General features: G+C 72.1%; 53 protein-coding genes (2 of these 53 only partly in view). 23 read left to right on the forward strand and 30 right to left on the reverse strand.

Features of this window, described 5'->3' with window-relative positions:
- The 3 genes in view from E0H26_RS19175 to E0H26_RS19185 are tightly spaced (at most 39 nt apart) and all read left to right on the forward strand, a layout consistent with a single transcriptional unit that may run on beyond the window.
- Nucleotides 1-479 carry the 3' portion of a hypothetical protein gene (locus tag E0H26_RS19175; RefSeq protein WP_131305463.1) on the forward strand. It extends 238 nt beyond the left edge of the window, so 479 of the gene's 717 nt are visible here — the last part of the coding sequence; its start codon lies beyond the left edge, outside the window; its stop codon occupies nt 477-479.
- A gap of 39 nt (nt 480-518) precedes the next feature.
- A complete protein-coding gene (locus E0H26_RS19180; RefSeq protein WP_131305465.1) occupies nt 519-851 on the forward strand; it encodes a hypothetical protein in 333 nt (110 codons plus the stop codon).
- Nucleotides 848-1636 (forward strand): hypothetical protein, encoded by a 789-nt coding sequence (locus E0H26_RS19185; RefSeq protein ID WP_131305467.1) that lies wholly within the window; start codon nt 848-850, stop codon nt 1634-1636. Before E0H26_RS19180 ends, E0H26_RS19185 begins: the two co-directional genes overlap by 4 nt.
- A 66-nt stretch (nt 1637-1702) precedes the next feature.
- On the opposite strand, the gene E0H26_RS19190 is transcribed toward E0H26_RS19185, so the two are convergent.
- The 4 genes from E0H26_RS19190 to E0H26_RS19205 form a co-directional block, all read right to left on the reverse strand.
- Complete coding sequence (locus tag E0H26_RS19190) at nt 1703-4186, reverse strand: glycoside hydrolase family 2 protein (RefSeq protein WP_131305469.1); 2484 nt, start codon at nt 4184-4186, stop codon at nt 1703-1705.
- A complete protein-coding gene (locus E0H26_RS19195; protein ID WP_165521913.1) occupies nt 4183-5028 on the reverse strand; it encodes a carbohydrate ABC transporter permease in 846 nt (281 codons plus the stop codon). Before E0H26_RS19195 ends, E0H26_RS19190 begins: the two co-directional genes overlap by 4 nt.
- A gap of 62 nt (nt 5029-5090) precedes the next feature.
- Nucleotides 5091-6080, reverse strand: coding sequence for a carbohydrate ABC transporter permease (locus tag E0H26_RS19200; protein WP_131305470.1), 990 nt, complete (start codon nt 6078-6080; stop codon nt 5091-5093).
- 75 nt (nt 6081-6155) lie between these two features.
- Complete coding sequence (locus E0H26_RS19205; protein ID WP_131305472.1) at nt 6156-7433, reverse strand: ABC transporter substrate-binding protein; 1278 nt, start codon at nt 7431-7433, stop codon at nt 6156-6158.
- Between the two features lie 359 nt (nt 7434-7792).
- On the opposite strand from E0H26_RS19205, the gene E0H26_RS19210 reads away from it, so the two are divergent.
- Nucleotides 7793-8815 (forward strand): LacI family DNA-binding transcriptional regulator, encoded by a 1023-nt coding sequence (locus E0H26_RS19210; RefSeq protein ID WP_131305474.1) that lies wholly within the window; start codon nt 7793-7795, stop codon nt 8813-8815.
- A 13-nt stretch (nt 8816-8828) separates the two neighbouring features.
- Here the strand turns inward: E0H26_RS19210 and E0H26_RS19215 are convergent, their stop codons facing one another.
- On the reverse strand, nt 8829-11075 hold the full coding sequence (locus E0H26_RS19215; RefSeq protein WP_131305477.1) for a bifunctional diguanylate cyclase/phosphodiesterase: 2247 nt from the start codon (nt 11073-11075) through the stop codon (nt 8829-8831).
- Nucleotides 11076-11294: 219 nt separating this feature from the next.
- On the opposite strand from E0H26_RS19215, the gene E0H26_RS19220 reads away from it, so the two are divergent.
- Nucleotides 11295-11672 (forward strand): PH domain-containing protein, encoded by a 378-nt coding sequence (locus E0H26_RS19220; protein WP_131305479.1) that lies wholly within the window; start codon nt 11295-11297, stop codon nt 11670-11672.
- Here the strand turns inward: E0H26_RS19220 and E0H26_RS19225 are convergent.
- The gene (locus E0H26_RS19225) at nt 11666-12592 is read right to left on the reverse strand and encodes a 2-hydroxyacid dehydrogenase (RefSeq protein ID WP_131305480.1); all 927 of its coding nucleotides are present in this window, start codon (nt 12590-12592) and stop codon (nt 11666-11668) included. The genes E0H26_RS19220 and E0H26_RS19225 overlap by 7 nt on opposite strands.
- A gap of 97 nt (nt 12593-12689) precedes the next feature.
- Here E0H26_RS19225 and E0H26_RS19230 point away from each other — a divergent pair, with 97 nt between their 5' ends.
- Nucleotides 12690-13856 (forward strand): PQQ-dependent sugar dehydrogenase, encoded by a 1167-nt coding sequence (locus E0H26_RS19230; RefSeq protein WP_131305483.1) that lies wholly within the window; start codon nt 12690-12692, stop codon nt 13854-13856.
- Between the two features lie 66 nt (nt 13857-13922).
- Entirely contained in the window at nt 13923-15506 is a 1584-nt protein-coding gene (locus E0H26_RS19235) for a metallophosphoesterase (RefSeq protein WP_131305485.1), read from the forward strand.
- A gap of 303 nt (nt 15507-15809) precedes the next feature.
- Here E0H26_RS19235 and E0H26_RS19245 read toward each other — a convergent pair whose 3' ends face one another.
- The 16 genes from E0H26_RS19245 to E0H26_RS19320 form a co-directional block, all read right to left on the reverse strand.
- On the reverse strand, nt 15810-18167 hold the full coding sequence (locus E0H26_RS19245) for a transketolase-like TK C-terminal-containing protein (RefSeq protein WP_131305487.1): 2358 nt from the start codon (nt 18165-18167) through the stop codon (nt 15810-15812).
- Nucleotides 18168-18433: 266 nt separating this feature from the next.
- Nucleotides 18434-19927 (reverse strand): Asp-tRNA(Asn)/Glu-tRNA(Gln) amidotransferase subunit GatB, encoded by a 1494-nt coding sequence (gatB, locus tag E0H26_RS19250; RefSeq protein WP_131305488.1) that lies wholly within the window; start codon nt 19925-19927, stop codon nt 18434-18436.
- 98 nt (nt 19928-20025) lie between these two features.
- Entirely contained in the window at nt 20026-21180 is a 1155-nt protein-coding gene (locus tag E0H26_RS19255; RefSeq protein ID WP_131305490.1) for a putative Ig domain-containing protein, read from the reverse strand.
- 188 nt (nt 21181-21368) lie between these two features.
- Nucleotides 21369-22844 (reverse strand): Asp-tRNA(Asn)/Glu-tRNA(Gln) amidotransferase subunit GatA, encoded by a 1476-nt coding sequence (gatA, locus tag E0H26_RS19260; RefSeq protein ID WP_131305492.1) that lies wholly within the window; start codon nt 22842-22844, stop codon nt 21369-21371.
- Nucleotides 22845-22896: 52 nt separating this feature from the next.
- Nucleotides 22897-23202 carry an Asp-tRNA(Asn)/Glu-tRNA(Gln) amidotransferase subunit GatC gene (gatC, locus tag E0H26_RS19265; RefSeq protein ID WP_131305494.1) on the reverse strand — a complete coding sequence of 102 codons (306 nt, stop codon included), beginning with the start codon at nt 23200-23202 and terminating at the stop codon, nt 22897-22899.
- 198 nt (nt 23203-23400) lie between these two features.
- Complete coding sequence (locus tag E0H26_RS19270) at nt 23401-26076, reverse strand: EAL domain-containing protein (protein WP_131305496.1); 2676 nt, start codon at nt 26074-26076, stop codon at nt 23401-23403.
- A gap of 158 nt (nt 26077-26234) precedes the next feature.
- On the reverse strand, nt 26235-28370 hold the full coding sequence (gene ligA, locus E0H26_RS19275) for an NAD-dependent DNA ligase LigA (RefSeq protein ID WP_131305498.1): 2136 nt from the start codon (nt 28368-28370) through the stop codon (nt 26235-26237).
- A 104-nt stretch (nt 28371-28474) separates the two neighbouring features.
- Nucleotides 28475-29476: an ADP-ribosylglycohydrolase family protein gene (locus E0H26_RS19280; protein ID WP_131305500.1), complete on the reverse strand. Its 1002-nt coding sequence runs from the start codon at nt 29474-29476 to the stop codon at nt 28475-28477.
- Between the two features lie 115 nt (nt 29477-29591).
- Nucleotides 29592-29960, reverse strand: a complete 369-nt coding sequence (locus E0H26_RS19285) for a VOC family protein (RefSeq protein ID WP_206025230.1) — start codon at nt 29958-29960, stop codon at nt 29592-29594.
- Between the two features lie 36 nt (nt 29961-29996).
- Nucleotides 29997-30998, reverse strand: coding sequence for a uroporphyrinogen decarboxylase/cobalamine-independent methonine synthase family protein (locus E0H26_RS19290; RefSeq protein WP_131305504.1), 1002 nt, complete (start codon nt 30996-30998; stop codon nt 29997-29999).
- A 64-nt stretch (nt 30999-31062) separates the two neighbouring features.
- Nucleotides 31063-32136 carry a tRNA 2-thiouridine(34) synthase MnmA gene (gene mnmA / locus E0H26_RS19295; protein ID WP_131305506.1) on the reverse strand — a complete coding sequence of 358 codons (1074 nt, stop codon included), beginning with the start codon at nt 32134-32136 and terminating at the stop codon, nt 31063-31065.
- Nucleotides 32137-32416: 280 nt separating this feature from the next.
- Nucleotides 32417-33589: a cysteine desulfurase family protein gene (locus tag E0H26_RS19300; RefSeq protein ID WP_131305508.1), complete on the reverse strand. Its 1173-nt coding sequence runs from the start codon at nt 33587-33589 to the stop codon at nt 32417-32419.
- Nucleotides 33590-33874: 285 nt separating this feature from the next.
- Nucleotides 33875-34834 carry an electron transfer flavoprotein subunit alpha/FixB family protein gene (locus tag E0H26_RS19305; RefSeq protein WP_131305510.1) on the reverse strand — a complete coding sequence of 320 codons (960 nt, stop codon included), beginning with the start codon at nt 34832-34834 and terminating at the stop codon, nt 33875-33877.
- 12 nt (nt 34835-34846) lie between these two features.
- Entirely contained in the window at nt 34847-35626 is a 780-nt protein-coding gene (locus E0H26_RS19310; RefSeq protein WP_131305654.1) for an electron transfer flavoprotein subunit beta/FixA family protein, read from the reverse strand.
- A gap of 235 nt (nt 35627-35861) precedes the next feature.
- Nucleotides 35862-36278, reverse strand: a complete 417-nt coding sequence (locus E0H26_RS19315) for a hypothetical protein (protein WP_206025232.1) — start codon at nt 36276-36278, stop codon at nt 35862-35864.
- On the reverse strand, nt 36275-37072 hold the full coding sequence (locus tag E0H26_RS19320; RefSeq protein ID WP_131305514.1) for a GNAT family N-acetyltransferase: 798 nt from the start codon (nt 37070-37072) through the stop codon (nt 36275-36277). Before E0H26_RS19320 ends, E0H26_RS19315 begins: the two co-directional genes overlap by 4 nt.
- Before the next feature lie 41 nt (nt 37073-37113).
- On the opposite strand from E0H26_RS19320, the gene E0H26_RS19325 reads away from it, so the two are divergent.
- From E0H26_RS19325 to E0H26_RS19335, 3 genes are read left to right on the forward strand one after another with little or no spacing between them, the layout of a single operon-like run.
- Nucleotides 37114-37503 carry a YidH family protein gene (locus tag E0H26_RS19325; protein WP_131305516.1) on the forward strand — a complete coding sequence of 130 codons (390 nt, stop codon included), beginning with the start codon at nt 37114-37116 and terminating at the stop codon, nt 37501-37503.
- Nucleotides 37500-37802: a DUF202 domain-containing protein gene (locus E0H26_RS19330; RefSeq protein WP_131305518.1), complete on the forward strand. Its 303-nt coding sequence runs from the start codon at nt 37500-37502 to the stop codon at nt 37800-37802. Before E0H26_RS19325 ends, E0H26_RS19330 begins: the two co-directional genes overlap by 4 nt.
- 31 nt (nt 37803-37833) lie before the next feature.
- Nucleotides 37834-38250: a PLD nuclease N-terminal domain-containing protein gene (locus E0H26_RS19335; protein WP_131305520.1), complete on the forward strand. Its 417-nt coding sequence runs from the start codon at nt 37834-37836 to the stop codon at nt 38248-38250.
- A 24-nt stretch (nt 38251-38274) separates the two neighbouring features.
- Here E0H26_RS19335 and E0H26_RS19340 read toward each other — a convergent pair whose 3' ends face one another.
- Together E0H26_RS19340 and E0H26_RS19345 are read right to left on the reverse strand one after the other, a co-directional pair.
- Entirely contained in the window at nt 38275-39897 is a 1623-nt protein-coding gene (locus tag E0H26_RS19340; RefSeq protein ID WP_131305522.1) for an acetolactate synthase, read from the reverse strand.
- A gap of 68 nt (nt 39898-39965) precedes the next feature.
- On the reverse strand, nt 39966-40739 hold the full coding sequence (locus tag E0H26_RS19345) for an enoyl-CoA hydratase-related protein (RefSeq protein ID WP_131305524.1): 774 nt from the start codon (nt 40737-40739) through the stop codon (nt 39966-39968).
- A 100-nt stretch (nt 40740-40839) separates the two neighbouring features.
- Here E0H26_RS19345 and E0H26_RS19350 point away from each other — a divergent pair, with 100 nt between their 5' ends.
- The 3 genes from E0H26_RS19350 (at nt 40840) to E0H26_RS19360 (ending at nt 42612) form a co-directional block, all read left to right on the forward strand.
- Nucleotides 40840-41313 carry a DUF6232 family protein gene (locus tag E0H26_RS19350; protein ID WP_131305526.1) on the forward strand — a complete coding sequence of 158 codons (474 nt, stop codon included), beginning with the start codon at nt 40840-40842 and terminating at the stop codon, nt 41311-41313.
- A gap of 99 nt (nt 41314-41412) precedes the next feature.
- Nucleotides 41413-41895, forward strand: coding sequence for a DUF6232 family protein (locus E0H26_RS19355; protein WP_131305528.1), 483 nt, complete (start codon nt 41413-41415; stop codon nt 41893-41895).
- Nucleotides 41896-41940: 45 nt separating this feature from the next.
- Nucleotides 41941-42612, forward strand: coding sequence for a hypothetical protein (locus tag E0H26_RS19360; RefSeq protein WP_131305530.1), 672 nt, complete (start codon nt 41941-41943; stop codon nt 42610-42612).
- Nucleotides 42613-42633: 21 nt separating this feature from the next.
- Here E0H26_RS19360 and E0H26_RS19365 read toward each other — a convergent pair whose 3' ends face one another.
- Nucleotides 42634-43092 (reverse strand): rhodanese-like domain-containing protein, encoded by a 459-nt coding sequence (locus E0H26_RS19365; RefSeq protein ID WP_206025234.1) that lies wholly within the window; start codon nt 43090-43092, stop codon nt 42634-42636.
- A 71-nt stretch (nt 43093-43163) separates the two neighbouring features.
- Between E0H26_RS19365 and E0H26_RS19370 the strand changes: the two genes are divergently transcribed.
- On the forward strand, nt 43164-44162 hold the full coding sequence (locus tag E0H26_RS19370) for a helix-turn-helix domain-containing protein (RefSeq protein WP_131305533.1): 999 nt from the start codon (nt 43164-43166) through the stop codon (nt 44160-44162).
- Nucleotides 44163-44167: 5 nt separating this feature from the next.
- Here E0H26_RS19370 and E0H26_RS19375 read toward each other — a convergent pair whose 3' ends face one another.
- Both E0H26_RS19375 and E0H26_RS19380 read right to left on the reverse strand, forming a co-directional pair.
- Nucleotides 44168-45067, reverse strand: a complete 900-nt coding sequence (locus E0H26_RS19375) for a ribokinase (RefSeq protein WP_131305535.1) — start codon at nt 45065-45067, stop codon at nt 44168-44170.
- A 73-nt stretch (nt 45068-45140) separates the two neighbouring features.
- Complete coding sequence (locus E0H26_RS19380; RefSeq protein ID WP_206025236.1) at nt 45141-46058, reverse strand: ABC transporter ATP-binding protein; 918 nt, start codon at nt 46056-46058, stop codon at nt 45141-45143.
- Nucleotides 46059-46110: 52 nt separating this feature from the next.
- Between E0H26_RS19380 and E0H26_RS19385 the strand changes: the two genes are divergently transcribed.
- The gene (locus tag E0H26_RS19385) at nt 46111-47115 is read left to right on the forward strand and encodes an ABC transporter ATP-binding protein (protein ID WP_131305539.1); all 1005 of its coding nucleotides are present in this window, start codon (nt 46111-46113) and stop codon (nt 47113-47115) included.
- A complete protein-coding gene (locus E0H26_RS19390; RefSeq protein ID WP_131305541.1) occupies nt 47112-48125 on the forward strand; it encodes an ABC transporter permease subunit in 1014 nt (337 codons plus the stop codon). The genes E0H26_RS19385 and E0H26_RS19390 overlap by 4 nt, the downstream gene beginning before the upstream one ends.
- Before the next feature lie 112 nt (nt 48126-48237).
- Here E0H26_RS19390 and E0H26_RS19395 read toward each other — a convergent pair whose 3' ends face one another.
- The gene (locus tag E0H26_RS19395; protein WP_131305543.1) at nt 48238-49413 is read right to left on the reverse strand and encodes an ROK family transcriptional regulator; all 1176 of its coding nucleotides are present in this window, start codon (nt 49411-49413) and stop codon (nt 48238-48240) included.
- Nucleotides 49414-49557: 144 nt separating this feature from the next.
- On the opposite strand from E0H26_RS19395, the gene E0H26_RS19400 reads away from it, so the two are divergent.
- The 4 genes from E0H26_RS19400 to E0H26_RS19415 are packed head-to-tail and all read left to right on the forward strand — an operon-like array spanning nt 49558 to nt 52729.
- Nucleotides 49558-51009 carry a glycoside hydrolase family 3 protein gene (locus E0H26_RS19400; RefSeq protein ID WP_131305545.1) on the forward strand — a complete coding sequence of 484 codons (1452 nt, stop codon included), beginning with the start codon at nt 49558-49560 and terminating at the stop codon, nt 51007-51009.
- Nucleotides 51010-51049: 40 nt separating this feature from the next.
- Complete coding sequence (locus E0H26_RS19405; RefSeq protein WP_240742265.1) at nt 51050-51577, forward strand: hypothetical protein; 528 nt, start codon at nt 51050-51052, stop codon at nt 51575-51577.
- Nucleotides 51574-52068 (forward strand): thiol-disulfide oxidoreductase DCC family protein, encoded by a 495-nt coding sequence (locus tag E0H26_RS19410; protein ID WP_131305547.1) that lies wholly within the window; start codon nt 51574-51576, stop codon nt 52066-52068. Before E0H26_RS19405 ends, E0H26_RS19410 begins: the two co-directional genes overlap by 4 nt.
- Nucleotides 52031-52729: a TetR/AcrR family transcriptional regulator gene (locus tag E0H26_RS19415; RefSeq protein WP_131305549.1), complete on the forward strand. Its 699-nt coding sequence runs from the start codon at nt 52031-52033 to the stop codon at nt 52727-52729. The genes E0H26_RS19410 and E0H26_RS19415 overlap by 38 nt, the downstream gene beginning before the upstream one ends.
- A gap of 188 nt (nt 52730-52917) precedes the next feature.
- Here E0H26_RS19415 and E0H26_RS19420 read toward each other — a convergent pair whose 3' ends face one another.
- Nucleotides 52918-53577, reverse strand: coding sequence for a GNAT family N-acetyltransferase (locus E0H26_RS19420; protein ID WP_131305551.1), 660 nt, complete (start codon nt 53575-53577; stop codon nt 52918-52920).
- Between the two features lie 174 nt (nt 53578-53751).
- Between E0H26_RS19420 and E0H26_RS19425 the strand changes: the two genes are divergently transcribed.
- On the forward strand, nt 53752-53934 hold the full coding sequence (locus E0H26_RS19425) for a hypothetical protein (protein WP_131305553.1): 183 nt from the start codon (nt 53752-53754) through the stop codon (nt 53932-53934).
- A 175-nt stretch (nt 53935-54109) separates the two neighbouring features.
- Nucleotides 54110-54628 (forward strand): hypothetical protein, encoded by a 519-nt coding sequence (locus E0H26_RS19430; protein WP_131305555.1) that lies wholly within the window; start codon nt 54110-54112, stop codon nt 54626-54628.
- Between the two features lie 4 nt (nt 54629-54632).
- Here E0H26_RS19430 and E0H26_RS19435 read toward each other — a convergent pair whose 3' ends face one another.
- Nucleotides 54633-55346, reverse strand: a complete 714-nt coding sequence (locus E0H26_RS19435; RefSeq protein WP_131305557.1) for a Clp protease N-terminal domain-containing protein — start codon at nt 55344-55346, stop codon at nt 54633-54635.
- 189 nt (nt 55347-55535) lie between these two features.
- On the opposite strand from E0H26_RS19435, the gene E0H26_RS19440 reads away from it, so the two are divergent.
- Nucleotides 55536-56536 carry the 5' portion of a glycoside hydrolase family 16 protein gene (locus E0H26_RS19440; RefSeq protein WP_131305559.1) on the forward strand. The gene runs 247 nt beyond the window's last position, so only the first 1001 of its 1248 coding nucleotides appear in the window; it begins with the start codon at nt 55536-55538; its stop codon lies off the right edge, out of view.

Here is a 56536-nt window from a genome sequence, read left to right on the forward strand (position 1 = left end):
GGCGCACGGCGTGGGCGCAGCGGGTCGAGGCCCGAGCCGACGCATCGGCGCCCGCATCGCAGACCGATCCGGCGGTCGACCGGCCCCAGTTCGCCCCGGCCCCGGATCTCGCCGGCCAGGTCGAAGTGCTGCGCCGGACGCTGGCGGATCTGCGGCAGGTCCGATCGGATCTGCGCGGCTTTCGCGACACGCTTCGGGAGCAGGCCCGGCAGGAGGTGGTCGGTCGCGCGGGCGACCGGGTCACGGTACGCCTGACGGGCGGCAAGGTGACCGGCGTCGAGGTCAGCACCCGGTGGCTGCGTGAGCGGCCCGGCAGCCGCGAGTTGGCCGAGGAGATCCTGCGGGCCTGCCGCGAGGCGTACCGCAACGCCGCCGCCCGCGCGACCGAGGCGCTGGCCGCGTTTCCGGCGATAGCCGCCGCCCATCCGGCCGCCGCCGATCCGGTGGCCCTGTTGCGTCGACTCGGTCTGCTGGCCTGAGTCGGCATCCGCCCCAGCTGCGCGTCTGCGAGGAGTCCGATGTCGACACCCACGGGAGAAGAGGTCGTCGCCGCGTTCGAGGCGATCGCGACCGATGTCTCAGGCTGGCGCCGGTCGTCCCACCTGCTCCAGACCGCCGCCACCAACGCACGTTCCTTCGGCCTGACCGGCCTGCACTTCGGCTACCTGGCCGACGGCGCCGGGGTGACCGCCAAGTACGAGGAGATTCAGGACCTGGCGGTCCGGCTGCTGTCCGAAGGTGCGTCAGCCATGGACGAGATCGCCGAGGTACTGATCTCGGTGATCGAGGACTACCAGTACACCGACGCCGAGGCGGCGAGCGGCTTCACCACACTGAGGGAACCCAATTGAGCGCGGTCGGTGCCGGCGAGCTGGAGATCCTGTTCGAGGAGCTGCTGACGGAGGTCAACCAGCTGCTGGACGAGGTCCAGCAGGACATCAACGAGTTGGCCGCCGGGCTCACCGAGGTGATGCGCTGGCTGCCCGCCGTGGTCACCACCGGCATGCGGTGGGCCTGGGACAAGTTCCTCGTCCAGTCGAACAAGATCTTCGACGAGGTGCAGAAGTTCATCGCCCAGCCCGGACTTCCACCGGCGCTGTTCCGGCTCGGCGAATACTGGGATCTCCACGTCGGTACGCCGGTCAGCGGTCTGGAACAGGCGGTCTCGGCGTACGGGATGAAGGCCGACAACCGCTGGACCGGATCGGCCGCCTCGGCGTACGCGGATTCGGCGGACGCCCAGTCCCGGGCGGTGAAGGCGATCAAACCGATGGCGGAGCGGATTCAGAACGTTCTCAGCGATCTCGCCTGGGGACTCATCTCCTTCTGGGCCGGGATCGCGGCGGCCTTCGTCACCTTCGTGGTCGGCATCGCGGCAGCCACCGGTCTGTTGGCCTCGCTGATCGGCGCGCCCGCGGCGCCGGTGGAGGCGGGTGCCACCGCCGCCGTCGTGGTCGGCCTGATCACGAGTGTGGTGCTGGTGTCGATCGCCTACGTGGAGACGCGCAGCACCAACCTGACCACCATCCAGCAGGCCCTCAACGACAACGGCGGGCTGGTCCAGCAGGGCAGCCAGTGGGGCTGGCCCCGGGTCGACCCCACGGCCTCCGAAGGCCGTTGGCGCGTCGCGGACTGACCCGGCGCAGCAGCGACCAGCACCCGTCGGCAGCGCCCGACGTGGCGGTGCCGACGGGTGCGGACGTCAGGCCGATCCCTCCCCGGACAGGTCGTTGACGCAGCGCAGGACGGGTCGGGTGGTGAGGGCGGTCGGGTCGATCGGCGTCGCCGAGCGCACCGTGAAGGTCGCCGACTCACCGGGCAGCAGGGTCACCAGTGCCTCGTCGACCTGCGCGGTGGGGTCGAGCCGGTCGGGGAAGAGGGTGAGGTCACGCAGGACGGTGCGGGCGGTCACCCGGACCTGCTGGCCGCCGTCCACCGGTTGCACCGTCGCCTCGAAGTCCGCTGCGGGCCACCGCACGTCGCGGTCCTCGGCGAAGGCCCACCACGCCCGTGCGGCCGGGTCGCCCGCGTCGGCGACCAGCAGTTCGGTGTACGCGTCGTCGGGCCGGGCCAGCTCCGCCGGCAGCGCCAGCGTCACCGTGGCGTACGCGGGCACGTCCAGTTCCAGGGTGGCCTTGGCCCTGGGCTCCCCGGCCAGGGTGGATCGGGTGACCATGACCGGGGCCTGCCACGGCTGACCGCCGTCGTTGACCGCGACCAGGGCCAGCCCGCCGTCGCGGGGCTGCACGGTGAGCAGCCGGTCGGCGTACGCCCGGCGCAGCGCGTACCACAGGGGTTTGCGGTGGCCGTCGCCGTCGATCGCCGCCCAGGAGGTGACCGGCCAGCAGTCGTTGAGCTGCCAGACGATGGTGCCCATGCACAGGCCCCGGTGGGAGCGGAAGTGCTCGACACCGAGTTGGATGGCGCGGGCCTGGTTGAGCTGGGTCAGGTAGTGCCAGTCGTCGAAGTCACGCGGCTCGGGCAGGTGTGCGTCGAGTCCCCGGCGCAGTTTCAGGTCACCGTCGGCGGCCTTCTGGTGGTGCGCCATGCCGGGCGAGTCGTGCGCGAGGGGCTCGTCGGCCAGTGCCCGGCGCAGCGTCGCGTACGCCGGTGGTGCCTGGTAGCCGAACTCGGCGACGAATCGGGGCAGGTAGTCGCGGTACTTTGTGTAGTCGTCGGTGTTCCAGACGTCCCAGATGTGCGTGGTGCCGTACGCCGGGTCGTTGGGGTGGATCTGCTCGCTGCCCGACCAGGGACTGCCGGGCCAGTAGGGGCGGGTCGGGTCCAGTTCGGCGACGATGCGGGGCAGCAGGTCCAGGTAGTAGCCGTGACCCCAGCTCCGCCCGGCGAGTTGTTCCTGCCAGCCCCAGTCGTGCCAGCCCCAGATGTTCTCGTTGTTGCCGGTCCACAACACCAGTGCCGGATGGCCGGCCAGCCGGGTCACCTGCTCGGTGGCCTCGGCGGCGACCTCGCTGGCGAACGGCTCCTCCTCGGGGTACGCGGCGCAGGCGAAGAGGAAGTCCTGCTGCACCAGCAGGCCGCGCTCGTCGGCCAGGTCGTAGAAGTCCGCCGACTCGTACCGGCCGCCGCCCCAGACCCGCAGCAGGTTGATGTTGGCGTCGGTGGCCTGGTCGAACCGGTGGGCCAGCCGCTCCCGGGTGACCCGGGTGGGGAAGACGTCGTCGGGGATCCAGTTGACACCCCGGATGAACAGCGGCACCTCGTTGACCTGCAGGGTGAACGGGGCGCCGTGGGCGTCGGGGGTGGTGTCCAGGCGTACCGAACGGAAGCCGATCCGCCGGTGCCAGTCGTCGAGGGCGGCGCCGTCCGGCCCGTGCAGGGTGACCGACAGGTCGTAGCGGGTCTGGTCGCCGTAGCCGCGCGGCCACCACAGGGCGGGCCGGTCGACGGTGAGGATCAGCGTCGCCGAGCGGGCTCCCGCCGGGATGGTCGCCTCGGCGGTCTCCCCCGCCACCTGCGCCCGCACGGTGAGCGGCGACTCGACCGCCCGTTCCACCTCGACGTGCAGTTCCACCCGGCCGGCCCCGCCGTCGACCGTGACCAGCGGACGTACCGTCGCCAGCCGGGCCACCGACCAGCCGTGCAGGCCGATCTCCTGCCAGATGCCGGCGGTGACCAGGGTGGGTCCCCAGTCCCAGCCGAAGTTGCAGGCCATCTTGCGGACGAACTGGAACGGCTCCGGGTAGGCGTTGGGCCGGTCACCGAGGCGGTCGCGGTGCGCGTGGGCGTACCGGTAGACGGAGTCGAAGCGTACGGCCAGGGTGTTGTTCTCGGCGCGCAGCAGCGACGCGACGTCGAAGCGGTAGCCGCGGTGCATGTTCTCGGTGCGGCCGACCTCGACACCGTTGAGGGTCACCGTGGCGACCGTGTCCAGCCCGGCGCAGACCAGGTCGAGGCGCTGGTGGGCGCCGGGTGGCCGGTCGAAGGTGCTCTCGTACACCCAACCGGTCTGCCCGATCCAGGTCAGCGCGGTCTCGTTGTCGTCGAGGTACGGATCGGGAATCAGCCCGGCGGCCAGCAGGTCGGTGTGCACGCAGCCGGGGACGGTGGCCGGTACCGCCCGGCCGTCGACCTCGGGTGGCACCTGCGGGCCGGCGATCGCCCGTAGGGTCCAGCCGTCGTGCAGCGCCTGCCGGAGCGGACCGCTCCCCCGCGCGTCGCTCAAGACTTCACCGCGCCTTCCATGATTCCTCGGACGATCTGCCGACCACCGATGACGAGCATGATCAATAGTGGCACCGTGGCCACGAACGCACCGGCCAGCACCCGCCGGTAGATGACGTAGTTGCCGCTGGCCAGGTCGGAGATGGCCACCATCGAGGTGGGGTAGTCGGTGCCGTTGAGGGTGATCAGCGGCCACTGGAAGTCGTTCCAGGTGGCCACGAAGGTCAGCAGGCCGAGCACGGCGAGGGCGGGACGCACCGCGGGCAGCGCGATGTTCCAGTAGATCCGCATGGTGTTGGCGCCGTCCACCCGAGCCGACTCGACCAGTTCGTCGGGCACCGTGTTGACGATGAACTGTCGCATGTAGAACACCCCGAACGCGGTGACCATGCCGGGCACGATCACCGCCAGCAGGGTGCCGTTCCAGCCCAGCTTGCCCATCACGATGTAGAGCGCGACGACGCCGAGCTGGTTGGGCACGGTCAGGGTCAGGATCACGAAGAGCATCAGCGCCCGGCTGCCCTTGAAGCGCAGCTTGGCGAAGGCGAAGCCGGCCAGCGAGCAGAAGAACAGCACCGAGGCGGTCACCACGGTGGCGACGATGACGCTGTTCACCAGGGAGGCGGCGAAGTAGACGTCCTGTAGCGAGAAGACCTCGTCCAGGTTCGGCAGGAACCGGTCGCCCGGAATCACCACCGGCGGTAGCTGCGAGGTGGCCTCGTCGCTGCTGGTGGCGATGACGAACATCCAGTACAGCGGGAACGCCGCGAACAGCGCGGTCACCGCCAGGAACAGGTAGGTGCCGATCCCGGCCGGGGTGTCCTGCGGTGCCCGGCCCAGCAGCGCGGGCCGCCTACGCCTGGCGGGCGGTACGGATGCGGCGGCGCGACGCCGCTCCAGAAGGCTCACTTGCGTCCCCCCGAGATGCGGTTGGTCAGCAGGGTGTTCAGCGCGGCGACCACCAGGATGATGAGGAACAGCGCCCAGGACATCGCGGCGGCGTAACCAAGGTTGAGGTCCTTCCAGCCCACCTTGTAGATCAGCTGCGCGACGGTCTGCCACTCCCCGCCGGCGCCGCCGGTGGCGGCCTGGGCGTTGAGGTCGAAGAGCATCGGCTCGGTGAACAGTTGGAGCCCGCCGATGGTGGAGAGCACCACCGTGAAGATGACCACCGGCCGGATCATCGGCACCGTGATCCGCCAGAGCTGGCGCCACGGCCCGGCCCCGTCGAGCGCCGAGGCCTCGTACACGTCGCGCGGGATGGACTGCATCGCGGCCAGGTAGAGCAGGGCGTTGTAGCCGATCCACTTCCAGTTGACCATCGTGGCGATGGCGATCCAGGAGTGCAGCTTGTCGGCCCGCCAGTCGATCGGGTTCTCGGTGCCGATGCCGAGCAGGCCGAGCGCCCAGTTGGCCATCCCGAGGTCACGGGCGAAGAAGACGTTGAACACCAGCGTGGAGGCGGTGATCGGGGTGATGTACGGCAGCAGCGCGCTGACCCGCCACCAGGTCTGGGCCCGCAGCCGACGGTTCAGCATCGACGCGATGATCAACGCCAGCAGCAGTTGCGGGACGGTGGAGAGCAGGAAGATGCCGAAGGTGTTGTAGAGCGCGTTGCCGAAGTCGCCGTCGGTGAACAGCCGGCGGAAGTTCTCCACCCCGGCCCAGCCGGTCCGGTCCGGCTCGTCGAGGCGCCAGTGGCGCAGTGCCACCACCCCGTTGAAGATCATCGGGAACAGCCCGAAGACGAAGAAGAGCAGGAAGAACGGCGCGATCAACAGGTACGGCACGTACCGCACGTCGAAGCGGTGCAGCCGGTCACGCCAGGTCGTCGACCGGCCGGTGGGTGGCCGACGGCGGGTGCCCGGTTCGGGGGCCGCGCGCGTGGTGGGCATGGGGACACTCCAGGTACGACGGGACGAGGACCGGTGCCGGGGTGGCGCGGGCGTACCCGCGCCACCCCGGTCGCGTCACTTGTTGGCCTTGTCGGCTTCCTTGATCGCCTCGGCCCAGGCCGCGTCCGACTTGAGCGTGCCGTTCTGCACCCGGTTGATCACGTTCTCCACCGCGACCCGGGTGGGTCCGTTCTTCCGGCCCAGGTACTGCGGCGTCAGGCCCTCGGCCATCTTCGGGAAGATCTGCCCGACCGGCGCGGAGTTGAAGAACTCGTTCTTGAAGTCGGCGATCGCCGGGTCGGCGTAGAGGCCGGGCTGCGAGGGCAGGTTGCCGACCGTCTTGAAGATCTCGATCTGCTGCTCCGGCTGGATCAGCCACTCCAGGAACTTGTACGCCTCGTCGACGTTCTTGCCCTGCTTGGGGATGGTCAGGAAGGAGCCGCCCCAGTTGCCACCGCCGCCGGGCACCGCGGCGATGTCCCACTTGCCCTTGGTGCCGGGCGCGGTGTTCTGGATGTGTCCGAGCATCCACGCCGGGCAGGCGAGCACGGCGAACGAGCCGTTGGTGAAGCCCTTGTCCCAGTCGGCCTGGAAGCTGGTGAGGTTGGCCGACAGGCCGGCATCGGCGGCCTTGACCGCGAAGTCGAAGGCGACCTTCGGGCCGCCGTCCATCCGCAGTTGCTCACCCTCGTCGTAGAAGCCGACCTGCTGCTGACCGAGGATCGGGTTGAACAGGTTGGTCGCGTTGTCGACGAACTTCTTGTTCGTCTTGGCGACGTACTGCTGGCCGACGGCGAGGAAGTCGTCCCAGGTGGGCCAGAGCGCGGAGACCTGGTCGCGCTCGGTGGGCAGGCCGGCGGCCTCGAACAGGTCGGTGCGGTAGCACATGGCCAGGCCACCGACGTCGGTGCCGAGTCCGATCTGGGTGGCGCCGTCGGCGGACAGCGACTGCTTCCACTTCCACGGCAGGTAGTTGCTCTCGTACTTGCCCGCGCCGGAGTCGAGCAGGTTGACGAACTTGTCCGCCTGGCTGCGGAACTGGACGATGAAGCCCTCGTCGATGGCGGCGATGTCGGGGGCGCCCGAACCGGCGATCAGCTTCTTCTGCAGGTCCTCGTGCTGGGCGTTGTACTCGCCCGAGTTGAGGGCGATCTTGACGTTCGTGTGCTCCGCCTCGTACTTGGCCTTGAGGTCCTGTAGGCCGAAGTCGCCCCAGAAATTGATCGTCAGCGTGACCTCACCGCCACTGCCGGAGCCACCTGTGGTGCTGCGTCCGCTGCACGCGACGACGAGTGAGCCGACCGCCAGAGAAACGGCTGCGACCCGCAGCCAACGAGGCGTAGACCGCTTCATGACCCATCCTCCAAGACATCTGGGAACGCTCCCGAGATCGAGATACGTTGACTGAACCGGATAAGTGACGTCACCGTACGGGCGCGCTCCCAGAGTGTCAACGGCCGGTTAACGACGCGACCAACCCGTAACCTGGCGACCCTCCACGCGGGACTCGAACACCTGATGAACCCGCAGCTCCGGGCGGCCCGGACGGTCTCTGCCGCCGACCCGGCCACACCAGCTACGTACACTGAACCGAACAAGTTACGACGATCAGACCCGTACCTGGCCGCTGGTGGGCGACGGGTAGCGTGTCCAGCGCCGACGGGACCCGTACGGCGAGCGGACAGCGGACTGGTTCGGGAGGAAGTACGCCGGTGAAGCGGCCCACGATCGCGGATGTCGCCCGGCGGGCGGGGGTTTCCAAGGGCGCGGTGTCCTACGCGCTTAACGGCCAGCCGGGCGTCTCCGAGGCGACCCGGCAACGCATTCTCGCCATCGCCGCCGAGATCGGGTTCAGCCCGAGCAGCGCGGCCCGGGCACTGTCCGGCGCGACCGCCCGGGCGATCGGCCTGATCCTCGCCCGACCGGCCCAGACGCTCGGCATCGAACCGTTCTTCATGGAGCTGATCAGCGGCGTCGAGGCGGAACTGTCGGCCCGGTCGTACGCGCTGACCCTCCAGGTGGTCGCGGACGCCAGCGCCGAGATCGCGGTCTACCGCCGTTGGTGGGGCGAGCGGCGGGTCGACGGGGTGCTGGTCTGCGATCTGCGCACCGACGACCGGCGGGTGCCGGTGCTGGAGGAGTTGGGCCTGCCCGCCGTGGTGATCGGCGGGCCGGCCGGCACCGGCCGCCTGGCCAGCGTCTGGTCGGACGACGCGGCAGCGCTGGTGGAGACGGTGGAGTACCTGTACGCCCTGGGGCACCGCCGGATCGCCCGCGTCGCCGGACTGCCCGACCTGCTGCACACCGCCATCCGGACACAGACCTTCACCGAGGTGTGCCAGCGCCTCGGTCTCGCCGAGTCGGTCGTCGCCTCCACCGACTACACCGGCGAGGAGGGGGCGCGGGCGACCCGACGGCTACTGAGTTCGCGGATCCGCCCCACGGCGGTGGTCTACGACAACGACGTGATGGCCATCGCCGGGCTGTCGGTGGCCCAGGAGATGGGTCTCGCCGTACCCACCGATCTGTCCATCGTGGCCTGGGACGACTCGCCGCTGTGCCGGCTGGTGCACCCGCCGCTGACCGCGGTCGGGCGGGACATCCCCGCGTACGGCGCGCACGCCGCGCGGCAGTTGTTGCAGGTGATCGAGGGGGCTCCGGCGGTCGGCATCCAGGACGAGCAGGCGCATCTGACGCCACGCGGCAGCACCGCCCCGCCGGGCACGGAGAGTTAACCGGTTAAGTGATCTAGCGGGAGGCGGAGGGGAACTCCTCGAAGTACGCCTCGACCCGTTCGGCGGTGGCAGGGCGAGCCAGCTCGTACCCCTGGCCGTAGCGGCACCCGGCCCGGTAGGCGCCCTCTACCTGGTGGGCGGATTCCAACTCCTCGGCCACCACCTCCAGGCCCAGCCGGTCGGCGACGGTGACCACCACGTCCCACAGGGGACGGTCGTGGCTCGCCCCGGTCACCTCCGGCCCGACCTTGAGCAGGTCGATCGGCAGTCGCCGAAGCTGGGCGAGGGAGGCTTGCTCGGCCCGGAAGTCGTCCAGGGCGGTGCGGATGCCCATCGACCGCAGCCCCGCCAGCCGCGCCACGACCGTCGGCAGGTCGGCAGCCACCCTCGGCTCGGCGATCTCGACCACCAGTTGGTCCGGTCCCACCCCGTACGCCTCCAGGACCGCCGCCGTCCGGGGGACGAAGTCCGGCGAGATCAGCTCGCGGGGGGTCACGTTGACCGCCATCCACAACCGCCGGCCGCCGACGGACCAGTCCGCCACCTGCCGGCAGGCCCGGTCCAACACCCAGGCACCCAGCTCGCCGACGACGTCGAGGTCCTCGGCCACCGGCAGCAACTCGGCCGGGAAGACGGTGCCGAGCACCGGGCTGCGCCAGCGCAGCAACGCCTCCGTGCCGACCGGCAGCCGGTCGCCGAGCCCGATCACCGGCTGGTACACCAGGTCCAACTCACCTCGGGCGACCGCGCCCGGGAGTTCCCGTTCCAGGTCCAGCCGGCGGACCAGTTGCTCCTCCAGGTAGGCGTCGTACCACTCGACCCGGTCCCGACCGAGCTGCGCCGCACGTCGGCGGGCCAGGTCGGCCTGACGCCACACGTCCTCCGGGCGGCCGTGGGCCAGTTCGGCCAGCCCGATACTGGCCCGCGAACGCAGCACCGCCCCGGACACCTCGTACGGCCGGTCCAACGCGGCGAGCAACCGCGCGCCCAACGCGTACGCCAGCAGGGGTCCTGCCCGGGTGACCACCGCGAAGCCGCTGCCGGCCAGGTCGACCACCTCGTCGTCGGCGGCCGCCGCGGCCCGCGCCCGGCGGACCGCCTCGGCGGACACGTCGTCGCGCACGGCCACCCCGGGCAGCTCGGTGAGGTGCAGGTCGACCACCAGCAGCGTGCCGGTGGCGGCCTCCGAACGCGCCGCCAGGGCCCGCAGCAGGGCAGCCCGTCCGGCGGGTACGGGTTCCTCGACGGTGACCGGGCCCGGGGCCGCCAGCGGAGCGACCGGGGGCGGCCCGGTTTCCGGGCGGCCCGCGCCGAGCAGTTCGCGCGCCACCAGCGGCGGCACCACGGCGAGCGCGAGCACCACTGTGGTGCGGTCGGGCAGCAACCCGGTCTGCAGCTGGTGGAGGGTGGCCAGCACCACCCCGGCCGCCGGGACCACGACCCGTGGCCAGACCAACGCGGCGCCCGGTGCCGGCTCCGCTTCCCGCACCAACTGGCGCACCCCGGCGGCGGTCAGCAACACGCCGACCACCAGCGGCGGAGCCACCAGCAGGGCCGCCCGGCCGGCGGCGGGGCCGGCCGGCAGCGCGGCGAGCAGCGTCAACCCGAGCAGGGTCAGCCCCGCCCCGGCCTGACATCGGTTGCCGCCGCCGTTCCGGTTCGCCCCGGTCAGCACGGTGAGCACGGCAACGGCCAGCACGCCGATGGCCAGCGCGGCGACCAGTCGCGTCGGGGCGGGCACGTCGGCGTACGGCAGCAGGAGCCAGGCGGTGAGGACCAGGCAGGCGCCGGCCGCGGCGCCGTCGAGCAACTGGCGACGCCACAGCGGGGTCGATGGCCCCGGCCGGCGTGGCAGGCTGAACAGGCCGCCGCCGAGCAGCGCGGCGGTGCCGGCGAGCCCGGCGGCGGCTGCCGTCGGGCGGTGGCCGACCGACGCCAACGGCAGCACCGCCGTGGTCAGACCGGCGGTCACCACCGCCGCTTGGAGCAGGGCGGCGGCCCGACGCGGCCGGGCCGCCCGGCGGCGGGCGAGCCGCCCGCCGGCAGGATCGGCGGCCGGTACGTCGGGACCAGCGGCGAGCCGGGACAGCCGGACGCCGGCGAGCGTCGAACCGGCCGCGCCGGCGAGCGCCACCACCGCCAGCGTTGGCATCGCCCCGGCGGCACCGACGACGACGAGTACGGCCACCACCGCGAGCACGCAGGCTTCCGGCAGGGTGGGGCGTCGGATGGTGGCGCGGAGCACAGACGCGACAGGCACGACGTTCGCCTTCGTGAGGGGGCACTGGGGCGGTACGGCGGCGGACAGTTGGTCGGCCGCTCATCCTCGGAAAACGAGCCGGCGCGCCAATGGTGACGCTCCCCTGACAGTGAGCCAGAACACTGTCCGTGCCCGGTCCGCCACTCGAACCGGACCCGCTGGTGGCCGGGGCACACCGCCCGGTGCCGTCCGGACCGGCGCTGGTGGGATCATCTAGGGGTGACCCGCACCGACACCACCCGATTCCGACACCATCAGGCCACCCTGGTCGGGGCGATCGTCGGCACCCTCGGCGCCCTGCCGTTGGCCAGCGCCCGCACGTACCTGCTGCCCGTGCTGCTGGTCCCGCTGGCGGTGGCCGTCTGGGCGTGGCGGGCCGGCACCGACGCGGACCCGCACGGGCTGCGACTACGGGCACTGCTCGGCGACCGCCGGATCCGCTGGGACCAGGTGGTCGAGCTGGGCAGCGATCCACGCGGCCGGGCGGTCGCGCAACTCGACGACGGCCGTCGGCTCGTGCTGCCCGCAGTACGCCGCGCGGACCTGCCGCAGCTGGTGGCAGCGGCCGGTCGGGGCGACGTCGAGGCGGCTCAGTAGCCGTCCACCACCACGTTCTCGGGCTGCTCCCCCGCCACGAACCGCCGGATCTGCCGGCCCACCAAGCGGTACGCCCGGGGCAGCAGACCGCGCACCGAACCGGCCACGTGCGGGGTGATCAGCACGTTCGGCAGCTCCCACAGCGGATGGTCGACCGGTAGCGGCTCCGGGTCGGTGACGTCCAGGGCGGCGCGGAGCCGACCGGTGGCCAACTCGGCGACCAACGCCTCGGTACGGACCACCGGCCCTCGGGCGGCGTTCACCAGCAACGCGCCGTCGCGCATCGCGGCCAGGAACGACTCGTCGACCAGGCCCCGGGTCTGCTCGGTCAACGGCACCAGCAGCACCACCACGTCGGCCCGCGGCAGCAGCTCCGGCAGCGCGTCGACCCCGTGCACGCCCTGCTCGGCTCGGGCCGTGCGGGCAACCAGGTCGAACTCCACCTCGAACGGGGCGAGCCGGTTCCGCACGGCGGTACCGATCGAACCGGCACCGACGATCAGGATCCGTTTGCCGGCCAGTTCGTCGGTCGGTGCCACCTCGTCGTACACCCACCGGCGCTGCCCCTGCGCGCGGGCCATCGCCGGGAAGCCGCGCAGCTGGGACAGGATGGCGGCGACCACCCATTCGGCGGTGGACGGATCGTGTACGCCCCGGGCGTCGCAGAGCATTACCCCCGGTGGGATCCGGCCGATCCAGGGGTCCGCGCCAGCGGAGAGCAGCTGCACCACCGCCAGGTCGGGCAGTTCGCGCAGCAGGGCGGTGGCCGCCGCCGGGGCGAGGAAGGGTGGCACCCAGAAACGGACCCCGGAGGTCGGTGAGGGCAGCCTCGCCGGGTCGTCCATCGTCTCGACGGTGACCTCCGGCGGCAGCTCGCCCAGCAGGTCGTGGCCGGCCTCGTGCGGAATCCATACCTTCACGCCCGCTGACGATAGGCCCCCGCCACGGCTACCGCCGCCGGGGGGCGGCCGGCTCGGGCGGCGGCGCCGATGTCCCCGGCGGGCTACCCTGGGCCGGGTGAGCGCCCGTCCCCCACATCCCCGTGCCCGTCAGCTCCGCACGGCCCTCGCGGCGTCCTGCGTGACGCTGCTACTCGCCGCCACCGGTTGCAGCCTCGGCGAACCGGAGCCGGATCCGGCCGGCGAGCCGCCGAACCTGCCCAAACCGTCGGCCACCGTGGGCAGCGGCGGCCAGGAGATCGTCACCACCGTGCTCGCCCAGGGGCTGCGGGTGCCGTGGGGCATCGCGTTCCTGCCCGACGGCGGCGCCCTGGTCACCGAACGCGACAGCGGCCGGATCGTCCAGGTCGGCCCGGAGTCGACCCCGGACGGCCTGCGGGTCACCGAGGTGCAGACCATCGACGGCGTGGTCGCCTCCGGCGAGGGTGGCCTGCTGGGTATCGCGGTGTCACCGCAGTTCGCGCAGGACCGGACGGTCTTCGTCTACTACACCGCCGAGCGGGACAACCGGATCGCCCGGTTGCGGCTCGGCGAGGAACCCACCCCGATCCTCACCGGCATCCCCAAGGCGGGCATCCACAACGGCGGCGGCCTCGCCTTCGGCCCCGACGGGCTGCTCTACGCCAGCACCGGCGACGCCGGGGACACCGACCAGTCGCAGGACGTCAAGCAACTCGGCGGCAAGATCCTGCGGATCACCCCGGACGGCAAGCCGGCGCCCGACAACCCCTTCCCCAACTCGCCCGTCTGGTCCCTGGGCCACCGCAACGTGCAGGGCATCGCCTGGGACGGCGACCGGATGTACGCCGTCGAATTCGGCCAGAACACCTGGGACGAGATCAACCAGATCACCAAGGGCAAGAACTACGGCTGGCCCGAGGTGGAGGGCCGAGGCGGCGACGAGAAGTACGTCGACCCCATCGTGCAGTGGCCGACCGACGAGGCGTCCTGTTCCGGGCTGGCCGCCGTCGAGCGGATGCTGGCCACCGCGTGCCTGCGCGGCCAGCGACTCTGGCTGGTCGAGCTGACCGACACCGGCACGGTGCTCGGCCAGCCCCAGGCGCTGCTGACCGAGCAGTACGGGCGGCTGCGTGCCGTGGCCGCCGCCCCGGACGGCTCGATCTGGGTGAGCACCTCCAACCACGACGGGCGGGGCCGGCCCGCACCCGAGGACGACCGACTGTTGCGACTTGTTTTCGCAGGTGGCGGAGCTGGGCGAAGCTGAGGCACCCTCGAAACAACACACCTCAGGTTTGTCAAGATCCTTCGGCGGGCAGGTCAGAATCTCAACATGGGTGATCACGAAGACGAGCAGCCGCGCCACGGCGGGGACGGCGACCAGCCGGCGGGCCGCTCGCGCCGCTTTCCCGCGCTGCGGCGGGCCGCTGCCGCCCCGCGTCGCGCCGGGCGGCACACCGGCGTGCGCCGGATCGGAGTCACCCTGGCCGTACTGGTGGTCACGCTGGCCGGGGTGCTGCTCGGCGCCCTCGCCGGTGGGCAGGTCGGCACCGACATCGGCCCGTTCCACGCCAAACTGTCCGTTTCGCCGGCCGCCAGTGGTGGTACCACGATCCAGATCCCGCCGCTCGGGGCGCTCCTGCTCAACAGCCACGACGGGCCGACCCACCTGACCGTCGAGTTGGGCGCGCTGGACCAGAGCCGGGTCGAGGCGCTGCTGGACGATCCCGCCAGCCTGAACCGGGCCACCCAGTCGGCGGTCGACGAGGTCACCGACGGCGTACTGCGGCTCGGGCTGCGTACGCTCGGCGCCACCGTACTGGCCACCCTGCTGCTGGCCCTGCTGGTCTTCCGCAACACTCGCCGGGCCGCCTGGGCCGGCGGGCTGGCGCTGCTGATCACGGCGGGCAGCCTGGGCACCGCTGCGGCGACCATGCGCCCGCAGGCGATCGAGGAGCCGACGTACGAGGGGCTGCTGGTCAACGCCCCCGCGATCGTCGGTGACGTACGCAAGATCGCCAACGACTACACCCGGTACGCCGAGCAGCTCCAGCGCCTCATCGGCAACGTCACCCAGCTCTACACCACCGTGTCGGCGCTGCCGGTGTACGAGCAGCAGCCGGGCACCACCCGTGTCCTGCACATCTCCGACATGCACCTCAACCCGGCCGCCTGGCAGCTCATCCGGACCGTGGTGGAGCAGTTCGGCATCGACGTGATCATCGACACCGGCGACATCACCGACTGGGGCAGCGAGCCGGAAGCCTCGTACGTCGGCTCGATCAGCCTGCTCCGCAAGCCGTACGTCTACATCCGGGGCAACCACGACTCGGGGCGTACGGCGGCGGCGGTGGCCCGCCAGCCGAACGCGATCGTGCTGGACAACGCGACCACCACGGTTGCCGGGCTCACCATCGCCGGCATCGGCGACCCCCGGTTCACCCCGGACAAGAGCACCTCGCCGGCCGCTGGCGGGCTCAACCCACCCACCGCCGACGAGCTGATCACCACGGGCGACACGCTCGCCGCGACGATCCGCAGCTCACCCCAGCCGGTGAACATCGCGCTGGTGCACGACCCGGCCGCCGCCGGCCCGCTCTCCGGGACCTGCCCGCTCGTGCTCTCCGGGCACACCCACCGGCGACAGATCGAAAAGCTACCGGAGGTGCCGGGCCAGCAGCCCACCACGCTGATGGTGCAGGGCTCGACCGGCGGTGCCGGCCTGCGCGGCCTGGAGGGCGAGGAGCCGACCCCGCTGGCCATGACGGTGCTCTACTTCGACCAGGAGAAGCAGCTCCAGGCGTACGACAACATCACCGTGGGCGGCACCGGACAGGCCCAGGTGAACCTCGAACGCACCGTCATCAACCAACCCCTGACCACCCCCCCAACCCCCACCCCCACCCCCACCCGCTAACCCTCCCCACCCACGCCCCACACCCACACCCCGTCCACACCCCGCCCGCGCCCGGCGCCCCGCGCCCGGCGCCCCGCGCCCCGCGCCCCGCGCCCCGCGCCCCGCGCCCCGCGCCCCGCGCCCCGCGCCCCGCGCCCCGCGCCCCGCGCCCCGCGCCAGCGATCTTGCACTTTCGGTCGCCGGATTGCCTGGTTTGAGGGGTTATGCGGCGACCAAAAGTGCAAGATCGCCGAGGTCAGAGGTGAGGGGTTAGGGGCGTGAAGGGTTAGGGGCGTGAGGGGTGAGAGGGGTGAGGGGTTGGGGTTAGCGGAGGGAGAGGGCGGCTAGGGCGGCGTTGACGATGCTGCCGGGGAGCAGGTCGTGCAGCTCGTAGAGCTCGGGGATGGTGCCGGACTGGCCGAACTCGTCGACGCCGAGCGGGACGGCGGGGGCGGCGACGGCCGAGCCGAGCCAGGCCATGGCGTGCGAGGCGGCGTCGTGCACGGTGACCACGGGCACCCGGTCGGCGAAGGCCGACCGCAGGGCGCCCGGCACACTGGGCACGGTTGCCGTGCGTACGCCCTGACGCAGGGTGCGCTGCCAGGCCCGGTAGAGCCGGTCGAGGCTGGTGACGTCCACGACGTGGGCGGCGACTCCCTCGTCGGCCAGTTCCGCCGCAGCCGACAGCACCTCGGGTAGCACCGCGCCCGAGGCGGCCAACTGCACGGTCGGCGCGTCGGCCAGGTGCGGGTACGCCTGATGGGCGTCGACCAGCCGGTACGCCCCGGCGAGCACCTGCCGACGCAGCACCGCGTCACCGAGGCGGGACCGGGCGGCCTCGAACGGCGCCTGATCCACCGGGCGGGTGCTGAGCCGGAAGTAGTACGCCCCGTCCTCGGCCGGTGCGGCGGTCGCCGCCGGCTGGGGCGGGCCGGCGATCTGCCCGAACGCGTCGCAGAGCAGCCAGTCCAGGCTGGTCGCGTACGCGGGTTCGACGAAGGTCACGCCCGGCAGTTCCAGGCCCACGCTCGCGGTGATGGTGGACTGGTGGGCGCCGCCCTCGGGCGCCAGGGTGATGCCCGACGGGGTGCCCGCGACGACGAACCGCGAGCCGGAGTAGGTGCCGTAGAGGAAGGCGTCCAGCCCGCGCAGCACGAACGGGTCGTACACGGTGCCGACCGGCAGCAGCGGCTGCCCGGACAGGTCCCAGGCCAGGCCGAGCTGGCCGAGCAGCAGGAACAGGTTCATCTCGGAGATGCCCAGCTCGATGTGCTGCCCGTCGGGGCTCTCCGTCCAGCGCAGCATCCGGTCCTCCGACCAGGATCGCTGTGCGGTCGGGGCGAACACCCCGGTCTTGTTGATGAACCCGGCCAGGTTGGTCGAGGTCGCCACGTCCGGCGCGGTGGTGACCAGGTACCTGCCCACCTGCGGGTCACGGGCCAGGTCGACCAGCACCCGGCCGAAGACCTCCTGCGTGGAGATCGGCTTGTTCGCGCGTACCTTCGTGGTCTGCGGAACCGTGACCCCGAGCGCCCGCTCGCGGGGCGCGCGGGACAGCGCCTCCCGGCGCTGCCCGGCCCGGATCCCGGCCGGCGACGCCGGGTCGAGGCGGTCCCACTCGGTGTCGCGGGTCAGGCCGTGCGCGGCGCGCAGCGCGTCGACCTGCTCGCCGGTCAGCAACGCCGAATGGTTGCGGGGATTGCCGGCGATCGGCAGACCCCAACCCTTGACCGTGTACGCGAACACCACGCTCGGTCGGTCGGTGACCGCGTCACACTGGGCGTACGCGTCGAGCAGGGCCGCCAGATCGTGCCCGCCCAGGTCGGTGACCAGCGGGCCCAACTGGTCGTCGGAGATGTCCGCGACGAACGTGGCGACCTCGGCCGGCGCGCCGTCCAGGAACTGCTTACGCAGCACCGGCCCGGTCAGCCCGAACAGTGACTGGTACTGCTCGTTGGGCATCGCGTCGATCCAGTCGCGCAGCGCCTCACCACCCGGCTGGGCGTACGCCTCGGCCAGCTTGCGGCCGTACTTGACCTCGACCACGTGCCAGCCGGCCGCCTCGAACTGGCCGCGCCACTGGTCGATCCGTACCCCGGGCACGACCCGGTCCAGCGACTGCCGGTTGAAGTCGACCACCCACATGACGTTGCCGAGCCCGGTGGTGGCCGGGTCGGCGACCGCCTCCCAGATGTTGCCCTCGTCCAGTTCGGCGTCGCCGATCAACGCGACGAACCGTGACCGTGGGCGGGCACCGAAGTGCGCGTCGACGTACCGTCGGGTCACCGCGGCGAACAGCGGGGCGGCGGCGCCCAGGCCGACCGACCCGGTGGAGAAGTCCACCCCGTCGGGGTCCTTCGTCCTGGACGGGTACGACTGGAGGCCGCCCCGGGCCCGCAGCCGGGTCAGGTAGGCGCGGTCCAGGTTGCCCAGCAGGTACTGGATGGCGTGGTACACCGGTGAGGCGTGCGGCTTCACCGCGACCCGGTCCTCGGCATCCAGGTGGGCGAACCAGAGCGCGGTCATCGCGGTGACCAGGGAGGCGCTGGAGGCCTGGTGTCCGCCGACCTTCACGCCGTCGCCGGTGACCCGGTCGTGGTTGGCCGCGTCCACGATGCGGGTGGCGAGCCAGAGCACCCGCCGCTGGATCTCGTCGAGGACGTCGATGTCGTGCTGGTTCACGGTGACTCCAGGGGTCCGGTGCGTCGTCGTTGACGACCGGTCGGGAACAGGGTTGTCGCCGGGCGCAGCATCGCATGCCCGCTGTCGCAGCAGGCAGGCACCCGGGCACCCGACGTCGGCCGCACCCGTCACACGCGGACGCCAAGCGCCGGGTGCCAGGCGCGCCAAGCGCCGGGCGCCGGGCGCGTCGGGCGGCCGGGCGCGCCGGCGTTAAGAAGGGGCCCCTGCTCTACCTGAGGCGTTAATAAGGGCCCCTTCCTTACACCTCAGGCGCCGAGGCGGGACAGGATGAGGTCGCGGACGGTCTTGGCGTCGGCCTGACCGCGGGTGGTCTTCATGACCGCACCGACCAGCGCGCCGGCCGCGGCCACCTTGCCGCTGCGGATCTTGTCGGCGATATCCGGGTTGGCGGCGATCGCCTCGTCGACGGCGGCGGTGAGCGCACCAGTGTCGGAGACGACCTCCAGCCCTCGGTTGCTCATGATCTCGGCGGGCGACCCCTCGCCGGCGACCACACCTTCCAGCACCGCACGGGCCAGCTTGTCGTTGAGCTTGCCGGCGTCGACCAGGTCCTGTAGCTCGGCGACCTGCTTCGGGGTGGCGCCGATGTCGGCCAGTTCCACACCCGTCTCGTTGGCCCGCCGGGACAGCTCGCCCAGCCACCACTTGCGAGCGGCGGCCGGCGTGGCACCGGCGGCGACCGTCTGCTCGATCAACTCGACCGCACCGGCGTTGAGCACCGACTGCATGTCCGCGTCGGACAGGCACCACGCCTGCTGGAGCCGGCGCCGGTGCAGCCGGGGCAGCTCCGGCAGGGCGGCCTTCAGCTCGGCCACCCAGGCCGGATCGGGCGCGATGGGCACCAGGTCCGGCTCGGGGAAGTAGCGGTAGTCGGTGGCGGTCTCCTTGGACCGGCCCGGGGTGGTGTCCCCGGAGTCCTCGTGGAAGTGCCGCGTCTCCTGGGTGATCCGCCCGCCCGCGTCGAGCACCGACGCCTGGCGCAGCATCTCCGAACGGACCGCCCGCTCCACCGAGCGCAGCGAGTTGACGTTCTTGGTCTCGGTCCGGGTGCCCCACTCCTCGCCCGGCAGGTTCAGCGAGGTGTTGACGTCGCAGCGCAGCGAGCCTTCCTCCATGCGTACGTCGGAGACGCCGAGCGAGCGGAGCACGTCGCGCAGCTCGGTGACGTACGCACGGGCCACCTCGGGGGCGAGCGCACCGGTGCCGGGGATCGGCTTGGTGACGATCTCGACCAGCGGAATGCCGGCCCGGTTGTAGTCGACCAGCGACTCCGTCGCACCGTGGATGCGACCGGTGGCGCCACCGACGTGCAGCGTCTTGCCGGTGTCCTCCTCCAGGTGCACCCGCTCGATGCCGATCCGCACCACCTCGCCGTTCACCTCGACGTCCAGGTAGCCGTCCGAGCAGAGCGGCTCGTCGTACTGGCTGATCTGGAAGTTCTTCGGCATGTCCGGGTAGAAGTAGTTCTTCCGGGCGAACCGGCACCACTGCGCGATGGAGCAGTTCAGCGCGAGGCCGATCCGGATGGTCGCCTCGATGGCCGCGGAGTTGGCCACCGGCAGCGAGCCGGGCAGGCCCAGGCAGACGGGGCAGACCCGGGTGTTCGGCTCGCCGCCGAAGTCGGTCGGGCAACCACAGAACATCTTCGTGTTCGTGCCCAGCTCGACGTGGGTCTCCAGGCCGATCACCGGCTCGTAGCGCGCGACGACCTCGTCGTACGCGGGCAGCGTCGTGGTCATGAGAACTCCAGCTTTGCAGGCGGTAGCCGGCCCACGGCGGCATCCGGACACAACGCCGCCAAGCCTAACCGCTCGGCCTGCCCCGTCTCGGCCGGGCGTCACTCGGGTGTGGTGAACCGCCGATGCCGGTTGTAGGTCAGCACGAGCAGGATCCCGCCGACGGAGAAGGCCAGGACGCTCAGCAGCAGCAACACCAGGGTCGAGTTCGATCCGGTGACCGGCAACCAGGCTCCGCTGGCCCTCGACGGCGACGGCGTCGGGGATGGTGCCGTGGCGGTCTCGGAAGGGGTCGGGTCGATCGGCGTCGGCGTGGCCGTCGGGTCGGTCGGTGACGGCGTCGGCGTGGTCGGGGTCGGTGACGGCGTGGGCGACTGGGGTGCGGCGGCGACGATCAGCGCCACCCGCTGGGTGGCGCTCGTCGCGGTGCCGGCCGCCCGGACCGTGAAGGCGAAGGTGCCGGCGACACCGGGCGTGCCGCTGAGCAGGCCGTCCCTGGCCAGGGTGAGCCCCTCGGGTAGCAGGCCGCTGGCCACGGCGAACTCGATGTCCGAGTCGCCTTCGGCGGTGAACCGGAACGAGTACGGCCGGTCTACCGTGCCCCGGCGCGGCTCGCCGGAGGTGATGACCGTGGCGGGCGCGGCGATGACGACCGTGACGTCCTGCTCGGCGAAGAAGCCGTTCTCGTCGGTCATCCGGATGCCGAAGGTGTAGCTGCCGGGCGTGGACGGCGTACCCGAGAAGACCCCCGCCGACGACAACGCCATTCCCACCGGCAACCCACCCGAGCGCAACGACAGCGCGTACGGCGCCGCACCACCCGAGGCGGTGAAGGTGTGCGTCGGGTACGACTGCCCGGCGTACCAGGGGGAGGTCGGCGCATCCGAGGTGACGGTGACCGTCGGGGCGACCACCACGACCGTCACGTCCTGCTCGGCGAACTCGCCGTCCGCGTCGGTCATCCGGATGCCGAACGTGTAGCTGCCGGGCGTGGACGGCGTACCCGAGAAGACCCCCGCCGACGACAACGCCATCCCCGTCGGCAACCCACCCGAGCGCAACGACAGCGCGTACGGCGCCGTACCGCCGGAGGCGGTGAAGGTGTGCGTCGGATACGGCTCGTACGCGGTGACCGGCGTGGCCGGCGAACCGGAGGTGACGGTGACGGTGACCGTGGCAGCGGCGGCCGGCTGCGCGCTGCCCAGCAGCAGCGTCACCAGCACCATCACGGCCATGACCGGGCGCAGTGTCTTCATCGCACTTCCAGGTCTGATCAGACTGCTCGCGTTCGCCAGCGGACCCCAGACTCTATCCAACCAGGACCAGTGACGATGGGTAAGTAACCGTTCGGCGACCACGTGTCGCCGAAACGACGCACGGTCGGCACGGTCGCCGGCCGGGGCGGATCCGGTGCGGAGGCGGCTGCCCGCCCCCGCACCGTGGATCACAGCGCCGGTGGGGTGAGCGTGCCGACCGCGCTCTCCAGCGCGGCGGCCACCCGGTACATCCGGTCGTCGGCCATCGTCGGGGCCATCACCTGTAGACCCACCGGCAGCCCGCCGGCCAGACCGCACGGCACCGAGATGCCGGGCCCGCCGTACAGGTTGGTCGGGATGGTGAACAGGTCGGCCAGGTACATCTGGTACGGGTCGGCGGTGCGCGCACCCAGCGGGAACGCCACGAACGGGGTGGTCGGCGAGATCAGCGCGTCGACCCGCTCGAACGCCGCGGTGAAGTCGCGGGTGATCAGCGTACGGACCTTCTGGGCCTGCCCGTAGTAGGCGTCGTAGTAGCCCGAGGAGAGCGCGTACGTGCCGATCATGATCCGCCGCTTGACCTCGGGACCGAAGCCGGCCTCCCGGGTCAGCGACATGACCTCCTCCAGCGACCGGTTGCCGTCGTCGCCGACCCGCAGCCCGAACCGGACCCCGTCGAACCGGGCCAGGTTGGAGGAGCACTCGCTCGGCGCGATCAGGTAGTACGCCGGCAACGCGTACTTGAAGTGCGGGCAGGAGATCTCCACGATCTCCGCGCCGAGCTTGGTCAGCGTGTCGACCGCCTCGTTGAAGGCGGCCATCACGCCCGGCTCGGCGCCCTCGCCAGCGAACTCGGTGACGATGCCGAGGCGTACCCCGGTCAGGTCACCGGTGGCACCGAGCCGCGCCGCGGCCACCACGTCCGGCACCGGCGCCGCGATCGAGGTCGAGTCGCGCGGGTCGTGCCCGGCGATCGCCTCGTGCAGCAGCGCGGCGTCGAGCACCGTACGCGCGCAGGGGCCGGGGGTGTCCAGCGAGGAGGAGAAGGCCACCAGGCCGTAGCGGGACGTGCCGCCGTAGGTCGGCTTGGCGCCGACGGTGCCGGTGACCGCGCCCGGCTGGCGGATCGAGCCACCGGTGTCCGAGCCGATCGCCAGGGGCGCCTCGTACGCGGCGAGGGCGGCGGCGCTGCCGCCACCGGAGCCGCCCGGAATGCGCTCGGTGTCCCACGGGTTGCGGGTCGGCCCGTACGCCGAGTACTCGGTGGAGGAGCCCATCGCGAACTCGTCCATGTTGGTCTTGCCGAGCATCACCGTGCCGGCGGCGCGCAGCCGCTGCACGATCGTCGAGTCGTACGGCGGGCGCCAGCCCTGGAGGATCTTCGACCCGACGGTGGTCGGCACGCCCTTGGTGGTCAGCACGTCCTTGACCGCGACCGGCACCCCGGCCAGCGGGCCCAGCGGGGCACCCTCGGCGCGCTGGGCGTCCACCTCGCGGGCGGCGGTCAGCGCGCCCTCGGTGTCGACGTGCAGGAAGGCGTTGACCCGCCCGTCGACGGCGGCGATCCGGTCCAGGTGCGCCTGGGTGACCTCGACGGCGGAGGTCTCTCCGGAGGCCACCAGGCCGGCGATCTCGACGGCGCTCAACTTCGTCAGGTCACTCATGCCGCCACTCCGCTTCGCTCCGAGCCCTCGCTACGCCCGATGATCGGCTCGCTCATGAGGCCACATCCTCGTCCAGGATCCGCGGTACGCGGAACCGCTGCTCCTCCGCGTCGGGCGCACCCGACAGCGCCTCCTGCGGGGTCAGGCACGGCGTCACGACGTCGTCGCGGAACACGTTGGTCAGCGGCACCGAGTGCGAGGTGGGCGGGATGTCGGCGGCGGCTACCTCGCCCACCTGGGCTACCGCCTGGAGGATCACGTCGAGCTGACCGGCGAAGGTGTCGAGTTCCTCCTCCGTCACGGCGAGCCGCGACAGTCGCGCCAGGTGCGCGACCTCCTCGCGGGAGATGGCGGCCATCGGTGCCCCCTTCGTGGCTGTCCTGCGTCTTCCTACGCCCACCCGGTCGCTGCGACGCGACCCGCGGTGACCGCAGCGAGTCTATTGTTCCGCGCCCGGCCGACCACTGGCGGCTCCCCGGGCACCGGTTCGCCGGCCCGGGGAGCCGGCCCGGATCGGCTCCGCCCGGTCACTGGACGGTGGCGTCGGCGCGCCGGGTCAGCGGGCGTGCCGGCGTGGCGGCGCTGCCTCGTCGTGACCGGCGAGCGGGCGCACCGGGCGGTAGCGGGCCAGCCAGGAGACCAGTTCCTCAGCCGGCATCGGCCGGGCGTAGAACCAGCCCTGGGCGGCGTCGCAGCCGGCCGTGTGCAGCATCCGCCAGGTCCGCTCGTCCTCCACGCCCTCGGCCACCACCCGCAACCCCAGCGCCTTGGCCAGCTCGATGGTCGACCGTACGATCGCCGCGTCGTCACCGTCCTCGGCCATGCCCAGGACGAAGGACCGGTCCACCTTCACCTCGGACAGCGGCAGCCGGCGCAGGTGTTGCAGCGACGAGTAGCCGGTCCCGAAGTCGTCCAGCGCGATGCCCACCCCGATCCGGTGCAGCCGGGTGATGGTGGCCAGCACCCGACGGGGGTCCGCCATCAACGCACCTTCGGTGATCTCCAGTTGCAGCCGCTGTGGGGCCACCCCGTAACGGGCCAACCGGTCGGCGATCTGATCGGCGATCTCGCCGGTGTGCAGGTCCCGCACGCTGACGTTGAGCGCCGCCCGCAGGCCCAGGCCCGCCGCCGACCACTTCGCGAGCTGTTCGACCACGTCGTCGACGACTCGACGGGTGAGCAGCCGCATCACCGCGCTCTGCTCGGCGACCCGGATCAGTTCCTCCGGGTCGACCATTCCCCGCCGGGGGTGTCGCCACCGCAGCAGGGCCTCCACGCCGACCACCTCGCCGGTGGCGATCTCGATCTGCGGTTGGTAGTAGAACATGATCTCGCCCGCGTCGGCGGCCGGTTCGACGGCCCGTTCGGTAGCGCGTTCGGCGGCCCGTTCGGTGTCGGCCTTCGACACTGCGCCGCCCGCCGTCGGCACGTCCGCCGGACCGCCGTCGGACGCCGGGCCGGGCTGGCCCTCGTCCGACGCACGATCGGACTGGCCGCCGGTCGGCGCACGATCGGACTGGCCATCGGTCGGCGGACTATCGGACTGGCCGTCGGTCGGCGCACGATCGGACTGGCCGTTGGCCGGCGACGAGTCGGACCGGCCGCCGGTCGGCGCCGGAGCCGCCTGGTGGTTGGTCGGCGCGGGAACGGGCTGGCCGTCGGGGCGCGGCGGTCGGGCCCACAGTTCGTCGTCGCCAGCCGGGCGGGCGGACGGGGTCTCCCGGCGCAGGATCGGATCCGCGGCGGTGACGATCCGGTTGATCAGCTCGTCGTCGTGGGCCGCGATCGGCAGCCGGCGTCGGCGTCGGCTCCACCACCGGTGGGCGGAACGCTCGTGCATCGACGGTACGGCGAGCAGCGTCGCGCCGTCCCCACCCCGTACGGCGGACGCGGCCGTCGCCTCCGAGCCGTCCGACTGCCCCGTCGAACCCAGCTCCAGCACTCGGCGCAGGTCGGCCAGCAGCCCCAGCCGCTCGGCGGAGTTGTGATCGGACTCGGCGGTGTAGACGGCGACGGTGTCGTTGCGGTGCTTGGCGTCGTACATCGCCACGTCGGCGTGCCGCATCAGGGTGGCGAAGTCCTCGCCGTGGTCGGGATACAGGGCGATGCCGATGGAGCCACCGACGTCCAGCGGCAGCCCGTCCAGCGGTACCGGTTCGGCCAGCACCCGCACCACCTGGTCGGCGAAGGCACGGGCCTGCCCGACCTCGGTCAGGCCGGTCATCACGATGGCGAACTCGTCGCCGCCGAGCCGGGCGACCAGGTCAGGCGGCGCGACCACATCGGTCAGCCGGCCGCTGACCTCCACCAGCAGCCGGTCACCGACGGCATGGCCGAGCGCGTCGTTGACGTTCTTGAAGCGGTCCAGGTCGATCAGCAGCAGGGCGAGGTGGGCCTCCGGCGCACCGCGCGCGGCCCGCTCGGCGTGCCGGTGCACCTGCTCGTTGACCTCGGCCAGCAGGGCCTTGCGGTTGGGCAGCCCGGTGAGCGGATCGAGCGCGGCGAGTTGGTGCTGCTCGACGGTGAGCCGGGCCATCCGGTACACGGCGAAAAGCGGCACCAGCACCAGCGGGACCAGGGCCGCGCTGGCTCGGGCCGCGGTGACGAGGATCGGTGCGAGCAGCAGCAGGGAGCCGGTGGAGAGCAACTCGAACGGCAGTCCACGCCAGGCGTTCGGCCACCACCGCTCGCCGAAACGCAACCGGACGGCGGCGGTGACCAGGCCATAGTTGACCACGAACCAGGCCACCCCGGCGCCGCCGATCGCCGCGACGTCCGACCAGGTCAGTGGCCCGCCGTCGAAGACGGCGCCGGGCCCCAGCCGGCTGATCGCGTACGCGGCGGCCAGGGAGCACGCGTACTGGGCCGCGTTGAAGGCCGTACGCCACGGGGCGTGGCGGGTCCGGACGCCGGACACCAGCACGGCGACCGCCTGCACGGCGACCGCCGGACCGAGTCCCCAACCGAGCAGGATCGCGAAGGTGAAGCAGCTCGACGGGTAGACCGCCGAGGACTGTCGCCGGCCGGGCGGAACGAACGGGCGCGCGTCGCAGGCGACCGCGAGCACCGCCATCGTCCAGAACGCCACCGGCAGTTCGGGCAGCGTCGTGCCCAGCGACACCAGCGCGCTGGCGGAGACCAGCACGGCCACCGCGAGCACGCCGCCGACGAAAGCGGTGAACTGCGCCGCCCGTCCGGGCGGGACCAGGTTGCGTGGGTCGGGCGGCTCCATCACACCTCCCGGTACGAGACCCGGCGCGTGCCGTCACGCGCCGTGCCCCTATGAAACGCCCCTGGTGCCTGATTTCCCGACGCGACAGTCACGAATCGGTCGTAGTCGTAATTAAGTTGGTATCCGGACGAGTGCCCACAAGATCGGCATAGGTGGGCTCACTCCTCGACGCGGGCCACCTCGCGGGCCGCGTCGGCACCCGCGTCGAGCAGCACCCGGAAGCCCTCCTCGTCGAGGATCGGGACCTTGAGGGTGGCCGCCTTGTCCGCCTTGGAGCCCGGGTTGTCACCGACGACGACGAAGCCGGTCTTCTTCGACACCGAGCCGCTGACCTTGCCGCCACGCGACTGGATCGCCTCGGCGGCCTGGTCGCGGGAGAACCCGCTGAGCGTGCCGGTGACCACCACGGTGAGGCCCTCCAGCGGACGGGGGCCCTCCGCCACCGCCTCCTCGGCCATCCGTACGCCCGCCTCGGCCCACTTGCGCACCACCTCGCGGTGCCAGTCGACCGCGAACCACTCACGAATGCTGGCGGCGATGGTCGGCCCGACCCCGTCGACGGAGGAAAGCTCCTCCTCGCTGGCGCCGTCGATCGCCTCGATCGAACGGAAGTGCCGGGCCAGCGCCTGCGCGGCGGTCGGCCCGACGTGCCGGATGGAGAGCGCCACCAGCACCCGCCACAGATCACGCTCCTTGGCCACGGCAAGGTTGTCGAGCAGCTTGGTCGCGTTGCTGCCGAGGGTGCCGTCCTTGTTGACGAAGAACGGCGAACGGGCCAGCTGCTCGGCATCGAGCGAGAACAGGTCCCCCTCGTCGGTGATGATCTGCGAGTCGAGCAGCGCGGCACCGCTCTTGTAGCCGAGCGCCTCGATGTCGAACGCGCCACGCCCGGCCAGGTGGAACACCCGCTCACGCAGTTGCGCGGGGCAACTGCGCGAATTCGGGCACCGGATGTCGACGTCGCCCTCCTTGGCCGGGGCCAGTGGAGTGCCGCAGGCCGGGCAGGTGGTGGGCATGACGAACGGCCGGGCGTCCGGCGGGCGCAGATCGACCACCGGACCGAGCACCTCGGGAATCACGTCGCCGGCCTTGCGGATCACCACCGTGTCGCCGATCAGCACCCCCTTGCGTTCGACCTCACGGGCGTTGTGCAGGGTCGCGTACGCCACCGTGGAGCCGGCCACCTTGACCGGTTCGAGCAGGGCCCGGGGCGTGACCCGCCCGGTGCGGCCGACCTCGACCTCGATGTCGAGCAGCTTGGTGTTGACCTCCTCGGGCGGGTACTTGAAGGCGATCGCCCAGCGGGGTGCCCGGCTGGTCGAGCCGAGCCGGCCCTGGATGGGCACCGGGTCCACCTTCACCACCACACCGTCGATCTCGTGCTCGACGTCGTGCCGGTGCGCGGCGTAGTGGGCGATGTAGTCGCGGACCCCGGCCAGGCCCGGCACCACCCGCCAGCGGTCACTGGTCGGCAGGCCCCAGGCCCGCAGCGCCGAGTACGACTCGGACTGGGTGCCCGGCTGGAAGCCACCTCGGGCACCGATGCCGTGCACCACCAGGCGCAGCGGTCGGGAGGCGGTGATCCGGGGATCCTTCTGCCGCAGGCTGCCGGCGGCGGCGTTACGTGGATTCGCGAACGGCGCCTTGCCCTGCTCGACCAGGCCGGCGTTGAGGTCGGCGAAGGCCGCGACCGGAAAGTAGATCTCGCCCCGCACCTCGATGAACTCGGGAACCGGACCGTACTCGGCCGAGTCGGTCAGCCGACCCGGCACGTCCCGGATGCTGCGCACGTTGGCGGTGACGTCCTCGCCGGTGCGCCCGTCGCCCCGGGTCGCCGCCCGGATCAGCCGCCCGTCCTGGTAGGTCAGGTTGATCGCCAGCCCGTCGACCTTCAGCTCGCACAGGTAGGGCACCGGCCCACCGGCGTCCCGCTCGACCCGCTCCGCCCAGGCGGCCAACTCCTCGTCGGCGAAGGCATTGTCCAGCGACATCATCCGCTCGGCGTGGGCGACCGGGGTGAAGTCGGTGGAGAAGGTGCCGCCGACCCGCTGGGTCGGCGAGTCCGGCGTACGCAGCGCCGGGAACTCCTCCTCCAGTGCCTCCAGCTCACGCAGTTGCCGGTCGAACTCGGCGTCGGCGATGGTCGGCGCGTCGAGCACGTAGTAGCGGTACTGATGCTCGGTCAGCTCCTGGCTCAGGATGGCGTGGCGTTCCCGCGCCTGCGGGCTCGGCTCGGCACCCGCCGCCGCCTCCTGCGCCGCGCTGAGCTGCTGGGTGCTCGCTTCTTCGGACACGCTGCCGCCTCCGGCCACCGGACCTCCTGTGATCGTGCTACCTCCGCACCGTAGTCCCCGGGTCAGACAAGCCGGCCGACCAGGGCAGCGACCAACCCGACCGGTCAGTCGAGCCCCGCCGACAGGGCGGCGAGCTGGTCGGCGTACTCGATCCGCTCGACCCACTCGGCGGGCCAGGCGGCCATGCCCTGGGCCGCGCCGACGAACGCTCCGGCGAGGGCGGCGATCGAGTCGGAGTCACCGGCCGTACGGGCGCCCCGGGCGAGCGCGCCGACCGGGTCGTCGGCATGCCGTACGGCGCAGTAGAGGGCCGTCGCCAGGGCCTCCTCGGCGGCCCAGCCCTCACCCGTGAGCCGACCCGGGTCGCCGCCGTCATCCGGCGCGGACAGTGCCGCGTCGAGCCGGCGCAGCGCCCGGCCGCACTCGTCCCAACCGACCGCGACGTACGCCTCGGGGGTGGTGGCGTCGGCACGCTGCCACAGGTCGCCGAGCCACTCGGTGCGGTAGACCCGGCGTTGCTCGTTCACCCGCTCGGTGAGCAGACCGGGCAGCTCGGGCAGGGGGGTGCCGGCGCGCAGCAGCCAGACGGCGTACGCGGTCAGCTCGCTGGCGGCCAGACCGGTCGGGTGACCGTGGGTGAGGCCGGCCTGGAGCTGGGCCAGCCCGGCGAGGGTGTCCAGGTCGACGTCGAGCAGCCCGACGGGGGTGACCCGCATGTTGGCCCCGCAGCCCTTCGAGTTGGCCACCGTGGCCTGCTGCCACGGCAGTCCCCGGGACAGCTCGGCGCACGCCCGCAGACAGGTCATCCCGGGTGCCCGGTTGTTGTCCGGGCTGGCCGCCCAGGCCAGGAAGCGTGCGCGGAGCAGCGGCTGCACCGCCTCCGCCGTGTGTTCCGGTGCGTCGTGCAGCGCCCAGGCCACCGCCAGCGCCATCTGGGTGTCGTCGGTGACCAGTGCCGGATCGCCGACCAGTTCCCGAGGGCCGGCCGGCCCGTACCGACGGTCGATCTCGGCGACGCTGAGGAACTCGGTGGGCTTGCCCAGGGCGTCACCGAAGGCGAGCCCGAAGAGCGAACCGGCAGCTCGCCGGTGCACAGGGATGATCATGAAGGCGATGATGCCCGGCGCCGGCAAGAGCGCCCAACACCCGATCGACCGACCGGGCCTCCCCCGCGTCGGCGGTCAGCCCAGCAGGCGGCGGTCAGTCCCAGCAGGCCGGCGGTCAGTCCCAGCAGAGACAGAAGGGATGTCCGACCGGATCGGCGTAGACCCGGAAACCCTCGCCCTCGCCCGGCAGTCGCCGAGCGCCCAGGGCCAGCGCCGCCTGCTCGGCCGTCTCGATGTCGTCGACGGTCACGTCCAGATGGAGCTGCTGGGGCCGCTCCGGATCGGGCCAGGCCGGCGGGCGCAGGTCCACCGCCCGCTGGAAGGCGAGCCGTGGCTGGTGGCCGGGCGGGCCACCGAGCACCACCCAGTCGTTGCCGTCGGAACTCTCCTCGACCAGCGGCAGGCCGAGCAGCTCGGCGTAGAAGCCCGCCAGGGCCCGCGGATCAGGGCAGTCGATGACCGTGGAACGCAACCGTCCAATCATGCCGGCCATCCTGCCCACCAGGTGCGACAGGAAACCTCACTCCTCGACGATCCGACGGCCGGCGTCACGGCAGGCGGTCAGGACCGCCCGGGCGTACGCCGGACTGGCGCCGGCCAACCCGCAGGCGGGGGTGACCACCACCTGCTCGGCGAGTTGGCGCCGCGGGAAGCCGAGCCGGTCCCAGAGCCCGCGTACCCGGTCGGCGACCTGAGCTGACGTCGGCGCACGACCGGCCGCTGGCGTCGTCGGCGCGGCCCCGGCCAGCAGCCCGAGCCCGGCATCCAGCGCCTCGCCCAGCGGATCCAGGTCGGTCACCCGGTCCAGGTCCAACGCCACCCCGACCGCACCGGCGAACCGGATCAGGTCCAGCGGTACGTCCGCCGCGCAGCAGTGCACCACGGTCGGTACCCCCGCCGCCTCGATCACGCCGCGCAGCAGCACCCCGGCCACGTCCGACTCCACGGCCCGGTAGGTGCCCAACCCGCTCTCGGTCGGCACCCGACCGGCCAACACCGCCGGCAGCGAGGGTTCGTCCAGTTGGAGCAGTACGCGGGACCGGGGCACCCGACGGGCCACCGCCTCGACGTGGCCACGCAGCCCGTCGGCGAGCGAGGCGGCCAGATCACGTACGGCGCCGGGGTCGCGCAGCATCCGGCCACCGATCGGCAACTCCAGCGAGGCCGCGAGGGTGAGTGGACCGGCCGCCTGGACCTTGATCGTGCCGGCGTACTCCTCGGCCTGCTCGGCGAGCTGGTCGAGGTCCCGTTCCATCAGGTCACGAGCCCGGCGCAGATCCCTGCCGGGCCGTGGCGCGACCTGCCAACGGGCGGCGTACAACTCCACCGGCAACTCGACGAGCAGGCCGGCGGTACGACCGATCAGGTCGGCACCCGGTCCACGGGCCGGCAGCTCGGGCAGGTGCGGCAGGGCGGGCAACTCGCCGAGCACCACCCGCTGCGCCTCGGCGATGTCGGTGCCGGGCAGCGAACCGATTCCGGTCGCCGCGCCCGCCGGCCACGGCCATTCCCGATCACTCACGGCAGAACCCTACCCGTCGGCGTGGTCCACCTGTGGCACCCGCAGCACCCGCAGGCGCGGGTGGTCAGTCGGTGATGGTGGCGGAGCCGAGGACGATGTCGCCGGCCGGGTCGGGGCGGTAGGCGACGATCGCCTGGCCGGCCGCCACACCCCGTACCGGGCGGCGCAGGTCGGCGTGCAACTGGTCGCCGTCGACGGTGACGGCGGCGGGCACCACGACGCCGTGCGCCCGTAGCTGCACCTCGCACTCGATCGGCTGGTCCGGACGTGGGCCGCCGGTCCAGACCGGGCGGGTGGCCCGGACGGTGGACACCTCCAGCGCCTCGGCCGGGCCGACGGTCACCGTGTTGGTCTTCGGTGTGATGGAGAGCACATATCGGGGCCGGCCGTCCGGGGCGGGCCGGTCCAGGTGCAGGCCACGTCGCTGCCCGACGGTGTACGCGTACGCCCCGGCGTGCTGGCCGACCACCGCGCCGGTGGTCGCGTCGACCACGTCGCCGGGCGTCTCGCCGAGCCGCTGGGCGAGGAAGCCCCGGGTGTCACCGTCGGCGATGAAGCAGATGTCGTGCGAGTCCGGCTTGTCGGCCACCGCCAGGCCCCGGGCGGCGGCCTCCTGGCGTACCTCGGCCTTGGTCGAGTCGCCGAGCGGGAAGACGGACCGGTCCAACTGCTCGCGGGTGAGCACCGCCAGCACGTACGACTGGTCCTTGGCCGCGTCGACGCTGCGGCGCAGCAGGCCGTCCGAACCGAGCCGGGCGTGATGACCGGTGACCACCGCGTCGAACCCGAGGGCCACCGCGCGGTCCAGCACCGCGGCGAACTTGATCTTCTCGTTGCAGCGCAGGCAGGGATTGGGGGTACGCCCGGCCGCGTACTCGGCGACGAAGTCGTCCACCACGTCGGCGTGGAAGCGGTCGGCCATGTCCCAGACGTAGAACGGGATGCCGAGCACGTCGGCCGCGCGCCGGGCGTCGCGGGAATCCTCCAGGGTGCAGCAGCCCCGCGCCCCGGTGCGATAGGTCTGCGGGTTGCGGGCCAGCGCCAGGTGTACGCCGGTGACGTCGTGACCGGCCTGCACCGCCCGCGCCGCCGCCACGGCGGAATCCACGCCACCGGACATCGCCGCCAACACCCTCACCCGGACCACGCTCCCTTCCCGTCGAGACTATCCCGCACCGTCGCGCTCATCGGCACTCGGTCGCGCGGCCGGCACCAGCCGCGGCGGCGCCACCGCCATGCGTTTCGCCGTGGCCGAACCGACCCAGCCGGCACACCGCCCGGCTTGCCGGCATCACCCTCGCCCACCGGCACCCCGCCTGGCCCGCCGACGCTCCGGGTGTCGGTGTTGAACGGGTGCCGGTGTTAACAGGGGGCCCCGCCTCTACCGGAGGCGTTAACAAGGTGCCCTTCCTTCGCGGTCAGCGGGGGGTGCGTTGGGCGGCGCGGCGGGCGCGTTCGACGGCGCCGGGGAGAGCGGCGATCACCGCGTCCACGTCGTCGGAGGTGCTGGTGTGGCCGAGGGAGAAGCGCAGCGACGAGCGGGCCCGGTCGTCGTCGGCGCCCATCGCCAGCAGCACGTGCGAGGGCTGGGCCACCCCGGCCGAGCAGGCCGAACCGGTCGAGCAGTAGATGCCCTGGGCGTCCAGCAGGAGCAGCAGGGCGTCACCCTCGCAGCCGGGGAAGGAGAAGTGCGCGTTACCGGGCAGCCGATCGTCCGGGTCGCCGTTGTAGACGACCTCGGGCACCGCCTGCCGGACCCGCCGCACCAGGTCGTCGCGGAGCGCCGCCACCCGGGCCGCGTACTCCTGCTGGCCCTTGACCGCGGCCTCGACGGCGACCGCGAACGCGACGATGCCGGCGGCGTCCAGGGTGCCCGAGCGTACGTCGCGTTCCTGTCCGCCGCCGTGCAGCAGCGGTACGGCGGCCACGTCGCGGGCCAGCACCAGCGCGCCCACCCCGACCGGGCCGCCGAGCTTGTGCCCGGTCACGGTGAGTGCGGCGACGCCACTGGCGGCGAAGTCGACCGGCACCTGGCCGACCGCCTGGATGGCGTCGGTGTGGAACGGCACCGCGTACTCCACGGCCACGGCGGCCAGTTCGGCGATCCGCTGCACGGTGCCGACCTCGTTGTTCGCCCACATGGCGGTGATCAGCGCCACCCGCTCGCCGTGTTCGGCCAGCTCGGCGCGGAGCGCGTCGGGGTGCAGCCGGCCGACCTCGTCGACGGGCAGCCAGCCCACCTCGGCGTTCTCGTGCCGGCCCAGCCAGTCCACCCCGTCGAGTACGGCGTGGTGCTCGATGGCGCTGGAGACGACCCGGGTCCGCTGGGGATCGGCGTCCCGCCGAGCCCAGAAGATGCCCTTGACCGCGAGGTTGTCGCTCTCCGTACCGCCACCGGTGAAGATGACCTCGGACGGCCGGGCACCCAGTGCGGCGGCCACCCGTTCCCGTGACTCCTCCACCCGGCGCCGGGCACGGCGGCCGGACGCGTGCAGTGAAGACGCGTTGCCGACCTCGCGGGCGGTCGCGACGTACGCCTCGAGTGCCTCGTCGAGCACCGGGGTGGTCGCGGCATGATCCAGGTAAGCCATCACGACTCAGCCTAACGACCTGTTCCGGCCGGCCCGCAGGCTGGAGTGGTGATGGGACGGGGGATGGTACGGCGCGACCGGCACGGACTTGCCATACTCATCAGTGACGTCTCTGCCCGGCAGGACGACAGACGGCCCATTCCGGCGGCGGCCCGCCGGAAGCGGGCGCCTGACGGGCTGATCGGCGGGCCGGTTCAGCTCCCCGGCCCGCCGATCAGCTCCCTTTTCCGCAGACACGACGACAGCCGCCGCCCGGCATCGGACGGCGGCTGTCGTGGGTACGCCTCACTTGCGCTTGCGGATCTCCTCGGCGGCCTGCGGAACCACCTTGAACAGGTCGCCCACCACGCCGAAGTCGGCCAGCTCGAAGATCGGCGCTTCGCCGTCCTTGTTGACCGCGACGATGGTCTTCGAGGTCTGCATGCCGGCCCGGTGCTGGATCGCGCCGGAGATGCCGAGCGCGACGTACAGCTGGGGGGAGACGGTCTTACCGGTCTGCCCGACCTGGAACTGGTGCGGGTAGAAGCCGGAGTCGACCGCCGCGCGGGACGCGCCGACGGCACCGCCGAGCAGGTCGGCCAACTCCTCGACCAGCTTGAAGTTGTCGGCGTTGCCGACTCCACGGCCACCGGAGACGACCACGCCGGCCTCGGTGAGCTCGGGGCGGGAGCCCTTCTGCTCGGCCACCCGGTCGACCACCTTGGCCAGCTTGTCGGTGTCGGTCAGGCTGACGGTCAACTGCTCGACGGCCGGGGTGACGGCGGCCGGGGTCGGATTGACCGAGTTCGGCCGGACGGTGACCAGCGGCAGGCCCCGGGTCACCTTGGACTTGACGATGGCCGAGCCGGCGAAGGCGACCTGGGTGGCGGTGCCGTCGGCGGCCAGGGCGACCACGTCGGTCAGGATGCCGTTGTCCAGTTTGACCGCCAGCCGGGCGGCGATCTCCTTGCCCTCCTGCGAGGAGGCGAGCAGGACGGCGGCCGGCTGTACCCGCTTGACCAGGTCGGCGACCACGGTGGCCTTCGGGGCCACCAGGTGGCCGTCGATCTCGTCACCCTCGGCGGCGTAGATCTTCTCCGCGCCGTACTCGCCCAGCTTGGCGGAGAGCGCCTCGGCGGCACCGGCGCCACCGAGCACCACCGCCGACGGGGTGCCCAGCTCGCGGGCCAGGGTGAGCATCTCCAGGGTGACCTTCTTGACGCCGAACTCGCGGGTGGCGTCGACGACGACGAGAACCTCAGACATGTCCCACACCCCTCACACGAACTTCTCGGTGGCGAGGAACTCGACGAGCTGCGCGCCGCCGGAGCCCTCATCGGTGACCTTGACGCCACCCGAACGCGGCGGACGCTTGCTGTGCTCCAGCACGGTGCTGGTCGCCCCGGCGAAGCCCACCTCGCCCGCGGCCACGCCCAGGTCGGCCAGCGACAGCGTCTGCACCGGCTTCTTCTTCGCGGCCATGATGCCCTTGAAGGACGGGTAGCGCGGCTCGTTGATGGTGTCCCACACCGACACGATGGCCGGCGTCGCGGCGGTGATGACCTCGTAGCCCTCCTCGGTCTGCCGCTCCACGGTCAGCGTGGCACCGTCGACGGTGAGCTTGCGGGCGCCGGTCAGCGCCGCGATGCCGAGCCGCTCGGCGAGCATGTGCGGCATCACCTGGACCCGACCGTCGGTCGACTCGGAGCCGCAGAGCACCAGGTCGGCGCCGAGCTGACCGAGCGCGGCGGCGAGCACCTTGGAGGTGGCCACGGCGCACGACCCGTGCAGGGCGTCGTCCACCACGTGCACCGCCTTGTCCGGGCCCATCGACAGCGCCTTGCGGATCGACTCGGTGGCCCGGTCCGGACCCATGGTCAGGATGGTCACCTCGCCGCCGTGCGCTTCCTTGATCTTCAACGCCTCTTCGATGGCGTACTCGTCCATCTCGTTGATGACGTTGTTCGCCGAACCGCGGTCGACTGTGTTGTCGTCAGTGCGCAGGTTGCGGTCCGCGCCCGAGTCGGGCACCTGCTTGACGAGTACGACGATGTTCATCGCGCTTCGACGACCCTCCTGCTGTGGTGGTGTGATCACTTGCGCTGCTCTGGGGCGCAGCCTCGCTCCTTAGTCAACGTTAGGTCAACCATGAGGCGCTGTGCGGTTGCCCACGACGCAATGTTACCTGCCAGTAGCTTACTCGTTCGGAGCCGCTCCGGGTGACTCGGCTCACCGGCATTCTGCCGGCACTCGCGACCGCCGCCGAGCCGGCGCGCTCAGCCCACCGCTGCGCTCAGGCCGCCGGTTGCCCCAATGCGTCGGCGATCCGTTCGATGACCTGGGCCTCGGCCGGACTGATCCCGTTGTGGGCCCGCGCCGTACGATCCGCGGCGGCCAGCACCACCGAGCGGTAGACCGGCAGATCCTCCGGTGCCTTCTCGGTCAGGATCCGGATCGCCTCGCGCAGCGCGGGCAACACCACCGACTCGACCTCCAGCGCCGAGTCACGGGGCAGCTTCGGCAGCGGGCCGCTGCTCAGCGCCGCCTTGACCACTCCACTGGCGTCGGCCATCGCCCCGGAGGCGGCAAAGCTCTCCCGGAACAACGCGAGCACTCCCGGGTCGGCGTTCGAGACCATGAAGACCGCGCCGAAGGCCCCCGTCTTGAGGGTGAACATCTCCTCGTCCGTCAGCCGCTGCACCATGATCACGGAGTGTAGACGTAGGGCGTGGTGGTGGTGACCGGGACGAGGCCGAGGCGCCCCAGCAGTGGACGACTCTCGTCGCTGGCGTCGACCTGCAACAGCGTCCGGTCGCGTTGGCCGGCAAGCCGGGCCCGGTAGGTGACCAGCGCCCGGTAGATGCCCTGTCGCCGCCACTGCGGATCGGTCGACCCGCCCCACAGGGTGGCGAAGGTACTGCCCGTGGGGTAGCGGACCCAGCCCGCGCTGACCACCGACTCACCGGCCTCGGCCACCACGACGGTGATCGCCTGCGGATCGGCGGCGACCTCCCGTTCCAGCCCGTCGGCGAGGCCACTCAGGTCACGCCCCCACAGCAGCGTCTCCAGTGCCGCGATCCGGTCCAGGTCCGCGCGACTGGTGACCTCCCGCAGGCGTACGCCCTCGGGCACCACCGGCAGCGCGGAGGCCAGCGGTGCGACCGGGCCGACCACGACGCTCTCCTCGTCCTCCGGTACGAAGCCGGCCGCGCGCAGGCGCTGCGGCAGGTCCGCCGGTTCGTCGTGACCGTGCAGTTTCCACTCCACCGGCTCGGCACGCTCCTGGAACACCGCCACCTGGCGGGCGATCAGCGCGTCGAGTTCGGCGCCGCCCAGTCCACCGAGGTCGCGATAGGTCACCAGGCCACCCCGGTCGAGGCCCAGCACCCGGAACAACGGACCGTCCTGCTCCACCCGCGCGCCGTCCGGCACCGGGTCGGGCAGGCCCGGCCGCAGCTGGGCGTCGTACGCCGCGCGCAACGTGGTCGCGTCAAGATCCGTCATGTTTCCAGGCTATGCCCAGTTCGAACCGGATAATCACCACCGTGTGGCAAAGGATCAGGAACTGGTTCGACCCGCAGGAGCTGCGGTCGGTGGGCGCCACCCCCGACTACCGCTTCTCGCTGGCCAACGAACGCACCTTCCTGGCCTGGTTGCGTACCGGGTTGGCGCTGGTCGCCGGTGGTCTGGCCGCCGCACAGTTCCTGCCCACCATGTCGCTGCGGCACCTGCGCGAGGCGATCTCCGTGGCGTTGCTGCTGCTCGGCGGCGCGGTGGCGGTCCGGGCGATCGACCACTGGGCACGCGTCGAACGGGCCATCCGGCTCGGTGAGGAACTACCGGCGTCCCGCTTTCCGGCCGTACTCGCCGTCGTGGTCGGTCTCGGCGCGCTGCTGTTGGTGGTGGCGGTGCTCGCCGGGGCGGTGGACGGATGACCACGGTCCGCGATGCCGGGTTGCAGCCCGAGCGGACCCGGTTGGCGTGGCGGCGCACCGCGCTGACGGTGACCGTGGTGGCGATGCTGACCGTGCGGCTGGCGTTCACCGGCGGGCGGGTCGGGGCGCTGCTGGCGGCGCTCACCATCGTCGGCTGGGGTGCCACGGTCACGCTCTGCTGGCGGCGGGCCACCGGCACCGGCGTGCCCGGCACCGGCGGTCGTACGCTCGCTGCGGTGGGGCTCTCCGGCGCCGGATTCGCCCTGATCGGCATCCTGTTGGTCGTGTACGGGGTGTGACCACCGCCGGGGAGTAGGCCATGATGGGTACATGGCCCGGCTGTACATCCTCTTCTTCCTCGTGCAGGTCGTCCTCGCCGTCTGCGCTCTGATCAGTTGCCTCTCGGCCGAGGATGACGACGTCCGTCACCTACCGCGGATCGCCTGGGTGCTGATCATCCTGTTCTTCCCGCTGGTCGGTTCGATCGCCTGGTTCCTCGCCGGCAGACAGCGCAAGCCCGCCGGCGGTGGGACGTGGGCGAGCGGAGCCCGACCCGCCGAGCGCCGGCCGGCCCGGCCGCTCGCACCGGACGACGACCCCGAGTTCCTCCGCGCGATCGAGGAGCGCTCGCGCAAGGACGACCAGGAACTCTTCCGCCGCTGGGAGGAAGACCTGCGCAAACGCGAGGACGACCTGCGCCGCCGGGAGGGCGATCCGCCGCGCGAGGAACCCCGCCCCGAGGTGTGACGCTCGGGGCGGCTGCGCCCCGGCTCAGGCCAGGTTGGACGAGCGGGGGTACGCGTCGGCCGGGTCGGTGAGCACGTTGACCAGGTACGGCACCCCGGCGTCGAAGGCCCGCTGCAGGGCCGGACCCAGGTCGGCGGCCTTGGCCACCGTCTCGCCCGCCCCGCCGAGCGCCGCGACCACCTGGTCGTAGCGCAGTTCGGGCTGGAGGTCGGCGGCCACGTCGTAGCCGTACATGGCCCGCATCGGGTGCTTCTCCAGACCCCAGATGCCGTTGTTGCCGACCACCATGACCACCGGCAACTTCTGCCGGACCAGGGACTCCACGTCCATCAGCGAGAAACCGGCCGCGCCGTCGCCCATCAGCACACAGATCTGCCGGTCGGGGTGGGTGACCCGGGCGCCCATCGCGTAGCCCATGCCGGTGCCGAGGCAGCCGTACGGGCCCGGGTCGAGCCAGGTGCCCGGCTGGGCCGGCTCCAGGTAGCGCCCGGCGTACGAGACGAAGTCACCGCCGTCGCCGATGGTGATCGCGTCCCGGGCGAGGACCTTGCGCAGCTCGCCGTAGACGCGGGCCGGTCGGATCGGATCCGTCTCGGCGGCCATCTCCTCGGCGTCACGGGCCTTCGCGGCGTCCTCGGCGGTACGCAGTTGCGCCACCCAGTCGGCATGGTCGACCCGGTCGCCGGTGTACTCGGCGAGGGCCGACAGGATGGCGCGCAGGTCACCGGCGGGTGCGACGGCGGGCTGCACGTGCGAGGCACGCTGGCTCGGCGCGTCGACGATGTGCACCACCTTGGCGTCGCCGAAGTCACCGAAGGAGAGCCGGAAGTCCAGCGGGGTGCCCACCACCACGACCACGTCGGCGCTCCTGAGGGCCACCCGACGCGCCTTGGCGAAGGCCAGCGGGTGCTCCGGTGGCAGGGCGCCCCGGCCCATGCCGTTGGTGAAGACCGGCACTTCGAGGGCCTCGGCGGCAGCGCGCAGGGCGGCCACGGCGTCACCGGCGTAGACGTCGGAGCCGGCGATGACGACCGGCCGCTGCGCACCGGCGACCAGGCCGGCGGCGGTGGCCACCTCGTCCGGGTCGGCCTCGATCGGGGCGATGGCCGGACCGGCCGGCGGGTCGGCGTCGCCCACCGAGAAGATCGCTTCGAGGGGGAAGTCGAGGAAGACCGGGCCCCGGTGCGGGGTGAGGGCGGTGGTCAGCGCCGCGGCGACGGCCCGGGGGATGTCGTCGGCGCTGAACACCGTCTCGGCGTGCTTGGTGACCGGGGCGACCAGCGGCAGGTGGTCCATCTCCTGGAGGCTGCCGGAGCCCCAGCGGAACTGCGGTGCCCGCCCACCCAGCACCAGCACCGGCGAGGCGTTGAAGTACGCGCTGGTCAGGCCGGAGATGCCGTTGGTCACGCCGGGGCCGGCGGTGAGTACGGCGAGACCTGGGCGCCGCTGGAGCTTGGCCACCGCCTCGGCGGCGAACACGGCGGACTGCTCGTGCCGCACGTCGTACAGCGGGAAACCGGCCTTGTGCGCGGCGTCGTAGAGCGGGAAGACGTGCCCGCCGGAGAGGGTGAACATCTCCCGCACCCCGTACGCGCGCAGTGCCGCGAGGGCGAGTTCTCCGCCGTGGCCTTCGATCCGCTCCGTCATCGCCGCTCCTTCTCGTCGCCTGACCGGAGTCACACGCTACTGGCCGGTAGGAAGAATGTGAACCGCCTTCATCGACCGGTGAAGTCCGGCTTGCGCTTCTCCACGAAGGCGACCATTCCCTCGCGCCGGTCGTCGGTGGCGAACAACGCCGCGAAGAGTTGACTCTCCCAGGCCAGGCCCGAGTTCAGGTCCATGTCCAGGCCGCCGTCGACGGCCAGCTTCGCCGCGCGCAGCGCCTGCACCGGCCCGTTGAGGTACGGCCGCACCAACGCCACCGCCGTGTCGTAGACCTCGGCGGCCGGGGCGATCCGGTCGGCCAGGCCGATCCGCAGCGCCTCCTGCGCGTCGACCATCCGGCCGGACATGATCAGATCCTTGGCCCGGGCCGGGCCGACCAGCCGGGCCAGCCGCTGGGTGCCCCCGGCACCCGGGATGATGCCGAGCTTGATCTCGGGCTGGCCGAGCTTGGCGTCCTCGGCCACCACCCGCCAGTCACAGGCCAGCGCCAGCTCACAGCCGCCGCCGAGGGCGTAGCCGGTGATCGCGGCCACCACCGGCTTGGGGATCCGGGCGATCGCGCCGAGCGCGCTGGACAGGTCGGCGGCGCGAGCGGCCATGTCCACGTAGGACATGTCGGCCATCTCCTTGATGTCCGCGCCGGCGGCGAAGACCTTCTCCCCGCCGTACACGATGACGGCGTGGACCTGCTCGTCGGCGGTGGCCGCCGTGGCGGCGGCGCGCAACTCCTCCTGCACCTGCGTGTTGAGCGCGTTCATCGGTGGCCGCTCCAGCCGGATGGTGCCGATGCCGTCCTTGGTCTCCAGCCGCACGAACTCGCCCACGCTGAGCCTCACTTCCTCGTCGAAGTCGCGTGCCAACCTTACGACCAGGCATCTGCGGCACGTAGTCTGGCTGCCAGTCCCGCGACCCGGAGTTCCCGCCATGGTCACGTACTACGACGACAAGTCCGTCCAGGTCACCTCCACCACCGTCACCGTCAACGGCGACGCCTATCCGCTGGCCGAGATCAGCGAGGTCTGGCACCACCGGGGCAGCCGGTCGTGGCGGGTGCTGGCCGGCCGGGGCGCGCTCGGCGCGGCGATGGTCGGCCCGCTGGTGGCCGCCGTCCTCGGCATCGCGCTCGCCGTCTGGCTCAACGGTTCGGCGACCGTCACGGTCGCCATCATCGGCACCTCCATCCTGATCGGGCTGGCCGCCGGGCCGATCGCCGACCAGCTCTTCGAGTACTTCGACCGCTCGTACGCCCGGGGCAGCCGGCCACGCGAGGTCTGGATCCGCTGGCGTGGCCACCCGGTACGCCTGCTGCGCACCCCGGACGCCCTGCGCTTCGGCCAGATCTACCGCGCCGTCCAACGCGCCATGGAAGCCCAGGTGCAAGGAAGGGCACCCCGTTAACGCCTGCGGTGGTACACGGGCCCCTTGTTAACAACGCCACCCGCCGATCGGGCAGCCAGTTGACAGCCACCAGTTGCCCGAAGGTGGTTAGGCTTAGTGATGGCGCTCTATTACCGGGACGACGCGGTGCAGGTGACCTCGGAGTCGATCCGGGTCGGAGGACACGTCATTCCGATCGCCGAAGTCACCTACGTCTGGCACCAGAAGGGCCGTACCACGCTGGCGGTCCGGGGCCGGGTGCTCGGTCGGGGCGTACTGGTGCTGCTGTTGTCGCTACCGCCGTTGGTCGGGCTGGTCTGCGTACTCTCGCTGGCCTGGTCGGCCCAGGACCGGGGCGACTGGATCCCCGCGCTGGTGGTGCTCGCGGCCTGCGTGATCATCCCGCTGGCGCTGGTGCCGTTCCTGGAGATTCCGCTCGGCTGGCTGGACCGCTCGTACGAACGCGGCAACCGGGTGCACGAGCTGTGGGTGCAGTACCGCGGGCAGGAGGCCATGGTGCTGCGTACCCCGGACGCGCTGCGCTTCGGGCAGATCTACCGGGCGGTGCAGCGGTCCGTGGAGCAGCAGGGGGAACACTGGTGACCGCCCGGCCGGCAGGAGGTGATCGCCCGACGCACACTTGAGCCCATGGCGATCCCCCTTCCCCGGCCGACCGCGGTCGTCGGTCTCACCCGTTCCGCCCTCGACTCGGCCGCGTCCTTCGCCGCGATTCCCACCCGCGCGTTCGCGGTCCTCGACGGCGTGGAGGCGCTGCTGGCCCGGATCAACGGGGTGGTGGATCGGGTCGAGCAGACCCTCGACCGGACCGACCAGTTGCTCGCCGACGCCGACGTCGCGGTCCGCGAGGTGGCGGTGATCAGCGCCGCCGCCACCGCCGCCGTGGACAACGCCACCACGGTCGCCGCCGCGGCAGCCAGCGTGGTGGCGACGGCGGAGACGGTGTCCGGCCGGGCAGCCGAGGCGGTCGGCGTGGCGGCCGAAACGGCGGCCACCGCCGCCGAACTGCTGGCCGCGTACGAGCCGGCGTTGCGGCGGGCCGTACCGATGGCCACCCACTTCATCGAGCAACTCAGCCCCGAGGAGGTGGCGGCGGCGGTACGGCTGGTCGACGAGTTGCCGAAGCTGCGGGAGCACCTCACCGCCGACGTACTGCCGATTCTGGCCACCCTGGACCGGGTCGGCCCCGACCTGCACGACCTGCTCGACGTCACCCGGGACCTCAAGCTCGCCGTGGCCGGCATCCCCGGCCTGGGCATGCTGCGGCGGCGGGGTGAGAAGCTCGCCGACGACGCCGGCTGAGGCCGAGTTGGTCGTACCAGATCAGCAGTCGCAGCCGACGGCCGGGCGGGGGGCGGTCAGCTCGTCCACCGGCCGCTGGGACAGTCCGGTCGCGGTGACCACGGGCAGCCCTTCCCGGACCCAGTACTCGTAGCCACCGCGCATCTCCTTGACCGGATAGCCGAGCCGGGCGAACTCCAGCGCGGCCCGGGTGGCGCCGTCGCAGCCCGGACCCCAGCAGTAGGTGACCACCCGAACGCCGGTCGACACCGCCGTGGTGGCCCGCGCGGCGATCTCGGCGGTGGGCAGGTGCAGAGCGCCGGGCAGGTGGCCCTGGGCCCAGGCGGCGTCGCCCCGGGAGTCCACCACGACCAGGTCGGGCACCCCCACGGTGAGGTCGGCATGCACGTCGGCCACGTCGGTGGCGAACCGCAACCGGGCGAGGAAGTGTGCGGCGGCGGTTGCCGGATCGGCGGCCGGAACTGCGAAGACTCGGCTCATGGCACCGATCCTGGTCGCCGTCGGTCACGCGGACGAGTGGCGGTGAGGACGTACTACGCTAATATCCCGCCATGGCCCCGGCCGACCGCACCGTCGCCGTGCTCGCGTACCCGGGGATGTCGGTCTTCGAAACCGGCATCGTCACCGAGGTGTTCGGGCTGCCCCGCCCCGAACTCGGCGTGCCCTGGTACGACCTGCGACTCTGCGCCGAACGGCCCGGTCCGCTGCCGCTGATCGGCGGCGCCCACCTGCACACCCCGTACGGCCTGGGCGTGCTGGCCGGCGCCGGGACGGTGATCGTGCCCGGGGTGTCCGACGTGTCCGCGCCGCCGTCGCCGCGACTGGTGGCGGCGCTGCGTCGCGCGCACCGGGCCGGTGCCCGGATCATGTCCATCTGCTCGGGGGCGTTCGCGCTGGCCGGCGCCGGCCTGCTGGACGGTCGACGGGCCACCACCCACTGGCGCTACGCCGACCTACTGGCCCGCCGACACCCCGCCGTGACGGTGGATCCGGACGTGCTCTACCTGGACGACGGGGACATCCTGACCAGCGCCGGCAGCGCGGCCGGCCTCGACCTGTGCGTGCACGTGATCCGGCGCGACCACGGCGCCGCCGTGGCCAACGCGGTGGCTCGCCGACTGGTGATCCCGCCGCATCGCGACGGCGGACAGGCGCAGTTCATCGAGGCGCCGGTGGCGGCGGGGCCGGACGACGACCGGATCGCCGGCAGTCTCGCCTGGGCGCTGGCGCACCTGGCCGAACCGCTGACGGTGGCCCGCCTGGCCCGGCAGGCGCACCTGTCGCCCCGCACCTACCTGCGGCACTTCGCCCGGGCCACCGGCACCAGCCCGATCCGTTGGCTGGTCGACCAGCGGATCCGGGCCAGCCTGGCGCTGCTCGAAACGACCGACGCACCCGTTACGCGGATCGCGACGACGGTCGGCTTCGACACCCCGGTGACCTACCGCCACCACTTCACCCGGGCGATGCGTACCTCACCGTCCGCCTATCGGCGGGCGTTCCGCAGCAGCACCGGCGGCCGGCCGGCGGCCGTACCGCCGGGCGGCTGAGCGGATCAGGGCGCCGGGGCGTACAGCTGGTCGATGTCGACGCGGTGCGGCAGCGACACGCTCGCGCCGAGCCGGCGTACGCAGGCCGCACCGGCCGCCGCCGCCCAGCGGACCGCGTCGACCAGGTCACGGCCCTCACCCCAGGCCACCGCGAGCGCGCCGGTGAAGGCGTCCCCGGCGGCGGTCGAGTCGACCGTGTCCACCTTGACGGCGGGCACGTGCACGGCGGTGCCGTCCCGGTCGCCGTACCAGGCACCCTGCGCGCCGAGGGTCAGCACCGCCCGGGGCACCAGGTCGAGCAGGGCGTACGGGTCGTCCCGCCCCCGACCGGTGTACGCCTGCGCCTCGTTCTCGTTGACCACCAACAGGTCCACCGCGGCCAGCAGTTCGGGCGGCAACGGGACGGCCGGCGCCGCGTTGAGCACCACCCGGGTACCGGCGGCCCGGGCCGCCACCGCCGCCTCGGTCACCGTCTCGACCGGAATCTCCAGCTGCGCGATCAGCACGTCGGCATCGCGTACGGCGGCGAGTTCGCTCTCGGTGAGCGCGGTCAGCGAGCCGTTCGCGCCCGGGGTCACCAGGATCGCGTTCTCCCCCTCGGCGTTGACCATGACCAGGGCCACCCCGGAGGCGCCGTAGGTGGTGCGCAACTGGCTGGTGTCCACCCCGGCGGCGGTGATCCGGGCCCGCAGGGTCACCCCGAACGAGTCGGAGCCGATCGCGCCGAGGAAGGCACAGGCGGCGCCCGCCCGGGCGGCGGCGATGGCCTGGTTGGCACCCTTGCCACCGGGCACGGTGACGAAGTCGGTGCCGAGGGTGGTCTCTCCGGGGCGGGGCAGGGCCGGCGCGGTGGCGACCAGGTCCATGTTCGCGCTGCCCACCACGACGACTCGGGTCTGTCGCACGGGAGCCTCCTGCCTTGTTAACAAGGGGCCCCTGCTCTACCGGAGACGTTAAGCAGGGGCCCTTCCTTACACCTCAGGCGGCGCGGGCGGTGAAGCGGTTGCCGGTGCGCTCGACGAGCAGCGGCAGGCCGAAGGTCTTGGTGAGGTTGTCGGCGGTGAGGGTGTCGTCCAGCAGCCCCTGGGCCATGACGGCGCCGTCGCGCAGCAGCAGCGCGTGGGTGAAGCCGGGCGGGATCTCCTCCACGTGGTGGGTGACCAGCACCAGCGCCGGGGCGTCCGGATCCCGCGCCAGCTCGGCCAGGCGGGCCACCAGGTCCTCCCGGCCACCCAGGTCGAGCCCGGCCGCCGGCTCGTCGAGCAGCAGCAGCTCCGGGTCGGTCATCAGGGCGCGGGCGATCTGCACCCGCTTGCGCTCCCCCTCCGACAGGGTGCCGTACGTCCGGTCGGCCAGCGAGCCGACGCCGAGTTGGTCGAGCAGGGCGCGGGCGCGGGCCTCGTCGGCCGGGTCGTAGTCCTCCCGCCAGCGGCCGACCACCGACCAGGCCGCGGTCATCACCACGTCGACGACCTTCTCCTCGGCCGGCAGCCGCTCGGCGAGCGCCGCCGTGGTCAACCCGATGCGGGTACGCAGCTCGGTCAGGTCGGTACGGCCGATCCGCTCGCCCAGCACGTGCGCGGTGCCGATGGTCGGGTGCAGCCGGCCGGCGGCGAGGTTGAGCAGGGTGGTCTTGCCCGCGCCGTTGGGGCCCAGCACCACCCAGCGTTCGTCCAGTTCCACCCGCCAGTCGACGTCGTGCAGCAGGGCGGTGCCGGACCGGCGTACCCCGACGCCGTCGAGGCTGACCACCAGATCCGCGTCCACGGGCGAGGGGGCGGGTGTGGCGCCACCGGCGCCAGGGATCAGGTCACCAGTCACCCGCCCATCCAACCACGCACCGCCATGCCGCCCCCATGGGCGGGCGGCGCGGTCGTAGGGTGAGCGCCGTGTCATTGCTCACCCCATCCGGAGGGCCGGCCATGCCCAGTCGTCGGGGACCGTCCGCATGAGCGGGGTCATCGAGATCGAAGGTCTGCGTAAGACGTTCCGTAGCCTGCGTCGGGGGCGCCGGGTCGCCGTCGACGGCTTCGACCTGCTGGTCGAGGCCGGTCAGGTGCACGGGTTCCTGGGGCCGAACGGGTCGGGCAAGACGACCACGCTGCGGGCGCTGCTCGGGCTGGTCGGCGCCGACGAAGGACGAATGACCGTGCTCGGTGCCCGCGCGCCCGAGCGGTTGCCACAGGTCGCCGGTCGGGTGGGGGCGATCGTGGAGAGCCCGCAGTTCTTCGGCAACTTCACCGCGTACCGCACGCTGCGGTTGCTCGCGGTGGCCGGCGGCGTACCGGTCAGCCGGGTCGACGAGGTGCTGGAGCAGGTCGGTCTGGGCGATCGCGGCCACGAGCGGGTCAAGGGTTACTCGCTGGGCATGAAGCAACGGCTGGCGGTGGCCTCGGCCCTGCTCAAGCGGCCCGAGCTGCTGATCCTGGACGAGCCGGCCAATGGGCTGGACCCGGCGGGCATCCGGGAGATGCGGGATCTGGTGCGGGCACTGGCCGCGAACGGGGTGACCGTGCTGGTGTCCAGCCACATCCTGGCCGAGATCCAGCTGATCTGCGACCACGTCACGATCATCTCGCGGGGCCGGCGGGTGGCGGCCGGCCGGGTGGACGAGGTGCTGGCCGGTTTCGACCGCAACGAGTGTCTGGTCCGCGCCGACGACCTGGCCCGGGCCGAGGAGCTGCTGCGGGCCGCCGAGCTGACCGTCACCGCGCACGCCGACCATCTGGTGGTCGGTGGCGTACCGGACCCGGCCCTGGTCAACCGGACGCTGGGCGAGCAGGGTGTCTGGGTACGCGAGCTGACCCCGGTGCGGCCGGATCTGGAGAGCGTCTTCCTGGAGTTGACCGGTGCCGGGCAACATCCGACGGTCCCCCGCCAGGCCGACGGGACCCCGCACGACCCGGCCGCCGGACAGCTGATCGACCTCGACATCCGGGGAGTGGACGCGTGAACCTGATCCGTGCCGAGGCGCAGCGGCTGGCCGCCCGCCGGTTCGTGCAGCTGATGGTGCTCCTGCTGCTGTTGGCGTTCGCGGTGACGGCGGCGACCACACTGGCCGGATCACACACGCCCACCAGCGCCGAGCTGGCGACGGCCCAGCAGCAGGCGACCGCCGAGCGGCGCGACATGGAGCGGGAGCACGACCGTTGCCTGGCCCGTGATCGTGGTGAGGCGTGGGCCCACGAGGGCAACCTCTACCTGCCGCCTGACTGCAGCGAACTGGACCCGGCGCAGCGGGACCGGCTGCCGGTCACCGCCGACTACCTGACCGGGGTGTTCACCTTCACCCAGCAGGCCGAGTCGCTGCTGTTCTTCCTGGTGGCCTTCCTGCTGATGTTCGGTTTTCTGGTCGGCGCCTCCTACATCGGCGCCGACCTGAACTCCGGCGGGGTGGTCAACCTGCTGTTGTGGCGGCCCCGTCGGCTGACGGTGCTCGGTGCGAAGCTGGGCACCCTGCTCGGGGCGGTCCTGGTCTTGTCGGTGCTCGCCTCGGTGGCGTACCTGGTCACGTTCTGGGTCATCGCGCACGTCGCCGGCTACCCCGGCCCCACCGACGCGGCCTTCTGGGCGGCCCTGGCCCAGTTGTGGGGGCGGGGCATCGGGCTGGTGCTGCTCGGCACGGCGGTCGGCTTCGCCCTCGCCACCATCGGCCGGCACACCGCGGCGGCGCTCGGCGCGGTGGTGGCGTACCTGGTGGTGTGGGAGCTGGGTGGACGGATCGTGCTGCAGATCCTGGAGGTGGCCCGGCCGGACCAACTGCTGCTCAGCAGTTACGTGGCCGCGTGGATCGCCAAACAGGTCCGCTTCTACGACAACAGCCGCTGCACGGACGTCTACTACAGCTACTGCGACAGCACCTACCTGCTGACCTGGCAGCCGGCGCTGGGCGTCCTGCTGCTGCTCACCGCCGGGCTCACCGCCGTGGCGTTCGCCCTGTTCCGGCGGCGCGACCTGAGCTGACCCGGCACGGGCAAAGCCTTGCCGCCCTTTCGGCGCTGGTGAAGAATTCCTTCACATGGACGGCGGCGAGGCCGGACGGGACACGGCGGCGGCTGGCGCAGGTGCGGGCAGCTCAGCCGACCGTGGAGCCGAACACCTCGTCGCGGACCGCGTCCAGGGCGGTACGCAGCGCCCCGCGCAGGATGGGTTCCTCGGTCAGGCCGGTGGGCTCCACCCGGGGGCGTACCAGCGTGATGGCGGCGACCTCGTGTTGCACCCGCTCGGCCAGCGCCACTCCGCCGGCCTGGCCGACCTCGCCGGCGAGGACCACCAGCGGCGGGTCCAGCACCACACAGGTGCTCGCCACGCCGAGGGCGAGGCGGCGGGCCACCTCGTCGAGCATCGGCCCGCCGGCCGTGCCGTCGGCGATCGCGGCCCGCACCGCCTCGGCGGCGCCGCCGTCGGGATAACCGTGCTCGCGTGCCAGGGAGCGGATCGCGTCCGCGCCGGACACCTGCTGGAACGCCGGCTTGGCCCGGCGGGAGACGTCGCGCGGGATCGGCGCGCCGGGCACCGGCAGGTAGCCGATCTCGCCGGCCGCGCCGCTGCTGCCGTGGTGCAGTCGTCCACCCAGCATGATCGCCAGACCGACGCCGGCACCGATCCAGACCAGCACGAAGTCCGACATGCCCTGGGCCGCACCGGACTGCGCCTCGGCCACCGCGGCCAGGTTGACGTCGTTCTCGAACACCACCGGGGTGTCCAGGTCGTCGCGGAGCGCGGCGAGCAGGCCGCGGTGCCAGCGGGGCAGGTTGAACGCGAAGGTGATGTCGCCGGTGCCCGGGTCGACCAGACCGGGGGTACCGAGCACGATCCGGCGTACGCTCGACAGCTGCGCCCCGGCGCTGCTGGCCGCCTGGACCACGGCGTTGTGCACCACGCCCACCGGGTCGTCGGTGTCCTTGGTGGACTGTTCGACCCGGCCGACCACCGCGCCGGTGATGTCGGCGCAGGCGGCCACCACCCGCTCCGGGCCGACATCCACCCCGACGACGTACGCGCTGCCCGGCCGCACGGCGTAGAGCTGGGCGTTCGGCCCGCGCCCGCCGGCCTGCTCACCGACTCGGGTGACCAGGCCACGCTCCTCCAGCCGTTCCACCAGCTGGGAGGCGGTGACCTTGGACAGGCCGGTCAGCTCGCCGATCCGGGCCCGGGTCAGTGGCCCCTGCTCCAGCAACAGCTCCAACGCCGCGCGGTCGTTGAGCGCCCGCAACAGACGTGGGGTGCCGGGGAGCCGGGTCGCACTCATGCCATATCCTCGAATTTTAGTTAACTTTGCTAACTGTAGCTTCGGCCGCGAACGGGTAGCCGTAGCGTATCCGCCGCGCGGGAGTGCGGCGCTCCGCCGACCCGGTACCAGATCGGCACCGGCCGGCACCGAGAGGAGAATCCCGTGGGGTTGGATCCAGGACTCCGCCGGCTCGCCCTGGGCACCCTGCTGGCCGCGTACCCCGGACCGGTCCCACCCGACTGGGCGGTCGACCTGGTCGCCGACGGGCTGGCCGGACACACCCTGTTCGGCACCAACATCGACACACCGGCGCAGGTGGCGACCAGCACGGCCGCGTTGCGCGCCGGCCGGGCCGACGTGCTCGTCGCCGTCGACGAGGAAGGCGGTGACGTCACCCGGTTGGCGCACGCCACCGGCAGCCCGTACCCGGGCAACGCGGCGCTCGGCGCGATCGGCGACGTGGCGCTCACCCGGCGGATCTACCAGGCCATCGGCGCGGAGTTGGCCGCCCTCGGCATCACCGTGAACCTGGCGCCCACGGTCGACGTCAACACCGCCGACGACAACCCGGTCATCGGCACCCGGTCGTTCGGCGCGGACCCGGTGCGGGTCGCCGCGCACTCCGCCGCCGCAGCCGCCGGCCTCCAGAGCGCCGGGGTGGCCGCCTGCGCCAAGCACTTCCCCGGGCACGGCGCCACGGTGACCGACTCGCACCACGAACTGCCGACCGTGGACGTGACCCCGGAGGTACTCCGCCAGCGGGACCTGCCGCCGTTCGCCGCGGTGATCGCCGCCGGCACCAAGGCGGTGATGACCGCCCACATCCGGGTTCCCGCACTGACCGGTGCCGGGCCCGCCACGTTCAGCCGCGCCGTGCTGGTCGAGCTGCTGCGGCACGAGTACGGCTTCACCGGCGCCGTGATCACCGACGCGCTGGAGATGAAGGGTGCCGCGCTCGCCGCCGGCGGCATCGCCCCCGGCGCCGTACGGGCCCTGGCCGCCGGCGCCGACCTGCTCTGCATCGGTGCCAAGGTGGACGCCGAACTGGTCGAACGGGTGGCCGCCGAGATCGTCACGGCGCTGGGCGACGGCCGGCTGGCGCGGACCCGGGTGGAGCAGGCCGCCGGCCGCGCCGCGGAGCTGGCCGCCTGGACCCGCACCGCCGGCACCGCCACCGCCACCCCCACCGACCTGGGGTACGCGGCGGCCCGCCGCGCCATCCGGGTGGAGGGCGTGCTGACCGGGCTGCACCATCCACTCGTGGTGCAGGTGCACACCAGGTCCACCATCGTCGAGGGGCGGGTGCCGTGGGGACTCGGCCCGCACCTCGACGGCACGGAACTGATCCAGGTGGTGGCCGCCGAGGCCGACCCGCAGGAGCTACGCCGGATCGCTGGCGCCCGCCCGATCGTGCTGGTCGGCCGGCGTCTGCACCGCCTGCCCGGTGGGCCGGAGCTGGTCACCGCGCTGGCCACCACGCACCCGGTGGTGGTGGTCGAGATGGGCTGGCCGGCGAGCTGGCGGCCGGCCGGTACGCGGGCCTTCGTCACCACGTACGGCGCGAGCCACGCCAACGGCCGGGCCGCCGCCGAAGTGCTGGGCCTGACCCGCTGAGGCACACGTCACCCGACACCGCCCAGATCCCTTCTTGAACGTGTTCAACTTCGGTCGTACGCTGATGCTGTCGATATTTGAACACGTTCAAGACTGGGGCTTCGGCATGGACATCAAGGTCTGGATGTACCTGGTCTACCTGGCGGTCAGCATCGGCCTGACCGTCTGGGTGGCCCGGACGCTGGCGCGCAACGGGCAGATCTTTCTTGAGGAGGTGTTCTCCGACGAGCGGCTCGCCCGCGCCGTGAACAACCTCCTGGTGATCGGGTTCTACCTGCTCAACCTCGGCTACGTGACGGTGGCGATGCGGCACTCCGAGCCCATCGGGTCCACCAGCCAGGCGATGGAGGAGCTGTCCTGGAAGATCGGACTGGTCCTGCTGGTGCTCGGTGCGCTGCACTTCTTCAACGTCTACGCCCTGGGTCGCTACCGGCGTAGCCGGTTGCGCCAACTCGCCACCCAGCCACCGCTGCCACCGATCGGACAGCTGCCGATGCAGCACGCGCACCCGGCCACCCCACCCGGGTCGCCGCACGGCCCGGCGAACCCGACGGCACCACCTCGATGAGCACCCCCAGCCCGTACCGGGCAGGTGGGCCGCCGGATGCCACCGCGCACGGGGGTGGTGGCATCCGGCACTTCACCGTCCTCTATGACGCGCACTGCCCGATGTGCCGCGCCGCACGCGGCTGGCTGGCGTCGCGACCCCAACTCGTACCCCTGGAGTTCGTGCCGGCCGGCTCGGCCGAGGCCCGGCGGCGCTTTCCCGGCCTGGACCACGACGCGACGCTGCGCGACCTCACGGTGGTGGCCGACACCGGCGCGGTCTACACCGGCGACGGCGCCTGGTTCGCCTGCCTGTGGGCGCTGGCCGACCACCGGGCGACGGCCGACCGCCTGGCCCGCCCACACCTGTTGCCGCTGGCGCGCCGAATGATTGCCACCGCGTCGGCGGTTCGCGAACGCGTCCGCGAACCGGGGTCGGCGCCGGCCGACGACCCGGCGGGATACGGTGATCCGGATGACCGACCAGCCTGTGCCGACGACCGCTGCGGGTGAGCCGGCGACCGCCCGGGGCGAGCAGACCCGGCTACTGATCCTGGAAACCGCGATGCGGATGTTCCGCGAGCGGGGTTACGCACGGACCACCATGCGCGCCATCGCCCAGGAGGCCGGGGTCGCGGTCGGCAACGCCTACTACTACTTCGGCTCGAAAGAGCGCCTGATCCAGGAGTTCTACACCAGGACCCAGGAGGAGCACCGGGTGGCGGCGCGACCGGTGCTGGACCGCGAAACCGAGTTCGCCGCCCGGCTGTCCGGGGTGCTGCACGCGGCCATCGACGTACTGGGGCCCTCGCACGAGTTCGCGGGCAGCTTCTTCAAGGTCGCCGCGGAGCCCAGCTCACCGCTGAGCCCGTTCTCGCCCGAGTCGGCCGGGCCCCGCCAGGCGGCCATCGACATCTTCGCCGAGGTGCTGGCGGGCTCGACCGCCAAGGTCGACGCGGAACTGCGTCCCCAATTGCCGGAACTGCTCTGGCTGGCGTACATGGGAACGGTGCTCTACTGGGTCTACGACCGCTCACCGGGGCAGGCCCGCACCCGCATGTTGATCGACGGCGCGGTGCCGTTGATCGACCGGCTGGTGACGCTCTCCCGACTGCGGGTGCTGCGCCCGGTGACCCGCCAGATCACCGATCTGATTCGCACTCTGCGTCACTGACCGGCACTCGACCCTGGGCACGTCGACCCAGGTCAAGTCCACTATTCGACACCGCAGAGGTGGCACCGGGAGCTTGCCGACCGGTAACTGGATACGTAGCGTGATCGGCATCGAGCCACACGCGGACCTGGGGGGAGGCTGCGGACCGTGGATCCGGCCCGGGATCCACGGTCCGCGCCCTGCGAAGGTCAGCCGGGATAGACCCCGAACGACCGCCAGCCCCGGTCCGGAAAGCCGGCGGCCTCGGCGACCCGGGCTGAGGCGGCGTTGGCCCGGTCGTGCAGATAGGTGGGCACGGCGCCGTCGTCGAGCACCCGGCGGGCCGCCTGGGCGACCAGTCGCCGGGCCAGTCCTCGCCCCCGGGCCGCCGGCACCGTACCCACCGCCAGTTCATGCCCGAACCGGTCGTGCCGCTTGATCCCGACACCGGCCAGGTAGCGGCCCCGATCGTCGCGGACCACCAGCACGGGTCGGTCGAACAACCGCAGCCAGGACGGCAGGCCCGCGGTGCCGGGCGGGATCCACTCGCCGACCTCCGGCAGCGGCGCGGGTGCCACGCTCCACCGGAACACGTCGTCGTGCACCACCCAGCCGGGCTGGCCGACCGCCGCCGGCAGGGCGGGCAACAGCCGGTCCGGCCGCTGGGCCAGGTCGCGCACCCCGGCGACCCGGTCGGACGGTACGGACAGCACGGTGCTCCCACCAGCGGTGACCGCGATCGCGGGCCGCAGCCGACCGTCCCAGGCCGGACGGCTGCGTCGCCACGACCCCACCACGTGCAGCCCCGCACCCGCAGGCCACTGCCCCAGCCAGGTCGCCAGATGCAGGTGGAGCCGCCGGTCGCGCACCGTCCACCTCCCGCGCCGTCGCTGCCGCCCGCCCACCGTACGACGGGCGGACGGCACGGCGCCGACCGTCCGGAGGACTTTCGCAACGCCCTCGCGCCCACCGGAACCTGATCCATCGATCGACCGTCATACCCATTTCCATACATGTACAACTTTCTCTGGAACGGTGGGCACATGCCGATTCAACCGGACGACGGTCACCAGCGGGACACCACGCGGATCTGGCCGGACGGCAGGGCGGCGAGACGCTTCCCCGGGCAGCCGCCACACCTCGGTCACCGTTCCGGCTCGCTGTCCTGGCACGAGCTGAACCGGCTACCCGTCGGCGCCTACCCGAGCCACCTCAACACCCACTGACGCACCAAGATCCGATAGATTCCGGTGCGCCGGATCGCGTCGCTCACCGGGCAGCCAACCGAGTGGGTCGCACCGAAGGGCACTCTCTGACGGCGAGCCAGCGCCGTCGTTCGCACACCTGTCGGGTAACGTCTGCTGGTCCTCCGACCGGGTTACGACAGGAGCTAGCGCACCCATGGGCAAGAAGACGATTCGCGTCTCCGACTTCAGCGGCACGGTGCTGGGCCCCGACGACGAGTCGGTCCGCGTCGTCGTCCTTGAGCACCCTGACCTGGTGGCCGGGCCCGTGCAGCTGGACGCGACCCCGGTGGAGGTGGAGAGCCTCGACGACGCGGCGCTGGACGTGGCCGTGGTCGAGATCCACGACCGGCACGGTCACGGCGAGCCGCGCCGGGTGGTGCTGACCGCCAGCGAGTTCGACGCGATGGCCACCGACATGCCGATGGCCCAGCTTCTCAAGACCGCCGAGCGGGTACGCCCACCGAAGACCCGACGCGCCGCCGAGAAGGTCGACTACGCCACCATCGAGCACGCGGGAAAGCCACACAGGGGACGGGTCACCGAGGAGGAGGCCCTACTGGTGCGCGAGCAGCTCGACGAGGTGAACAAGCGCCTCGCCGACGCCGGGCTGCGCCAGATCGATCCGGCCGACCCCGAGCACGCCGCCCGGTACGGCTTCCCCACCGCGTCCTGATCGCCTACTCGAACGCCCGCAGCTTGGCCAGGGCCGCCACGGTGTTCGCTTCCGTGGTGGCCTTGTCCACGCCGAGGCCACTGAGCACTCCCTTGCCGTCCTCCTGCTCCAGCAGGGCCAGCAGGATGTGCTCGGTGCCGATGTAGTTGTGCCCGAGTCGCAGCGCCTCGCGGAAGGTCAGTTCGAGCGCCTTCTTGCCGGCGGCGTCGTACGGAATCAGGTCGGGAACCTCGTCCGACGACGGCGGCAGCGCGGCGGTGGCCGCCTCGCGTACGGCCTCGACCGAGACGCCGGCGGCGGCCAGCACCTTCGCGGCCAGCGCCTCCGGCTCGACCAGCAGCCCGAGCACCAGGTGCACCGGGCCGACCTGGGCGTTACCGGCGGCCTTCGCCTCGTTGTGCGAGGCCGCCACCACGTTGCGGGCACGCGGGGTGAACCGCTGGAAGCCCTCCTGGGGGTCCATCGCCGCGCCGACGAAGCGCTTCTGCGCGGCCTGCTTGCTCACCCCCATGCTGCGGCCGATCTCGGTCCACGACGCGCCGGAGCGCCGGGCCTGGTCGACGAAGTGGCCGATCAGGTGATCGGCGACATCGCCGATGTGATCGGCGACCAGGACAGCGCCGGTGAGCTGGTCGAGGGCGTCGGTGTGGGTCTGCTTGATGGTCTGGATCAGATCGTCGAGCCGGACCGGGTTGCTCATCTGGACAGGATTCGTCATGCGTCAACCATAGGTTGACGCATGCATTGGCGTCAACCACGGGTTGACGATCACTGAGTGTGCACTCACCCCATGATCGCTGTTAACAACCTTGACTAAATCTCGTGAAATCGACAGACTGCGATTGGAGAGCGCTCTCCTTCCTCGCCGGGGCGCCCGCTTCGTCCGTCCACCCAAAGGAGATCAATCGTGTCCGTCATCTCCCGCAGGCTCCGACGGGGAGCCGCCGTCCTCGCCGCGGCCGTCGTGGCCAGCGTGCTCGTGGTGCCCGTGAACGCCGCACCGGCCGCCGCCGCCATCGGCGGGCTCACCTGGCAGGACGAGTTCAACGCGCCGGCCGGCACCCCGGTCGACCAGTCAAAGTGGCGCTTCGACATCGGCGGCCACGGCTGGGGCAACAACGAACGCCAGTACTACACCAACAGCACCAGCAACGCGGTGCACGACGGGCAGGGCAACCTGGTCATCACCGCCCGTCGGGAGAACCCGGCCAACTACCAGTGCCACTACGGCCGGTGCGAGTACACCTCGGCCCGGCTGCTGACCGCCGCCACCTTCAACCAGGCGTACGGCCGGTTCGAGGCCCGCATCAAGATCCCCCGAGGGCAGGGCATCTGGCCGGCCTTCTGGATGCTCGGCAGCGACTTCGGCAACGTCGGCTGGCCCGCCTCCGGCGAGATCGACATCATGGAGAACATCGGCCGGGAACCCAACACCGTGCACGGCACCATCCACGGGCCGGGCTACTCCGGCGGTGGCGGGATCACCGGCAGCCGCGTCATCGGGCAGCCGCTGGCCGACACCTTCCACACCTACCGGGTCGACTGGGAACCGAACATCATCCGCTGGTACCTCGACGGCCAGGAGTTCTTCCGGGTCGACCCGAGCCGGCTCGGCGGCAACCGCTGGGTCTTCGACCACCCCTTCTTCATGATCCTCAACGTCGCGGTCGGCGGTAACTGGCCCGGTTACCCCGACGGCAGCACCCAGTTCCCGCAGCAGATGCTCGTCGACTACGTCCGGGTCTACGGCTACGTGCCGGACGGCAACACCGGCACCAACCGGATCCGGGGCCTACAGAGCGGCCGGTGCATCGACATCCCCAGCGCCAACCCGTACGACGGCGCACCGTTGCAGATCTGGGACTGCAACACCACCGCCGCGCAGGCGTGGACCTTCGCCGCCGACGG

The sequence above is a fragment of the Micromonospora zingiberis genome (assembly GCF_004331455.1).
In the GTDB taxonomy this organism is placed as follows: domain Bacteria; phylum Actinomycetota; class Actinomycetes; order Mycobacteriales; family Micromonosporaceae; genus Micromonospora; species Micromonospora zingiberis.

Excerpts from the sequence above, each read along its gene's own strand:
- E0H26_RS19335 (WP_131305520.1), top strand. The coding sequence starts at position 37,834 with ATGGCCCGGCTGTACATCCTCTTCTTCCTCGTGCAGGTCGTCCTCGCC.
- E0H26_RS19380 (WP_206025236.1), bottom strand. The coding sequence starts at position 46,058 with ATGACACGGCGCTCACCCTACGACCGCGCCGCCCGCCCATGGGGGCGG.
- E0H26_RS19305 (WP_131305510.1), bottom strand. The coding sequence starts at position 34,834 with ATGTCTGAGGTTCTCGTCGTCGTCGACGCCACCCGCGAGTTCGGCGTC.
- gatA (WP_131305492.1), bottom strand. The coding sequence starts at position 22,844 with ATGAGTGACCTGACGAAGTTGAGCGCCGTCGAGATCGCCGGCCTGGTG.
- E0H26_RS19425 (WP_131305553.1), top strand. The coding sequence starts at position 53,752 with ATGCCGATTCAACCGGACGACGGTCACCAGCGGGACACCACGCGGATC.
- E0H26_RS19360 (WP_131305530.1), top strand. The coding sequence starts at position 41,941 with ATGGCGATCCCCCTTCCCCGGCCGACCGCGGTCGTCGGTCTCACCCGT.
- gatC (WP_131305494.1), bottom strand. The coding sequence starts at position 23,202 with ATGGCCGCCATCTCCCGCGAGGAGGTCGCGCACCTGGCGCGACTGTCG.
- E0H26_RS19320 (WP_131305514.1), bottom strand. The coding sequence starts at position 37,072 with ATGACGGATCTTGACGCGACCACGTTGCGCGCGGCGTACGACGCCCAG.
- E0H26_RS19280 (WP_131305500.1), bottom strand. The coding sequence starts at position 29,476 with ATGATCATCCCTGTGCACCGGCGAGCTGCCGGTTCGCTCTTCGGGCTC.
- E0H26_RS19180 (WP_131305465.1), top strand. The coding sequence starts at position 519 with ATGTCGACACCCACGGGAGAAGAGGTCGTCGCCGCGTTCGAGGCGATC.
- E0H26_RS19370 (WP_131305533.1), top strand. The coding sequence starts at position 43,164 with ATGGCCCCGGCCGACCGCACCGTCGCCGTGCTCGCGTACCCGGGGATG.
- E0H26_RS19430 (WP_131305555.1), top strand. The coding sequence starts at position 54,110 with ATGGGCAAGAAGACGATTCGCGTCTCCGACTTCAGCGGCACGGTGCTG.
- E0H26_RS19365 (WP_206025234.1), bottom strand. The coding sequence starts at position 43,092 with ATGAGCCGAGTCTTCGCAGTTCCGGCCGCCGATCCGGCAACCGCCGCC.
- E0H26_RS19310 (WP_131305654.1), bottom strand. The coding sequence starts at position 35,626 with ATGAACATCGTCGTACTCGTCAAGCAGGTGCCCGACTCGGGCGCGGAC.
- E0H26_RS19350 (WP_131305526.1), top strand. The coding sequence starts at position 40,840 with ATGGTCACGTACTACGACGACAAGTCCGTCCAGGTCACCTCCACCACC.
- E0H26_RS19300 (WP_131305508.1), bottom strand. The coding sequence starts at position 33,589 with ATGGCTTACCTGGATCATGCCGCGACCACCCCGGTGCTCGACGAGGCA.
- E0H26_RS19415 (WP_131305549.1), top strand. The coding sequence starts at position 52,031 with ATGACCGACCAGCCTGTGCCGACGACCGCTGCGGGTGAGCCGGCGACC.
- E0H26_RS19285 (WP_206025230.1), bottom strand. The coding sequence starts at position 29,960 with ATGATTGGACGGTTGCGTTCCACGGTCATCGACTGCCCTGATCCGCGG.
- E0H26_RS19235 (WP_131305485.1), top strand. The coding sequence starts at position 13,923 with ATGGGTGATCACGAAGACGAGCAGCCGCGCCACGGCGGGGACGGCGAC.
- E0H26_RS19410 (WP_131305547.1), top strand. The coding sequence starts at position 51,574 with ATGAGCACCCCCAGCCCGTACCGGGCAGGTGGGCCGCCGGATGCCACC.
- E0H26_RS19205 (WP_131305472.1), bottom strand. The coding sequence starts at position 7,433 with ATGAAGCGGTCTACGCCTCGTTGGCTGCGGGTCGCAGCCGTTTCTCTG.
- E0H26_RS19270 (WP_131305496.1), bottom strand. The coding sequence starts at position 26,076 with ATGGAGCCGCCCGACCCACGCAACCTGGTCCCGCCCGGACGGGCGGCG.
- E0H26_RS19385 (WP_131305539.1), top strand. The coding sequence starts at position 46,111 with ATGAGCGGGGTCATCGAGATCGAAGGTCTGCGTAAGACGTTCCGTAGC.
- gatB (WP_131305488.1), bottom strand. The coding sequence starts at position 19,927 with ATGACCACGACGCTGCCCGCGTACGACGAGGTCGTCGCGCGCTACGAG.
- E0H26_RS19340 (WP_131305522.1), bottom strand. The coding sequence starts at position 39,897 with ATGACGGAGCGGATCGAAGGCCACGGCGGAGAACTCGCCCTCGCGGCA.
- E0H26_RS19395 (WP_131305543.1), bottom strand. The coding sequence starts at position 49,413 with ATGAGTGCGACCCGGCTCCCCGGCACCCCACGTCTGTTGCGGGCGCTC.
- E0H26_RS19200 (WP_131305470.1), bottom strand. The coding sequence starts at position 6,080 with ATGCCCACCACGCGCGCGGCCCCCGAACCGGGCACCCGCCGTCGGCCA.
- E0H26_RS19435 (WP_131305557.1), bottom strand. The coding sequence starts at position 55,346 with ATGACGAATCCTGTCCAGATGAGCAACCCGGTCCGGCTCGACGATCTG.
- E0H26_RS19355 (WP_131305528.1), top strand. The coding sequence starts at position 41,413 with ATGGCGCTCTATTACCGGGACGACGCGGTGCAGGTGACCTCGGAGTCG.
- E0H26_RS19255 (WP_131305490.1), bottom strand. The coding sequence starts at position 21,180 with ATGAAGACACTGCGCCCGGTCATGGCCGTGATGGTGCTGGTGACGCTG.
- E0H26_RS19330 (WP_131305518.1), top strand. The coding sequence starts at position 37,500 with ATGACCACGGTCCGCGATGCCGGGTTGCAGCCCGAGCGGACCCGGTTG.